We start from the raw sequence: 40,907 nt of genomic DNA, 5'->3' as shown, positions 1-40,907 counted from the left end.
TGGTCGAGCGCCGCCTGGCAGCCGGCGTGCAGCCCTGTGGCCTTCAGGCAAAGCTGGATGGCGTGCTCCGGCATGACCGGATTGACCTTGCCGGGCATGGCCGAGGAGCCGGGCTGCATGGCCGGCAGGCGGATCTCGCCCAGGCCGGCCTCCGGGCCGGAACTCAGCAGCCGCAGGTCGCGACACACCTTCACCAACCCGCGCGCCAGCACGTTGAGTTCGCTGGAGACGCGCACGAGGTCGTCGATGTTCTGGGCCGCATCGAAGAGGTTGTCGCTGCGCACGTAGCACGGGTCGCCGGTGATCTCCCGCAAGGCAGGCACGACGGCCTCCGCGTAGCCGCCTGGCACATCGTCCAGGCGGCCGACGATGGACCCGCCCAGGTTCACCGCGTGGAGGGCGTCCACGGCGGCGGCGGCGTGCGCCCACCCGCGCCGCAGCAGGGCCGCGTAGCCGCCCAGCAGGTCCCCGAAGTCGACCGCCACGGCGTCCTGCAGGCACGTGCGCGCGATGCGCGGTCGGCCGCTCAGTTGTGCGGCCCGCACGCCCATCGATTCGACCAGCGCGCGCAGGTCGGGCTCGATCTCGGGCCAGCGCAGGAGAATGGCCAGATGGCAGGCAGTGGGGTAGACGTCGTTGGTGGACTGGTGGCGGTTGACGTGCTCGATCGGGTGCACGATCCGGTACTCGCCGCGCCGCCCCCCAAGGCGTTCCTCCGCCAGGTTGGCGATCACCTCGTTGGCGTTCATGTTCGCGGACGTGCCGCCGCCGCCGTGCAGGTGGTGGATGGGGAACTGGTTGTAGAGTTCACGGTCGAACACGTCGCCGCCGGCCGCAACGATGGCGTCGGCCAGGCGCGCATCCAGGCAGCCGGCCCGGCCGTTGGCCATCGCTGCAGCCTGCTTGACCAGGACGAGGGCGCGCACGACGTGCGGGAACTCGCCGAGCGAGCGCTGCCCGCGCAGGGGGAAGTTCACGACCGCCCGCCGAGTCTGCGCGCCGTAGAGGGCATCCGCCGGCACAAGCACCGTGCCCAGCATGTCATGCTCCGTACGCATCCCGCCGGCCGCATCCCGCATGAAGGAACTCCATCCAGAGGCCTTCGAGCGATTGACACTGTACCGGCTCGGGCGGGGCACGTCAATAACGGCAGGCCGATAGCATCGCGGGGGCCGGCGCGGTATGATGGCGCATGTTGCGCTGAGGAGCGCTTGGAAGGGGCTGCCATGAGACTCTCGCGCGAGAACATCCGCCGCAACGCCGCCCGCCTGGAACCCGCCCTCCGGAAGGGCGAACAGTTCCGCACCATCGCCCCGGACGCCGAGGTCGCCGACCGGGCCGTGCGCGGGCAGGTCCGCTTCCGCCAGGCCACCATCGAGGCGTGGACGGACGTCGGCCGACGGGACATCGACTGGAGTGCGCCCGAACACGCTCACCAGGAATGGCCCGCCCAGTTGAACCGCTTCATGCAACTCGCGCCGCTCGCAGCGGCCTACCTTGCCACCGGCGACGAGGGGTACGCCGGGGCCGCCCGCGATTACATCCTCGACTGGATCCGTGCGCATCCGTCCCGCCCGGACTGGTCTTTGGCGCCTTACGACAACACGCTGAACCTGTGCATCCGGACGCTCCACTGGTTCACCGCGCTCCCCGCGTTCCTGGACAGCCCGGCGTTCGACGACGACGCCGCCGACGCCATGCTGGAGTCCCTCCAGGCCCAGTACGGCTACCTGACCGCGCACCTCTCGTCGCGCATGAACTGGCGCATCGCCCAGGCGGACTCGCTGCTCACGAACGGCGTGCGGCTGGACGGCCTGGAAGGCGCCGAGCGCTGGCGCACGCTCGGCGTGCACGTGCTCAACGACGCCTATCACCGCCAGATCCTGCCCGACGGCGCCCACATGGAGCGCAATCCCGGCTATCACCTGTGGATGACGGCCGTCTTCGAACACTGCTGGCGCATGGCGCGCACGCTGCCCGAGCTGGGGCTCGTGATGCAGGCGGAGCCCGTCGCCAGGATGCACGACTACGCAGTGGCCGTCACGCGGCCCAACGGGGCGCTCAACGCCATGCACGACTGCGTCGGCCGTCGCACGGGCTCGGAGCCGAACGCGCCGAGGGAGCGGCGGGCGGAGTTCCGCCGCGAGGCCGGGCTGCCCGACGAGCTTCCTCCGACCTCGCAGCTCTTCCCACATGCCGGTCAGGCCTTCCTGCGGGACGCATGGGACGAAGACGCCACCTACGTGACGTTCGACGCCACCGCGTGGGGCCTCGCCCACTGCCATCTCAGCCGCAACGCGATCCAGTTGCACGCCGGCCGCCGGTCGCTCATCGTCGACCCCGGCTACCTGAGCTACGAGGCGAGCGATCCGTTCTGCGCGCACGGCAAGTCCACGCGCGCGCACAGCACGATCAACCTGAACGGGTGGAATCAGTCCGAGACAGATCCCCGGAGCCGCTTCGAGTCGCTCCCCGGGTATGATCTCGCCGTCTCGCGGTACGACGGCGGCTACTGGACGGGGCAGCACACGTGGGGCTTCCGACCGAGCCACGGCGAGGGCGTCTATGCCTGGCATCACCGCACGATGCTGTGGGTGCGCGGGCGCGGGATCTTCGTGCTCGATCAGGTCTGGCATGACTACGGGGAGCGGCCCGTCTTCCTGGAGTCGAACTGGCAGCTCAGCGAAGGCCCCGTGGAAGTCGATCACGAAGGCGGGTGGGCGCGGACGTGCCATCCCGACTCCAACGTGCTCCTGCTCTTCCCGAAGAGGCCGGCCGGCATCGCGCTCCACGTGCATGAAGGAGAGAAGGATCCGATCCGCGGTTGGCTCCCGGCCGAAGGCGGCTGCGTGCCGGCGCCGCAGCTCTGCCAGTGTCTCGATCCGTTTCCCGCCGGCTGGACGGACCTGGCCACGGTGCTGCTGCCGTTCCGGGGAGAGCGCGCGCCGGAAGTTCAGGCGGAGGCGGAGTCCAGGGGCGGCGCCAGCCGGCTCCTCCTCCGGCGCGACGACGGCTCGTCGGACGAGATCCACTGGACGGGCTGCCTCGGCACGGCCCTTGACCTGCGGGATGATTTCGAGACCGACGCTTCGATGGTTCACATCATGCGAGACCCCGCCGGGCGGCCGGTTCGCGCGTTAGTGGTCGACGGCACGTTCATCCGCCCCTATGCGCCGGCGGCACGGCCGGCGCCGCAGTGCTTCACCCTCAGCTTCTGAGAACCGAATGCGCAGCATCCGAGAGGCCCACGACGCGCTGGCGATCCGGCGGACGATCGAGCCGGTCGGGCGGGAGGAATACCTCGACCACATGACCTTCCAGGCGCTGATCCCGCCGATGCTGACGGAGATCTTCGGCCCGCTGCCGGGGCTGAAGCAGGAGTGGGCGGCCCAGGGCGCCACGCCGGAGGAACTTGACTTCTCCGCGTTCCGCTACCGCACGGCCGTCAGCTCCCTCGTGGACGTCAACACGGCCTGGGTCGGCGACATCAAGGAAGTGATCCTGGAGGAGACCGATGAGTACGTGATCGCCCGCGACTACATGGGGTGCCGCGTGAAGCTCTGCAAGGACGCCGCATCCCTGCCGCTGCCGCTCGAATACCCGGTCAAAAGCATGGAGGACTGGCTCCGGGTGAAGCCGCATTACGAGTTCTCCGAAGGGCGGTTCGGCCGCGACTGGGCGCGGCGCGCCCATGACGCGCGGGCGGCCGGCCACGTGGTCACGGTCTCGATCCCCGGCGGCTTCGCAGAACCCCGCCGCCTGATGGGCGACGAAGCGGTGTGCCTTGCGTATTATGAGCAGCCGGAACTCATCCACGACATGCTGCGCACGATGGGGGACACGGCCTACAAGGTCCTGGACCGCGTGTCGGCCACCGTGCCGGTCGACCAGCTGACGACCATGGAGGACATGGCGGGCAAGAGCGGCCCCCTGGCCGGCCCGCGGCAGGTCCAGGAGTTCATCGCGCCGTACTACCGCCGCATCTGGGACATGCTGCGCGACCGCGGCGCCCGCCTGTTCGACCAGGACTCCGACGGCAACATGAACGCCGTCATCCCGACCTTTCTGGACGCGGGCCTGAACATGATGCACCCGCTCGAACCTGCGGCCGGCATGGACGTCGTCCGCCTCCGGGCGCAATACGGCAAACGGCTCGCGTTCATGGGCGGGATCGACAAGCACGTGCTGCGCCGCAGCCGCGAGGAGATCGTCGCCGAGCTGGAATACAAGATCCCGCCGATGGTGCGCAGCGGCGGCTGCGTGCTGGCGCTGGACCATCGCGTGCCGAACGGCACGCCGCTGGCGAGCTACCGCTTCTACATCCGCACGGCCTGGGAGATCATGGAACGGGAGTGGGCCGCCGTGTGCGGCCGCTGAACGGCAGAGAGGGAACCATGGCATTGATCGTCTGCCCGGAATGCGGGCGCGGCGTCAGTGAGAAGGCCGTCACCTGTCCGCAGTGCGGCTATCCGCTCAAAGAGCCCGCCGCCCCGGCTCCCGTCGTCGCTGCATCCGGCCGGCGGCCCAAACGCGGGTGGGGCTTTGAATGGCGCACGAAGGCAGAGCTGCTCGGCCTTCCGCTGGTGCACGTGGCCATCGGACGGGACCCGCAGACGCTCAAGCTGCGGGTCGCCAAAGGCATCGTGGCCGTCGGCCAGTTTGGATTCGGGTTCGTGACGATCGCCCAGATCGGCGTCGGGCTTCTGTTCGGGTTCGGACAGGTGGTCGCCGGCCTGGCCGCCGTCGGGCAGGTTGCGCTGGGGGTGAGCTTCGGTCTGGGGCAGTTCGCGACCGGGACGACTGCGATCGGGCAGCTTGCCATCGGCACGTACGTGCTTGCGCAGGCCGGCGTGGGCAGGCACGTCTGGTCCGGCACCGTGCGCGACCCCGATGCCGTCGAGCACTTCACAGCCCTCTGGAGCGCGGTCAAGTCGCTCTTCGGGCTGGGGTGAGCCGGCCTCAGGCCTCCGGCGTGCGGCCGGTGAGCAGGCGGCAGGCTTCGAGGTACTTCTCGGCGGTTCTGCGCACGACCTCGTCCGGCAGCTCGGGGGAGGGCGGCTCGTGGTCCCATCCCGCCTCATCCAGCCAGTCGCGCACGTACTGCTTGTCGTAGGACGCCTGCGCACGCCCGGGCGCATAGAGATCGGCCGGCCAGAAGCGCGAGGAATCAGGCGTGAGCACTTCATCCGCCAGCGTCAGCTCTCCGTCCACGAAGCCCCATTCGAACTTCGTGTCGCTGATGATGATGCCTTGCCCGGCGGCGTAGTCGGAGGCCTCCAGGTAGACGCGGATGGACAGGTCCTTCAGGCGCCGGGCCAGGTCGGCGCCCACGCGCGACTCGACCTCGGCCATCGTCAGGGGCAGGTCATGGCCTGCGTCGGCCTTCGTGGTGGGGGTGAAGATGGGTTCCGGGAGCCGATCGCTCTCGCGCAGGCCGTCCGGCAGCGCGACGCCGCACACCGAGCCGCTCTCGCGGTAGGAGCGCCAGCCCGATCCGGACAGGTAGCCGCGCACGACGCACTCGACCGGCACGATGTCCGCGCGCCGGACCAGCATGCTGCGGCCGCGCAGCGAGGCGGCATGGGGCGCAACGGCCAGGCCCATCCGCCCGACGTCGGTCGTCACAAGGTGGTTGGGCGCCAGGTGGGCCAGGCGGCCCAGCCAGAACTCCGTCAGGTGGGTCAGCACCTTGCCCTTCCAGGGGATCGCCGTGCGTAGCACGACGTCGAAGCAACTGATGCGGTCCGTGGCGACGATCAGCAGGCGATCATCGACGGCGTAGATGTCGCGCACCTTGCCGCGACTGACCGGCTCGAGGCCCGGCAGGTCCGTGACTGCCAGGGTTTCGGGCATCTGCATGGAAAGCGCTCCTCAGGCAAGGGTTGCTCAGGCATCGAACTCCTGAGCGTCGGCATCCTCGGCGTCGTCGGCATCCGAGCCGCCATCCTCATCCTCGGCGGGCTCCGGCTCGGCCGGCGCGGGCTCCGGGACCTCGCCTGCGGTCTCGACCGTCTCCTCCTCGTCGTCGTCCGGCACGATGGCCGCCACGCTGCTGACCCGGTCGCCGGCGTCGGTCGTGATCATGCGCACGCCCTGCGTGTTGCGCCCGATGCAGCTGACGGACGCGGCCGGGATCCGCACGGTCTTCCCCTGTTCGGTGACCAGGATGAGCTGTTCGGTCTCGAACGTCTCGTGCACGGCCACGACCGCGCCGTTGCGGGCGGACACCTTGATGGCGATGACGCCCTGTCCGCCGCGGCGCTGGGAGGCGTATTCGGAGAAGTCCGTGCGCTTGCCGTATCCGTTCTCACTCACGGTCAGCAGGGCGGCGCCCTCGCACACGATGGCCAGTCCCACGACGCGGTCGCCCTTGCGCAGGCGGATGCCGCGCACGCCGGCGGCGGTGCGGCCCATCGGCCGCACGTCCTGCTCGTTGAACCGTATCGCGCGGCCCTTCTGCGTGCCGAGGATGATGTCCTGCTTGCCGTTGGTCTTGCGCACGCCGATGAGCTGGTCGCCCTCGGCCAGGCTCAGGGCGATGATGCCGCCGGAACCGCGCTTGCCGAAGGCGTCCAGCGGCGTCTTCTTCACAACGCCGGCCGAGGTGGCCATCAGCAGGTAGTAGTCCTCGTCGAACTCGCTGACGGGAATGACCCCCGTGACGCGCTCGCCTTCCTGAAGCGTCAGCACGTTGACGAGCGCCCGCCCGCGGGCGGTGCGCGGCATCTGCGGCAGCATGAACACCTTGAGCCAGTAGACCTGACCCAGGTTCGTGAAGAACAGCATGTAGTCATGCGTGCTGGCGGCAAAGGCGAACTCGATGAAGTCGTCGTCCTGGACGTCGGCCCCGATGACGCCCTTGCCGCCGCGGCCCTGGGCGCGGAACTCGTCGGGCCGCGTCCTCTTCACGTAGCCGCGATGGCTCACGGTGACGATCGTCTCCTCCTCCGCGATCAGGTCCTCGCGGCCGAAGATCTCCACCTCTCCGGAGATGTCCGTGCGGCGTTGGTCGCCGTAGGTGCGGTGGATGTCCGCCAGATCATCGCGGATGATGTCCTTGACCTTCTCGGGGTTGGCCAGGATGCTCCGGTATTCCTCGATCCGCGCCAGTTGCTCGGCGTGTTCCTGCTCGACCTTGAGGCGTTCCAGGCCCACCAGGCTGCGCAGCTGCATTGAGACGATGGCGTCGACCTGCCGGTCGGTCAACTGGAACCTGTCCTTGAGCCGCTGCCGGGCCTCGGCCACCTCGCGGCTGTCGCGGATGATGCGGATCACCTCGTCGATGTTGATGATGGCGATCCGGAGGCCCTCCAGGACGTGTGCGCGGTCCTCGGCCTTGCCCAGCAGGTTGGTCGTGCGGCGGCGGATGACCTCGGTGCGGTGCTCCAGGTAGAGCTGCATCGCCCGCTTGATGCCCAGCGTCTCCGGGTAGCCGTTGACGATGGCAATCAGGATGAGGCTGACGGTGCCCTGCAGGGGGGTGTAGCGGTAGAGCTGGTTGAGCACGACGTCGGCGTCGGCCTCGCGCTTCAGGTCGACGACGATGCGCGTGCCGCCCTTGTCGCTCTCGTTGCGGATGTCGCTGACGTCCTCGACGCGCCCCGCCTGCACGGCCTCGGCGATTCGGGTCACCAGGGAGTCGCGGTCCATGCGCCAGGCGGGATCGGTGAAGACGAGACGCCGCCGGCCGCCGCGGCCCTCCTCGAGGTGCGACCGCGAGCGCAGGACGAGCGTCCCCCGGCCCGTGCTGTAGCCGTCGTAGATGCCCTGCTGCCCGCAGATCGTCCCGCCGGTCGGGAAGTCGGGGCCGGGCATGATCTGCATGATCTCGCGCACGGTGATTCCGGGGTTGTCCATGACGGCCGTGATGGCGTCGCAGAGTTCGCGGATGTTGTGCGGCGGGATGCTCGTGGCCATGCCCACGGCGATGCCGGCCGCCCCGTTCGCCAGCAGGTTCGGGAAGCGCCCGGGGAGCACCGAGGGCTCCATGCGGGTGTTGTCGTAGTTCTCGACGAAGTCCACGGTGTCGAGGTTCAGGTCGGCCAGCATCTCGGCGCCGGCGCGGCTCAGCCGGGCCTCGGTGTAGCGCTGGGCCGCTGCGGGATCGCCGTCGAGCGATCCGAAGTTGCCCTGCCCCGAGATGAGCGGGTAGCGGAGCGTGAACGGCTGCGCGAGGCGCACGAGCGTGTCGTAGATGGCCGTCTCGCCGTGAGGATGGTAGTTGCCGTGGACGTCGCCGACGATCTTGCCGCACTTTCGCGTCTTGGACCGGGGACCGAGGTTCAGCTCGTCCATGCCCCGCAGGATGCGGCGCTGCACGGGCTTGAGCCCGTCGCGGGCGTCCGGCAGCGCCCGGCTGATGATGACGCTCATGGCGAACGTCAGATAGGCGTCCTTCATCTCCTGCTCGATGAGCAGTTCCTCGACCCGGCCCGCGTCCTTGGTCATATGATCACACGCTTCCGTCTGTCCGGACGGCTACGCGCCGTCGGTATGAAACAGGTTGCTCGCGGCGGCACAGCACACCGCCCACTGCACGTAACGCCCGTACTCCAGCGTGCCGACCACCGCCGGCACGCGATCGAACGCACCTCCCGACGCCGCCCGGTAGCCCTGCGGGAAGAACCCGTGCGGGCAGTGCGCCGCGATGTCCCGCAACAGCAGGCCCAGGTTCCGCTGCTGAGTCGGCAGGATGCGCGCGCCCAGATAGGCGTACCGCACGTCATCTTCACCGAACGTCACGATGTGCGCCTGGCCCGGCCGGCCCGAAAGCACCAGAGTCACCTGCGGCCGCGGCCGCACCGGTTGCGTCATGTATCGCGTCTCGGACTCCATCGTCGTCCACCGGATGCCGAGCCCGGCCGCCCGCCTGACGGGACGGTCCACCGTGACGGCCACCTGCTCGCGTTCGGGGAACCGCTTGCGCGTGCAGAGTCCCGCCACGACCTGCGACCACGCCACCGCCCGGATCTCGCCCCGGGCGTTCATCTGTATGTGCAGCGCATCGTCTTCGGCGCCGTCGATCCGCTCGATCGGCACCTCGACCATCTCGCCGGGCACGCGGGCCGCCGACAGCGCGAACGCCTCGACGCCCAACTCGCGCAGGGCGGCCACTAGGTCCCGGGCCCTGTCCAGGCCCAGTCCCTCGGCCAGAAGGCCCATGTTGCGGGCGGCGCGCCGCCGCGCGTCGATGCGCGACAGACCCGCGTACTGCTCGAGCAACGGCCCGGCCGTCAGCGGGTTGACCTTCTGCCCTTCCGGCAGACACACGAACGCCGGCCCGGACGGGTCGTCCTCCTGCGAGTGGCCGAAGGACCAACGCGTCCGCTCCGGCTCGGGCTCGGGCTCGGGCTCTGCCGGCCGGTCCGGGGCCAGAGACCCCGCGCAGACCGGGCAGACGGCCTTCCGGTCCCGGCGCCCCAGATACGAGCCGGCCAGGGGCGCTCCACAGTGCGGACACTCCATCTCCGCCTCCCGGATCCGAAGGGCCTGAAGGCCAGGCGCGCCGGCGGACGCGTGTCTGCTCATCCTATACGTCCAGGTTCCTCACCTCCAGGGCGTGCCGCTCGATGAACTCGCGCCGGGGCTTCACGTCCTTGCCGGCGAGGATGCTGAAGTAACGGTCGGCCGTCACGGCGTCGCCGATCGTCACCTGCACGGTGCGACGCGACTCGGGGTTGAGGGTCGTCTCGGCCAGTTCGGCGGCGTTCATCTCGCCCAGCCCCTTGTAACGCTGGATGTCCAGGCCTTCGCGGCCGAGTTCGCGCATTGCAGAGATGAGCGCCAGGAGCGACGAGACCCGGCGTTCGCTGCCGTTGGAGAGAACGCGGAAATCGGCGTCCTCGCCGTTCCCGTCGAACAGGCAGCGCCCGGATAGGCCGAGTGTGCGCAGCCGCTGAATCAGTTCTTCGACCCGTTCCGCCTCGTCAAAACGGAGGGGCCGGATGCTGTTGCGCTGCGGGCGTTCCGTCAGGTCGGCCGACGCGTCTTCCTCGATGATCTCCAAGTCCTCGCCGCGCTGCTCCAACTCCTCGTGGAGATGCCGGATGAACGCGTCGAACTCCTCTTCGGTGTAGAACAGGTGCTCGTGCTCGCGCCCGTCCGCGTCGACGCGCAGCACGCGATAGAGCGGGAACCGCCCGACCTGCCCGCCCATTCCATCGGCCAGACACCGCCGCACGTCCACGCCGTGGGAGGAGAGGCGCGACATCACCTGCTCCAGGTCGGCCAGTGTGTTGACAAACGTCGCCAGGTCCTCGGGTTCCAGATTCCCTTCGGTTCCGTCCGAGAGCCGGAACTGCAGGCGCGCTTCGCCGACACCGAGGTCCAGCAGGGTCTTCTGAAGGGTCCGGTCATCATACACGTACTGCTTCTTGCCCTTGCGCGTGATGCGGTAGAGCGGCGGCTGAGCGATGTAGAGGTTCCCGCGTTCGATCAGCGGCTGCATCTGCCGGAAGAAGAAGGTCAGCAGGAGCGTGCGGATGTGCGCGCCGTCGATGTCGGCGTCCGCCATGATGATGACCTTGCCGTAGCGGAGCTTCTCGACGCTGAAGTCGTCGTGTCCGATGCCCGTGCCGAGCGCGGTGATCAGCGTGCGGATCTCCAGGTTGCTCAGCATCTTGTCGATGCGCGCCTTCTCGACGTTCAGGATCACGCCGCGGAGGGGGAGGATGGCCTGGAAGCGGCGATCACGGCCCATGCTGGCCGTGCCGCCGGCGCTCTGGCCTTCCACGATGAACAGCTCGGTGCTGGCCACGTCGCGGCTGGAGCAGTCGCGCAGCTTGCCGGGCAGGTTGGCGCCCGAGAGGGCGCCCTTGCGCCGGGTCAGGTCCCGCGCCTTGCGGGCGGCCTCGCGCGCCTGGGCCGCCTCGGTCGCCTTGGAGACGACGGCGCGGGCGCATTCGGGATGCTCTTCGCAGTAGACGCCCAGCTTCTCGTTGACGAACTGCTCCACCAGGCCGCCGACCTCGCGGTTTCCGAGTTTGGTCTTGGTCTGGCCTTCGAACTGCGGCTCGGGCAACTGGATGCTGATGACGGCCGTGAGCCCCTCACGGTAGTCCTGCCCGGTCGGGGTGAGGTCCTTCAGCAGGTTGTGCTCCTTCGCGTAGTTGTTCATGGTGCGCGTCAGGGCGCTGCGCAGGCCGCTCAGGTGGGTTCCGCCCTCGACCGTGTTGATGTTGTTGGCGAAGGAGAACACGGTCTCCAGGTACGTGGCGTTGTACTGGAGCGCGATCTGACAGCCGATCCCGTCGCCCGCACCCTCGATGCAGATGACGTCGGCGTGGATCGGCTCCTTGCCCTCGTTCAGGTGCTCGACGAACTCCCGGATGCCGCCCTTGTACAGGAAGGTCTGCTCCTTCTCCTGCTCCTGATCGGAGAGGGTGATCGACACGCCGGCATTCAGGAAGGCGAGTTCGCGCAGGCGGCGCGCGATGATGTCCCAACGGAACTCGGTCGTCTGGAAGATCGTGCCGTCGGGCCGGAACCGCACGCGCGTGCCCCGCCGGTCGGTGCGGCCGCGGTTCTCCACAGGCGTCCTGGCCACGCCGCGTTCGTACCGCTGGTAGTGCACCTGGCCATGCACCCAGACCTCCGCCTCGAGCCATTCGCTCAGCGCGTTGACGCAGGAGACGCCGACCCCGTGCAGCCCGGCTGAGAACTTGTAGGAATCGTGGTCGAACTTGGCCCCGGCGTTGAGCATCGTCATCACGACTTCCAGGCCGGGCTTCCCGATCTCCGGGTGGATCTCGACGGGGATTCCGCCGCCGTTGTCCGTCACCGAAACGCTCCCGTCCGCGTGGATCCGCACGTGGATGGTGTCGCAGCGTCCCGCCAGGGCCTCGTCGATGCTGTTGGCGACGACTTCTTCCACCAGGTGGTGCAGTCCCCGCTCGGACGTGTCGCCGATGTACATGGCCGGCCGGACCCGCACGTGATCGATCCCGCCGAGCACGCGGATCTTGTTGGCCTGATATCCGTCATCCGCCAGTCTGTCTTCTGCCATGGGCTGATCCTGTGCCGTCTATCTGCCTTCGTCGCCGTCGCAACGCACGACGCCCAAACGGAACTCCAACCGGGCGATGTCGCGGCCGGCGTCCGTCGACTGCATACCTGCCAGCAGGCTGTCTTTGAGGAAGCCGTTGAGTTCATGGAGTAGGGCCGGCGAGCCTACGTCCACCACAAGCCGCCCGTCCTGGAATGCCTTCACACGGGTGTGCTCCGCCACCCCCGGTCCCACCAGATCGTTCCAGACCTTCACGAGCCGTCCGTAGCGACCCTTCTCGGCGAACTTCTTCCTGCGCAGAACCGCACGGACTACATCTCCGAACGACCGGGCCGTCTCCCGCGCATCCCACGGGGCGGGACCACTCATACCTCGGCCTCTTCCCGGACGACCGGGCTCAGAACGTAGGTGTAGTCCAGACCGCTTTTCAGAACGCAAGGCGAGCGATGGTCGTTGAAGCGCATCTTGACGACGTCCCGCTCCACGACGGACAGCATGTTCTGAAGGAACGCGGGGTTGAAGGAGATCGTGGCCTCCTCCCCGTCATAGTCGATCGGCAGCCGCACGTCCGCCCGACCGATGTCCGCCGATTCGGCACTGATGAGCAGCTCACCAGAGACGAACCGGAAGTCCACGACCCGCGCCTGCTCCGTCGTCAGGAAGAAGGCGCGTTTCACGGCGCTCAACATCTCCTTCACCGGGAGCTGCACCTTCACCTTCCCCTCCTCGGGGATGACTTCCCTGTAGTTGGGGAACTGACCGTCGACCAGTTGGCAGAACATCCGGCCCGCATCGTTCTCGGCGATGAACTGGTTCTCCGTCGCCGCAAACCGCACGGGCTCCCGGCCGTAATCCGCCATCCGCATCAGCAGTTCCAGCCCCCGCTTCATCACGATGAACTCGGTCTGGATGCCTTCGGGATTGCTGACCTTCTTCCTGACGTGTGCCAGTTGGGCACCGTCGGCCGCCACGACTTCCAGCCCCTCGTCCTTGCCGAGCACGAACAGGACGCCGTTCAGCGCGAACCGGCCGCGTTCCTCCGCCGCCGCAAACAACGTCCTCCGCACGGCGTACTTGAAAACCTCCGGATCGACCTCCACGACGCCTGTCGCGGGAAGCTCGGGCATGTCGGGGAAGTCCGTCGGATCCTCTCCCAGGATGCGGAATCTCCCGTCGTTCGTCTCGATGCGCACCGCCCCATCGTCTTCGACCATGGATACGTGCTCATCCGGAGTCGCGCCCAGGATGGGAGCCACGCGTGTTGGGGGCAGGAGAACCACGCCCGTCTCTTCGACGTGTGCGCCCGGAATCCTCAGGGCAATCCCGACTTCCAGGTCCGTGGCCGATAGCCACACGTCCTCAGAAGCCTGTAGTCGGACGTTCCGATAGACGGGCTGCTGGATGTTGGTGCTGACGATCGCGCCGACACGCTGGAACCCGTGGAAAAGCGCTTCCCGTTCGGCTACCAATTTCATCGCGCATTCTCCAGTAATGCGTGCGACAGGGCGGCTCCCGCGGAACCGTTTTGTGTTCTGAGTCGTCTACCTATAAAGACATTCACAACAACCACTAAGGGAACGGAGAACGAAGACAACGAAGGGGATTATTCCTAAGTTGCCTTCTGGTCATACCTTACGAAATCCGTGCCCGAGGGAGATGTTGACGAAAAACGGTTGAAATCCGGTCCGGGCGAAGCCGCATAAGCGTTGACTCCGGGCTTGGCCGTATCTGCCCGCGAAAACCGGCAGATGGGCAACAGTCAATCGGCTGCATTCCAACACGATTTCCACAGGTAACCGACCGGCTATCGACAGGATTTCAACACTCACCGTGCCCTGCACAAAGAACGGGTGAACCACCCCGCGTCTGCCTCCATTATACCCGAAACCCGATTGCGGCGTAAAGGCCGGAGAGGCGCATTTCTCGGGCAGAGAGGCGTCCAGGGTCGAGTGACGGGCCGCCCGTCCCGATCCCTGACTGCGGGGACGCACGTACCGAGCGGTCCGGGCCGGAGTCCGCGCGGTCCGTGGCCGGACACGGGGGGCAGATCGGAAGCCGGGAGTGAAGAAACCTGCCCCGGATTCGGCTGTCGGTCCCGCAGCTACAAGGGCGACAGGCTTGGCAGGCAATCAGCGTCATCGTGGGGATAGATCACGAATCCGGACGGGATCTTCGGCCAGAAGTAGGTCGACTTCTGGGGCATCCGGGCTCCGGCTCGGGCCACCTCTTCGACGGTCCGGGTCGAGATCGGAGGGAGCAGGAAGCCCACGTCGCTGCGGCCTCCCTCGACGCGCCAGTAGACCTGTTCCGGCTTCTGGGTGAAGCCCAGCTCGCCCGTGCGGATCGCCTCGGCGGGGGGGCGGCTCAGGAGGGGCTCGATCAGGAGGTTCTGCAGGATGGCCACGGGCAGGGCGCGCCAGACGGCCGGCTGGTCCGGGAACGACGCGGCGAGGGGATCCGCGAGGATCGGACGCAGCTTCAGGAACCGCGCCGGCGACAGATAGACGCCGATCCATCCCGCCTCGTCCGCGGCCTCGCGATAGGCCTCCAGCAGGCCTTCCGGGCCTCGGACGGCCACCTCTGCGACGAAGAAGTCCTCCCGGAGCTGCTCGAGGAACGCGCCCGCGTCGAAGGAGTCGCCGACCTTGACCAGGCGATGCGTGGGCTGGCTCACCAGGCCGCTGTTTCCGATCGAGACGGCGAAGAGGATGGTGAAGTCCTCCGGTGCCGTGCCGGGCGGGCCGTCGGCGCTCCGGTGTTCCCGGCTGTAGCGGAGGGCGGTCTCGTAGCGGTGGTGGCCGTCGGCGATCAGGAGCCGTTCCCCTGCCAGCAGCCCGGCCAGTCGGCCGATCACTGCCGGATCCTGTACTCGCCATATCCGATGGGCGACATCCGCCTCGTCTCGGAATTCGTAGAGGGGCAGCCCGTCGGTCGAGGCGGCGATCAGCGCGTCGGCCTGGCCGTCAGTGTCGGAGAAGATGCCGAAGACGGGGCTCGTGATCGCGCGGCATGCCGAGATCAGGCGATACCGGTCCATCTTGGGTCCGGAGAACGTGTTCTCGTGGGGCAGCACGCCGTCGCTCGAGTAGTCCTGCAGCAGCAGGGCGCAGAGGATGCCGGTGCGCACGTACTGGCGGTCGTCGGCCGTGAACGTCTGCTCGCTGATGTAGATGGACGGCTCTTCGTCGCGGATCAGAACGCCGGCGCGCCGCCAGGCGTTCAGGCACTCGGCCGCGGCTGCGTATTCGCCTTCCGGGCGGCCGCCCTCGGGTTCCCGCCCCAGGATGAGGCGGATCACGTTGTGGGGGTCCTGCTCCCGGAGCGCCCTGGCCTCCTGCGAATCGATCACGTCATAGGGCGGGGCCACGACGCGCGAGATGAAGGAGATCTCGTCGGGGTTGTAGCGGAGCGGCCGGAACGCGGCGAATCGAAACATGGCGTAAGACCTTTGCGCAAGGCTGCCGGGGAAGAAGACCGGGACGGCCCCATGATACGCGAATGAAGCGCTCGCCGCAACCGGCCGTCAGCCTTTCGCCGGCCTCCGGGCGAAGTACTTGAGCATCTCCAGGTTCGCGTGCGCCGTGAACCGGGCCGGGCCGGCGTAGTCGAAGGAATCGACCGACGCGGCCATCTGCTCCAGGGCCGCCGGCACCAGCTCAGCCGAATCGGATCCCGGCGCGGAGTGCTGCTGGGCGACGTGCTCCGCCAGCGGGGCATGGATGCGCATCACGAGGTCCTTGATCCTTGCGGCCAGGGCCAGGAGCGACTCGATCTCGTCCAGGAGGCGCGAGGGCACGTATCGGCGCGGGTCCAGCTCCCGCCGCAGCCGGCCCGCCCTGTGCCGGGCATAGTGGTATGCGCGCAGGAGCGCGGCCTCCTCCGCCCGGCTCAGCGGCGACTGCTTCCAGGCGCCGTCCGGCTCCCGTTTCTGGGCGCGCGCCGGCAGGGACTCCGCCCTGGCCAGGGCCGCACCGAACTCCGGGCCGAGGACGGCCTCGTCGGCACCGGGCGTCTCGAAGGCCGGATCCGACCGGCTCGCGATGGCCTCCTTGAGCAGCCTGATCGCCCGCTGGCGGTTGATCAGCCGGTAGACGGTCGCCCGCGAGCGGCCGAAGGTCTGCGCCAGTTCCTCGACGGGCCGGCCCTCCGCGTACCCGGCCAGCATCCTCGCGGCCACCTCGCCCGGGCGGGCCGGGCGCCTGGAGGTGTGCTCGAACACGCGTTCGTCCGGTCGTTCGCGGTCATGGCGCAGCAGGGCCAGGCGCACCGTCTCCGGGGCGCGTCCGATCTCCTCGGCGATCTCCGTGGCGACTCCGGTCAGGGTGACGTCGGCCCCGGCGGACGTGCGTTTCCGCGCCCGGCGGATGATCTCCGCCTGTTCGGACTCGGTCAGCCGCGAGAATCGGCCGGAGGAACTCACCAGCTCGGCGTTCCGTTCCAGGAATCGCGCCAGCACCGACTCCCGCACGCCCATCCGCGCCTGCCCATCCGGGAACCGGTAGTAGGCCGTCGGCAGCCCGCGCAGGCGCCACCTGCGCACGGTGCGCACGGACACGTTGCAGGACCGGGCCACGTCGGCCAGGGAGCAGACGGTCTCGTCGACCTCGGCGACGTCGGCCGGGACGCCGGCCGAGAGTTCGCGGAGCGTCGTCAGGAGGTCGGGAAGCAGTTCGCGTCCCGGGAAGCTCTCGCGGACGTCCTCGCGAGGGCGGTAGCGCGTGATGCGGTAGAAGAGGAAGTCGTACGGATACAGGCGATCGGGCTCGAGGCCCTCCACCAGCTCCTCGAGGCGCTGGACCTGCTGGCGGCGCACGCGTGCCGGGCCGCGTTCGAGCTGCCGGTGCAGTTGCCCGATGGTCTCGAAAGTGAACATGCTCACCCTGCCGGCTCCCTGCGGCCGGGCCGGCCGTCACCGGCCGCCGTCCGTGCATGCCCGGCGCGGGCCTCGTCGCGCGTGCGCGCGAGCACCTCGCACCCGGGCACGCCCGCAAACCGGCTGTAGCGTATCACAAGCGCCCCTGCCTGCTCCAGATCCGCCGCGCCGGCCGGCCCGAGCACGCAGGCCAGCGGCCCCGGCCGCCCGGCGAGTTCGACGATGAAGGACCCCTCCGGCGCATCGGCCAGAAGGGCCTCGTTGTCGGCATGGCTGCGGCCAATCAGGGCCGGGGCGCCGTCCGGCAACTCCACGAACCGCCCGAAGCGTGCGGCGCGCAGGTTCTCCGCCGTCAGGCGGCCCAGGGCGCGCAGCCGCAGGACGCGGCCGGCGTACTGCGGATCGGTCAGTTTGCAGCCTCCGGCAGGGGTGGGGTAGTCGCGAATGCCCCAGGCGGCGGCCAGCGCGATCTGGCGTTTGCGGCCGCGCCCCTGCAGGTCCAGCAGGTCGGCCCGGTCGATCAAGCCGCGTTCCTCCGGGATGGTGGGCGGCAGAAGCCGGCCCGAAAGGGGCCGCAGGACGAGCCCGCGCAGGCCGGCGCCCTTCTCCATCCGGGCGAATGCCTCGCGGTTCTGCGACATGGGGCGCTGCCCGAGCACTTCGCCGGTGGCGATGAAATCCGCGCCCTGCCGCCCGGCCTCCTCCCAGGCAAGCGCATACATCCGCTGCTTGCAGTCGAGGCACGGGTTGGCGTTCTTCCCCAGGCCGTAGTGCGGCTCGGCGACCAGGCGGATCACCTCCTCGGTCAGGTCGCGCACGACCACCGAGACGCCGGGCGGCGCCTCCGAGCCCTCCCGCAGGGGGAAGAACACGCTTTCGTGCTGGAGAAGGACGACGTCCACGCCGGCCCGGCGCAGCACTTCACAGGCCAGCCGGCTGTCGAGGCCGCCCGAGTAGAGGAGCACGGTTCTGGGGTCAGTTCCGTTGTCCACGAGGAGTCGTAAGTGTTTTCTATAGGATCAGATGCGTGCCGCGCGCGCCGCGCCGCGCCGCTCTCTGCCAGCATAGCAGACGTGGCAGGCATGCGCAAAGTCGGGCATCGGACGGCGGCGCGCCGGCCGGTCGAGGTCCGTCCGCCTCCCTGTGTCATGGACAGCCCGTCAACACGGGACTATAATGGCCCCGGCAGGCCCTCTGCCGGGCCGCCCCTGCCTTCAGGCCGGCATTCCGGCCGTTCTACTGCCAGGGAAGATCGAGATGAAGGAGATCGACATCACCAGGGCGATCCTGGAGACGTTCCACCGCAAGTTCACCCGTGTGCTCGAGAGCGACGCGATCGTCGTCGGTGCCGGGCCCGCCGGGCTGGCGGCCGCCTACCACATGGCCAGGGCGGGGCTGAAGGCCGTCGTGCTGGAGCGCAAGCTGTCCACCGGCGGCGGCATCTGGGGCGGCGGCATCGGGCAGAACGTCATCGTGGTCGACGAGCCCGAGCTGCTCGACGAGTTCGGCGTGCGCCATGAGAAGTGGAACGATCTGCACACCGCCGGCGCCGTCGAACTGGCCGCTGCACTCACACTGCGCGCCGAACAGGCGGGAGCCACCATCCTGAACCTGACGGAGGTCGAGGACATCGTCGTGAAGAACGACGTCGTCTGCGGTGTTGTCATCAACTCCACGCCGATCCGCATGGCCGGCCTCCACGTCGACCCCGTCTGCCTGGCCACGCGCAAGGTGGTGGATTCCTCGGGGCACCCGTCCGAGGTGGTCGAGATGCTGCGGCGCAAGCGGCCCGAGGCGCTGCCGCGGAGCATCGGAGAGGGCTTCATGGACGTCGAACCGGCCGAGAAGGGCGTGGTCGAGCGCGCCGGCGAGATCTTCCCCGGGCTCTACGTGGCGGGGATGTCCGTCTGTGCGACGCACGGGTTGCCGCGCATGGGCCCGATCTTCGGCGGCATGCTCAAGTCCGGCCGCCGTGTGGCCCAACTGGTCGTCGAGGCCCTGTCCGGCTGACGGCCGCCGCCTTCAGGAGCCGTGAAGGAGAGGTCAATGCGCTGGTTCCTGCGATCGAAGATCCACCGCGCCACGGTGACGGACGCGGACGTCGAGTACGTCGGCAGCATCGACCTGGACGCGGACCTTGTGGAACGCGCCGGGCTGATGGAGGGCGAGAAGGTGCTGGTGGCGGACCTGGACAACGGGGAACGCGTGGAGACCTACGTCATCGTCGGCGAGCGCGGCCTGGGCCGGGTCTGCATCAACGGTGCCGCCGCCCACCGCATCCGTAAGGGGCACCGGGTGATCGTGATGGGCTTCGAACTGGCCGAGGGGCCCGTCGAGGTCCGCAAGGTCCTGGTGGACGATCGGAACCGTTTCGTGCGCTTCATGTAGAGCCTCCTCCAGCGGGGTACGGGGTGACCACCATGGACGCCGCTGAGAACTACGGCCGCATCCGACGGTCGCTGCCCGAGGACGTGACGATCGTCGTCGCCGCCAAGGCGCGGACCGCCGCCGAGATGGCCGACGTGCTCGCCGCCGGCGCGCGCGTGATCGGGCACAACTACGTGCAGGAGGCCCAGGCCGCCCGCGCCGAACTGGGGCCGACGCCCGGCGTCGAATGGCACATGATCGGGCACCTGCAGCGCAACAAGGCGGGTCGGGCGCTGGAGACCTTCGACGTCTTCCAGAGCGTCGACTCGCTGCGGCTCGCCCGGGTCCTCAACGACCGGGCAAAGGGTCCCGTGCGGGTCTGCATCGAGGTCAACGTGGGGGGGGAGTCGAGCAAGACCGGTGCGCCCTACGATTCCGTGCCCGACCTGATTCGCAGCGTCGCCGCCCTGCCCAATCTGCGCATCGAGGGGCTCATGGCCATGGAGCCCTACTGCGAGGACCCCGAAGACGCCCGGCCCTACCTCCGTCGCGTGCGCGGGCTGTTCGAGCGGCTCTGCGGCGAATGCCCCCCGGGGGTGCGCATGGACGCGCTGTCCATGGGCATGACGCACTCCTACCGCGTGGCCGTGGAGGAGGGCGCCAACATGGTGCGGATCGGCACGGCCATCTTCGGTCCGAGGCGCGCCTGAGCGTCAGGCGTCGGGCACCAGGATCTGCACCGTTTCCAGGCGCTCCAGGCGGGCGCGCGGCTCGGCGGCCACCTCCAGGAAGAGCGGGCGGAGGCGGTCCGGCGCGAGCGTCTGCACGGTGGCGACCGGCACGCCGTCCGGGAGGACCAGCAGGCTGTCCGGATCGTGTCGTCGCGCGCTTGTGACCAGCACGTCTCCGACTCCCAGGAACCCGTGGCGGTCCACCCAGTCCACGTTGCACAGGGGGGCGCCGGTGCCCTGGAGCACGAAGACGTCCTGCCCCGTGGCCGCCCGGCAGGGGAGGGCGCTGCCGGGGTCGGTGATGAGCCGCACGCGACACTGGCGGGGGCCGGCCTCGGTGACCACGCCGACCAGCGCGCCCTGGGCGACGGCCGCCATGCCCGGGCCGACTCCGTCCCGGGCGCCGGCGCGCACCGAGACCGTCTGGCGCATGGGGGAGGTGTCGTAGGCGCTGATGCGCGCGCTGACGGCATGGAACGGAAGGTCGACGACGGTCAGCGTGCCCACGGCGTCCAGTTCGCGTCGGGCGCGGGCCACTGCGTCGGCCAGGACGAGGACCTCGTTGCCCAGGCGGGCGACCTCGGCCGCGAGCGCCCGCTCCCGGTCGCGCTGCAGGAACATGTCCGTCAACGTGCCGGTGGCGGCCAGGGCGTCCCCGGTTGCCTGAAAGGCGGCGGTCTCGACCGGTCCGACCGCCTCGTTGAACAGCGTCCGGGCGGGCGCCGTCAGCCGGGCGGGCATCAGGAACACGAACGCGGCCGCGCCGAGGCAGATCACCAGTGTCCGGAGGCGCTGCCAACCTCTGCCGGACGGCTGTGCCATGGTCATCCCCCCGCGTGCGGGCCTGCGGGGACAGAGGCCCCGCCCGGGGATATGTCTATCCGACGCCCGCGGGTGGATGCAAGGGGGGTGCCGAGGAGCAGAGGTCGAACGGAGAGATCCGGTCGCCGAACCGGGCCTGCGCTTCCTCCAGGCGGCGGCGCTGTTCCCGGAGCGTGCGGGCCACGGCCGCCGGGGCGCCGGGCACGTGGTCGCGGTAGAATGCCTCGACCCGGTCGAGCCGTGCCAGGTTCTCGGGCACGGGGATCGTGAACTGGCGGACGTAGTCGTCCCGCGAGTAGTCGGCCTGGAGCACATCCCTGAAGAGCCGTGCCAGATCGTCGTAGCGGGGCAGCCAGCCGGTGGGGCCCCGCACAGCGTCCGCCTCGCCGTGCACGCGCAGTTCCATCCACTTGAGCCAGACGGCCTTGTCGCGCAGCCCGTTGAGGAACCGGCCGTCGGTGTCGCGCAGGAAGTAGTTGACCCCGAAGATCGGAGGGGGGCACCGGAGCTTGTCGCCGAAGCTCAGGTTGTTGGCGATGTAGCGGCCGAGGGGGATGGACACGAAGTCCTGAATGCTCATCAGGTTGACCTCGACACGTCCCTCCTGGCCGATGACGGCGAAGGTCGTCTCGGTCTCCAGGGCTCCGCCGCAGGTGACGATGCCGTGTGCCCAGTCGAAGCTCTGGCGGACGGGCACCGGGCATCGGGCGGCTCGTCCTCCGTAGATGATGCCGCCGACGGGCACTCCGTCGGGGTTGTCCAGTTCCGGGTCGACGTTGGCCACCGCTTTCAGGGCGACCGTGTAACGGGCGTTCTTGTGGGCGAGGGGTACTTCCTTGCCATCTGGGCCCTTCTTCCCCACCTGCCATTCGCCGCTGTAGTTGACTCCGTCGCGCGGCATCTCGACGTCCGCGCCCATCTCCAGCCAGTAGGGACGGCCGTCCTTGACGAGCACGTTGGAGAAGATGACCTCGCCCGGCGTTGTGAGCACCTCGTGGATGGCCGGGTCGTTCCTGGGGTTGACGCTCTGGATGATGCCGAAGATGCCGCTCTCGGCGTTGACGGCGCGGGCACGGCCGTCGAAGTCGCGCAGGTAGGCGATGTCGTCGCCGACGATCGTCTCGCCGGGGAGCATGGCGGTGGACGTCTTGCCGCAGGCGCTGGGGAAGGCGCCGGTGAAGTAGGTCTTGCGTCCGCCCGGCCCGTGCACGCCCATCAGGAACATGTGCTCGGCCAGCCAGCCCTCGCGCTCGGCCTTGCGGATGGTCAGGCGCAGGGCCAGCTTCTTCAGGCCGACGGTGTTGCCGGCGTACTGCGTGTTGACGCTGTAGATGGCATCGGCCGTGTAGTCGATGTAGATGCGCTTCTTGTCCGGCTCGCTGCTGGTCATGCGCTCGTCGAGCCTGCCGGCCGAATGCAGGATGCGGAAGAAGTCGGCCCGGTCGCCGGTCCGGCGGAACTCCTCGTACCCCGTCCGGTAGAGCAGGTCCTCGCTGTGGGCGACGTAGAAGCTGTCCGTGCACTGCACGCAGGGGATGCTGAAGGGGGAGTTCGTGGGCCCCAGGCAGAGGAAGCGGACCACCATCTCGCGCCCGTGCATCGAGCCCTTCAGGAAGCCGCGCACCTCGCTCAGACCCTTCCCGCGTTCGACCTGGTTGAGCGCCTCGCTGAGCGTCTCCGTCTCCGGCACGAGGTAGCGCGTGACCTCCCGGTCCCGGCCCTGATCGAAGTAACCGTCGAAGTGGACTGTGTGGCCCTCGATCCTCAGCGGGGTCTCTTCGGCCCGTTCGACGGCCTGACGCCGCACGTAGGCGATGTCTTCGGGGCGGTCGGTGCATACGAATACAGAGTCGGGCTCGCACAGCTCGATGGCGTCCGCCACGAACTCGTGGAGGGTGGGGTTGGGCAGCGCGGTGAGCCGTTGGAGGTGGTCGGCCGGCAGTCGGGCGCGCAACAGCTCTGTGCGGGTGTTCTTCATCCGGGTCTCCCGGGATCGGTTCCTCGGGCCTCGGCGGTGCAGGCCGTCCGGCGTCGCGTACAGCAGCCCCACCTGGCATGGATGGATCTGCGCGAACTGCCGTGGCCGGCACGCCGGTTCGGTCCGGGCCGTCCCTCAGCGTACCATCATAGGTGAAACGCCTCACCTGCGGTTCTGCAGCGAGGCAGCCGTACGGCTTTTTTCGGCCGGAATTGGCCCAGTCGTGTGGGGAGATTGTAAGGGATAATGGCGCCACGTCAAGGTAAAACGCCCCCGCGGTCCGTTTCGCGGGCGGGCCGGGCATTCATTTCCGGGTCGCCGCGCCAGATTCCGGTGCGGGTCTCAAGGGCTCTGAGGGCCGATCTGGGCCTTCAGAGCGGTTTGGGGCGGCGCTTCTTTACTTCGGTCATGGCTGGGCGCATACAATCCGATGGGTTTCTGTCGGGTGCGGCACCGGAGCGGGCGATGGCGATGACGGCGCAGAGCGGCAAGCAGACGTGGACCATACTGCGGCTCCTGGAGTGGACCACCAAGCACTTCCGCGCTGCCGGCATCTGCAATCCCCGCCTCAATGCGGAGGTGCTGCTCGGGCACGTGCTCGGCGTGGACCGGATCATGCTCTACGCCCGTTTTGAGCGCGTTCCGGGCGAGGAGGACCGGGCACGGTTCCGGGAGCTGGTGCGCCGGCGCGCGGCCCGGGAGCCACTGCAGTATCTGACGGGCCGGTGCGAGTTCTACGGACGCCCGTTCGAGGTGACCCCCGCCGTCATGGTCCCGCGGGCGGAGACCGAGCTGCTGGTTGATGCCTGCCTGAAGCGTCTGCCGGCCGGCGCGTGCCGGGCCGCCGACGTGTGCACGGGCAGCGGCGTGGTTGCCGTCACCCTGGCGGCCGAGCGTCCCGACCTGCACGTCGCCGCCACGGATTCGAGCGCCGACGCCCTGGCGGTGGCCGGGCGGAACGCCGCCGCCCTGGGCGTCTCCGAGCGCGTGGCGTTCGGCCGGGGCGATCTGGCCGAGCCACTGTCCGAGCTGCTCCCGTGCGGCCGGAGCACCGTGGACCTGCTGGCCGCCAATCCGCCCTATGTCTGCTCGGCGGACATCGAAACGGTGGCGCCGGAAGTGCGGGATCACGAACCGCGCGCGGCCCTCGACGGCGGGCCGGACGGGCTGGACGTCATCCGAAGACTCGTGCCGGCGGGCGCGGCCGTGCTCCCGTCCGGCGGCTGGCTCATCCTGGAACTGGGCGAGGGGCAGGCGCCCGCGGTGGCCGCCCTGGCCGCCCTCACCGGGGCATTCCGAATGGAGACCGTGGAGACGGTTTCCGACACGGCGGGATGCGAACGCGTCTTCTGCGTGTGCAAACGATAGGGGCTGTCGATGGAAGAGATCGTCATCCGGGGCGGACGTCCCCTGCGGGGCGACCTGCAGGTGAGCGGCGCCAAGAATGCTGCGCTGCCCATCATGGCGGCCTCGCTGCTGGTGCCGGAACCCACCACGCTGCACCACGTGCCGCGGCTGCGCGACGTGCAGACGATGTGCGGCATCCTGGAACACCTGGGCACCGCCGTCGACTGGCTTGGTCCCGAGAGCGTGCGCCTCACGCCGGGCGGCACCCAGCCGCACGTCGGGCCGTGCGATCTGGTCCGCGACATGCGCGGAAGCGTCTGCGTGCTCGGGCCGCTGCTGGCCACGCGCGGAGCCGTCGTGCTGCCCGCCCCCGGCGGGTGCGTCATCGGCAAGCGCCCGATCGATCTGCACGTGAAGGGCCTGGAGGCCCTCGGGGCGCGCTTCCGCCTCTGCCATCCCTACGTGTACGCCCAGGCCGGGGAGTTGACCGGCACGCGCATCGACATGGCGGGGCCCCGCGGCTACACCGTGCTGGGCACGGCCAACGTGATGATGGCCGCCGTCCTGGCCCGGGGGCGCACCGTCATCGAGAGCGCCGCCTCTGAGCCCGAGGTCCAGGACGTGGCCCACTTCCTGAACCGCTGCGGCGCGCGCATCGCCGGCATCGGATCGAACACCCTGACCATCGACGGCGTCGACCGCCTGCAGGCAACGGAATACACGATCATCCCCGACCGCATCGAGGCCGGCACGTTCCTGGCGGCCGCCGCCCTCACCGGCGGCCGCATCCGCCTGGCGGGCGCCTGCCCCGATCACATGCGCGCCGAGCTGGACGTGTTCCGCCGGGCCGGGCTCGACGTACAGGAGGGCAACTCCGTCCTGACCGGCTCGTGCGCCGGGCCCCTGCGCCCAGTGGACGTGCGCACGGGCTCCTACCCGCACTTCTCCACCGACATGCACCCGCAGGTCTGCGCCGTCCTGTGCCTGGCCCGGGGCCGCAGCGTCCTGCACGAGACCGTCTATCCCGAGCGGTTCACCCACGTGGAGGCGCTCAACCGCATGGGCGCCCGCGTGAGCGTGCGGGGCGCCAGTTCGGTCATCGACGGCCCCGCATCGCTCCGGGGGGCCGCCGTCCATGCCGCCGACCTCCGTGCCGGCGCCGCACTGGTGCTGGCCGGGCTGGCCGCCGAGGGCGAGACGGTTGTCCGAGGCGTCGCCCAGATCGACCGCGGATACGACCAGCTTGTGCGCCGCCTGGCGCTGCTCGGAGCCGACATCAGCCGCCGCGAGGCCGAGGCGGCCGCCGAACGCAAACGCGCCTGAAGGCGCCTCCCGTCGTCCGCCGGCAGGATTTGCATTCGGTGCCCGCAGCGCGTACAGTGGCGGCGCCGTGCCGGGTGCATCCTAAGAGGTGGACATGACCGAACGTAGGACCGCCGCCGTGCTCCGCAGGACCGCGTGTCTGCTCATCGGGCTGCTGCTTGCGATGCCGGCCGTCTCGGCCGGGGCGGCGGCGGCGGGGCCGCAGGTCATGCCGCCTGCCGACGTCCGTACCGGCATGAAGGGCTACGGCATGACCACGCTGAAGGGCATGCGGCCCGAGCGGTTTGAGTTCGAAGTTCTCGGCCGGATGGCCGGGTACTTCCCCAAGGGCGACCTGGTGCTGATCCGCATGAGCGGCCCGGTCATCGACGAAGCCGGCATCATCGCCGGCATGAGCGGCAGCCCCGTCTACATCGACGGCAAGCTGCTCGGCGCGGTTGCCTACGGCTGGACCTTCACCTCCATTCCCCTGGCCGGCGTGACGCCCTTCGTCGACATGCTGACCGTGCGCGAGATCGACCGACGTGCCGACGCGGATGCCCGGGAACAGGCGCGCCGGGTGCAGCGGGAACGCGCCCGGGGCCTGGCCGCTCCGGTGTCCTCGCCCCCGGGGGACGGCGGACTGCGCGCCGCCGTGCAGGAGGCCGCCGTCCGCCTCATGGTGCCTCCCCTGACGACGGTTTTCGCCACCCCGAGCGGGGGCGCCGCCCCGGCCGGCCTCTTGCCGGCCGGCGTCGACCCCCTCATCCAGCCCCTCCCGATGCCTCTGGGCATGACGGGCGGCCTGGCGGCCGATTCCTTCGTGCGGTCCATGCTGGACGGCTCGGGCTTCCTTCCCGTCCAGGTGACCGGCACCGGCGCGGCCGAGGCGCCGGACCTGGAGCCGGGCATGACGGTGGGCGCCGGGCTCATCACGGGCGACATGGACGTCTGCGGGATGGGCACGCTCACCTGGTTCGACGACGAGCACGCCCTGGCGTTCGGCCACCCCATGTTCGGCGGCGGCCAGGCCGACTACCCGCTGGTGCTCGGCGAGGTGCAGGCGATCGTGCCGTCGTCGATGAGGTCGTTCAAGCTGGCGTCGGCCGGCAGGGCGATCGGCCGCATCGTGCAGGACTGCGAGCCGGCGATCCTCGCGCGCCTCGGCGAGGAGGCGCCCACGTTTCCGTGCACGGTGCGCATCCGGGGCGCGGTCGACCAGCAGTACAACTACCGGGTGGCCGGCTACTGGGCGACCGCCCCGATGCTGACCTTCATGGCCCTGTACTACAGCGGTCAGCGCTGGGATGGCGACGGCTCGCCCTGCACGCTGGACGCCCGGGCGGAGGTCCGCCTGAAGGGGCGCACCGAGCCGCTCGTGCTCCGCAACGCCTACACCGACTCCTCGGCCGTCCTGCCCGCGCTCGACCTGGTGGCCATGCCGCTGGACGCCCTGCTCCTGAACCCGTATCGTGAGGTGGAGATCGAGAGCGTCGACTACGAGGTGGAGGTCCGACCGGGCTTCGAGAGCGCCCTGATCGAAGGCGCCTGGGTCGACCGCACGCGCGTCGCCCCGGGCGGACGGGCCACCGTGCACGTGCGGCTGAAGCAGTACAGAGGCGAGGAGGAGACCCGCGCGCTCACCCTCGACGTGCCCGAGACGGCCCGGCCGGGCAGCACCCTGCAGATACTCGTCTGCGACGCCGTCACCAACCGGATGATCGAGCGCGGCCTCGACCCCGGGTTCTACGACCCCAGGTCCCTGGAGGACCTGATCGGGAGCCTGACGCAGCCCGGCTCCAACCGCGACCTGGTCCTGAGGGCCTCCGTCATGGATGAGGGGCTCCGCTACGACGGCGCGGCCATGCCGGCCCTGCCGCCGTCGGCGCGCGGCATCCTCACGCAGAGCGATGGGGCGGGCCGCAGCCGGCCCCTGGTGACCGACATCGTGCAGCGCGTGCAGACGCCGTGGGTGATCGAGGGCGCGCTGGTTCTCACCCTCACCGTCAAGGAACGAGAAGCCGTCGCCTGGACGGCCTCCGGGGGACAATGATGCGACGATGCCTGCTGCTCATGACGATCGCCCTGTTGCCGCCGCTGCCGATCGCGCTCGGCGCCGTGGGCATGACGTGGTCGACGGCCGGGGCGCAGCAGTTCGCCGAAGGGAAGCTGCAGGGGGTCTCGGTCCGCTCGACCGGCGAGGTCGAGCTGGCTCCGGAGCGCGAGGACATCGAAGGTCTGACGGCCGAGTTCGTCTGGGACCTGGCGGCGGGGGAGGACGGCACCGTCTACGCGGCCACCGTCGGTCCGCCGGCCGTCTACGCCGTGCGCGACCGCCGTGCCGAGCTGCTGCACACGAGCGACCAGAAGGTCGTGCTGAGCGTTCTGGCGCTTCCGGACGGCAGCGTCCTGGCCGGCACCGGCCCGAACGGCATCATCCACCGCATCAGCCGCGCCGGGCGCGTGACCACCTTCGCTGACCTGGAGGCCGCATACGTGTGGGACATGGCCCTGGGGCCGCACAGCGAGATCTACTGCGCCACCGGCCCGACCGGCAAGCTGTACAGGCTCAACCGCGCCGGCGAGGGCGCCGCCCTTCTGGAACTCAAGCAGAAGAACCTGATGTGCCTGGCCGTGGCGCCGGACGGCACGGTGTACGTGGGGACCGACACGGACGGCTACGTCTATCGCGTCGATGGAGGCGGCCGCGCCACGCTCATCCACGACGCCGACGAAGACGAGGTCCACGCCCTTTACCTGGACGCCGAGGACCGGCTGTATGCCTGCACGGCGCAGGGCGAGGAATCGGCCCGGCCCGGTCCGCCGGCCGGCTCCGCCGACGCACACGACCCGCCGCCGATGACGCCGCCACCGGCCGCAGGCCCGCCCGGTGCCTTCAACAGTCTCTATCGCATCCTGCCGGAACGCGGGGCGGAGCGGCTTCTGCGCATCGACCGCGTCTTCATGCTCAGCCTGGCCCCCATGGGCGAGCAGGTGCTGCTGGGCACGGGCGCGGGCGGCCGCGTGTTCGGCGTCGGGCCGAGCCCCGTCTCGCGCGTGGTCACCGAACTCGACGCCGCGCACGTGACCGCCATGGTCGCGGCCGGGGCCCAGGGCGTGATCGTCGGCACCGGCAGCCCCGGCGGGCTGTTCCGGCTCCGGCCGGGCATGCGCCGGACGGGCACCTACCTGAGCAAGCCGTTCGACGCCACCTACCTGTCCCGCTGGGGGCGCCTCTGGTGGCGGCACGTCGCCGGCGGCATCGGGTCGGACATCCGCGTGCGCGTGCGCACGGGCAACAGCAGCGAGCCGGACGACCACTGGAGCGACTGGTCCCCCTGGGCCGCCGACCCCGACGGCGAGGCACTGGACCGGCCCGCCGGCCGGTTCGCGCAGTTCGCCGCCGAGCTGCGCGGCGCGCCCGGGGTCGACGGGCCGCGCCTCGTCGAGGTCGGCATCAGCTACCTGCAGGACAACCGGCGCCCGCGCATCGAGGACCTGCTCGTCGACGGCCAGTCCGTGCTCGGCAAGTCAGCGCAGGGCGAGGGCGGCCGGCCCCGCCGGCCCTCGAACTCCTCCTCTCGTGATGAACAGAAGACGCCGCCGTCACTGCGCCAGGTCGGCTGGCAGGCCGCCGACCCGAACGAGGACGAACTCATCTACACGCTCTACTGCCGCGCACTCGACGAGACCGAATGGCGACTCGTCGCCGAGGACGTGCGGGCCGACGGGCCGCACGTGTGGGATACGTCCCGCGTGCCCGACGGCCTCTACGTCCTGAAACTCGTCGCCGGCGACCGCCTCGCGCGACCCGGCCCCGAGGCCCTGACCGACGAGCGCGTGTCCATCCCCGTGCTGATCGACAACCGCGGCCCGGCCGTGCGGGACCTCCGGGCCATCCGACGGCCCGACGGGTCCTTCCGGATCACCGGCACGGTGCGCGACGAGCTGAGCAGCATCACCAAGATCGAGGTCAGCCAGAACGCCGACGACTGGCAGCCCGTGTTCCCCGACGACGCCATGCTCGACGCGCGCGAGGAGGCCTTCGGCCACGAGACGGACGTTCTGGAGCCCGGCGAGCACGTGTTCGTCTTCGCCGCGGCCGATGCCCGCGGGAACCAGGGCAGCGGCAAGGTCGTCGTTCAGGTCCCGTAACGTGGACGCTGAGCTTCCCCCGGCATCGAAGATGCCCCTTGGCGGACGCACCATGGGGTGGCCGACCGACCGACGATCCGCCGTGCGGCGCGAACTCGGCCCGCTGTTCGTGCTGCTTCTGGCCTGCGGGCTGTTCTTCCGGAAGGCCGTCGCACTGCGCGGCGTCTTCTTCCACTACGACCACGCCCTGCAGAACTACCCCTTCCGCGCCTTCTTCGCCCAGGGCCTGCGCCAGGGCCGCCTGCGGCTGTGGACGCCCGACCTGTTCTGCGGGTTCCCCCTGCTGGCCGAGAGCCAGGGCAACCCGCTCTATCCGCCATTCCTCGTCCTGTTCCGGTTCCTCCCCGCGTGGGTAGCGTACAACTACTACACCGTGCTGCACTTCTTCCTGGCCGGCGCGTTCGCCTACGCGCTCGCACGCGTCCACCGCGTCGGCCGCGCGGGCGCCGTCGCGGCCGGCCTGTGCTACATGCTCTGCGGGCCCGTGATCGCGCACGCCCACCACACGAACATCGTCGTCGGCGTCAGCTACCTGCCCCTGCTGCTGGTCCTCATTGAACTGGCCTGTCGTCGCCGCCACGCCCTGTCCCTGTCGGCATTCGCAGCGGCCACCGCACTGCTGGTGCTGGGCGCCCAGCCGCAGTACACGCTCTACTGCGTGCTTCCGTGCGGCGCCTACCTGGTCTGGCGCCTGGGGCTGATCGAAGCCACCGGCGGTTCCCGGCGGACGGTGGCCGGGCTCCTCGTCGGATTTGCCCTGGCCGGCCTGCTGGCCGCAGCACTGGCCGGCGCCCAGCTCCTGCCGCTCCTGGAACTCGTCGGCCGCAGCATGCGCGCCGGCGACGCTCAGCCCCTGGCCGGTGCCGACCCCGGCGTCCCAGGGAATCTGATGACGCTCCTGCTGCCGCACTACTGGGGCAGCCCCGGCCTGGCCGGCTACTGGGGCGCCGTCGAGCCGGGGCTCTACGCGGAGATCACCCTGTTCATGGGCGTTGTGCCCCTTCTGCTCGCTTTCGTGGCCGTCGGTGCAGACCGGAGCCGCCGGGCCGTCTTCTTCGCCGGCCTGGGGGTCTTCTCGTTCCTGTTTGCGATGGGCTCCAGCGGCGTGATCCGCGCGGTCTTCTCGCTCCTGCCCATCTTCCGCTCCGCGCGGTTGCCCTCGCGGTTCGCCTTCGTTACGGCGCTCTGCGTGGCCGTGCTGGCCGGCATGGGGCTGGACGCCCTCCTGCACGGCACCGACCGTCGGCGGGTCCGGCGCAGCGCCCTCCGGGCCGCCGGCCTCACGCTCGCCCTCTGCGCGACCGCCCTGGTCATCGCGTGGGCTGCGACCGGCCGGTTTGCCTCTCTGAGTCGTGAGGGTCTGGCCCGGGCCTTCCCCCTCAGCCCGGCGCGTCTGGAGCACCTCTGGAACTACTTCCACGGCACCCTGCCCGCCGACATGACCCGCCGGGCCCTGGCCGCGATCGCCGGCACGGGCCTGGTCCTCCTGGCGGCCCGGCGCACTGCGCCGTCGTTCGTGATTGCCGGCCTGCTGTGCGCCCTCATCTTCGGCGAGCTGGCCTGGACCGCCCGCGATTCGAATGCCGTCACCGCGCCGACGCTCTACTCCGTTCCTCCCCCGCTTGCGCAGGCGGTGCGCGCGCTGCCGCCCGGGCGCATACTGCGGCACCGCATCTACGACGCCGTGGACCCCGCGCAGCCGCCTGCTCTCTTCCCCGACTCCCAGGGCTGGGCCGTGCGGCCCCGCCTCTACGCCCGTTCGTTCGAGCGCCTGCCGCACAACGTCAACATGCTCTGGGGCATCCCGTCGGTCAACGGCTTCTCGCCGCTCCAGACCCGCGCGCTCAAGGCCCTGCTCGGGATGCGCCTGGTGCCGGCGACGCTGGGAGAGGTGCCGATCTCGCCGGCGCTCGATCTGCTGAACGTCCGCTGGATCCTGACCCCGACGCCCGATCTGCCGGGCGGATTTACGCACGTCGACCGGATCGGCGACGTGCACATCTTCGAGAACCCCCGGGCGCTTCCGCGTGCCTGCATCGTCCACCGGGCATCCCGCGCGGTCGACGACCGGAGCGCGGGCGCTATCTTGCGCGACGCGGAGCGCTTCGACCCCCGAGAGCGGATCCTCCTGCACGACGACGCGGAACCGCCCCTGTGGCTCGACGACGGCACACAGGGCGCCGACGAATCCGTGCGGATCATCCGAGACGACGGCGACCGCATCCGCCTGGCCGCCGAGCTGTCGCGCCCCGGCTACGTCGTGCTGGCCGACCAGCACTATCCCGGCTGGACGGCCACGGTCGACGGTCGCCCGGCCGCGCTCCTGCGGGCCAACGTCGCCGTCAAGGCCGTGCGGCTGCCCCCCGGGCGGCACGAGGTGGTCCTGGAGTTCCGGCCCCGCAGCTTCCGGGTGGGGCTCCTGGCGACGCTTGGCGGCCTGGTCGTCCTCACGGCCTGCGCGTTGCTCGGCCTTCGTCGCCGGGCCGGCCGCGCTTCGGCCGAACCCGCCGGGACGGACGACCTTCTGGGCGCCCCCTGCGGCGTCCGGCCCCAGCGCCTGCTGGCGTTCGCCGCCGTGCTGCTTCTGGGGCTCGGGCCTGTGCTGCACGGGACGGTCTGGCGGATCCTGCCTCTGCAGCTCAGCCCCCGCTGGTACGTTCAGAAGGTCTCCATCAGCCAGGCACGGGATGCCGCATCCCGTGACCGCGCGGACGAAGCCTATGCCATCGTGCGGGATGCCGCGCGCTGGTGGCCGCAGAACCCGCTGCTGCGCCACGTCGTGGTCAGGTACGCCTCGGACGCCGTGGCGGAGCACATACGGGCCGGGCGCGTGGAGGAGGCCGGCCGCCTCGCGCGCGAGGTGCTGGACCTGGCGCCGCACGCGCGGCACAGCGCCGGCGGAGCGATCCTCCGCACGGCGGACCGGGCGGCCCGGCGAGCCGAGGGCACGCCGTTGCCTTGAACCGGGTGCCGGCTCGGTGTATACTCGGGGGAGCGCTGAGGATTGGTGTAACGGCAACACACCTGACTCTGGATCAGGCGTTCCAGGTTCGAATCCTGGATCCTCAGCCACACTCTCTCGCAGCGTGGCCCCATCGTCTAGCCCGGTCCAGGACACCGGACCCTCAATCCGGTAACAGGGGTTCGAATCCCCTTGGGGCTACCATCCTCCGCCGCCCACCGTTCCGGTCGTTCGTGCCGGCACGGACACACGCGGACGGACAGGGACCGGCACGCGTGCGCACGTCCCGCGTCTGGAGGGTGCGTTTCGGTTGCGGGCGCGTCGCCCGCCGGGTACAACAGTGGCGGTCGGGCCCTCCGAAGCGGTTCGGCTCTCTACCGGCGGCAAGGATCGAGGACGGAGCAATGGCGGGGACGGTCAAGCTGGGCGTGATCGGCGTGGGCGGCATGGGGACGTCTCACTGTAAGAAGATCTCCGAGGTCGAAGAGGTCCAACTGACGGCCGTTGCCGACATCCGCGCCGCCCGCGCGCGGTCGGTCGGGGAAGAGTATGGCGTGCGGCACTTCGAGAGCGGCAGCGACCTGATCGCCTCGGGTCTTGTGGAGGCCGTGCTGATTGCCACGCCGCACTACTTCCACCCGACGCTGGCCATCGAGGCCTTCGAGGCCGGTCTGCACGTGCTGAGCGAGAAGCCCGTCGGGGTGGAGATCGGCGCGGCCGAGCGCATGGCCGAGGCCGCCCGCAAGAGCGGCAAGGTCTTCGCCGTCAACTTCCAGATGCGGGCCCTGCCGATGATCCGGAAGGCCCGCCAACTGGTCGAAGCCGGCGAGATCGGCGAGATCCACCGGACGCTGTTCATGGCGCCTGAGTTCCGGTCGCAGGCCTACTACGACTCCGGCAGTTGGCGGGCGACCTGGGCCGGGGAGGGCGGCGGCGTGCTGCTCAACCAGGCCCCCCACCTGATGGACGTCTTCTGCATGCTCAGCGGACTGCCGGCGAAGGTCACGGGCCACTGCAGCCAGAGGATGCACCGGATCGAGGTCGAGGACCACGTCGAGGCCGCCCTGGAGTATGCCAACGGGGCGACGGGCTACTTCTACGCCTCCACCTGCGAGATGGGCCAGCGGTTCATCGAGATCGCCGGCGACCGGGGCAAGCTGCGCCTGACGGGGCGGGACCTGGAGTTCTGGCGCTACGAGCCGCCCATCACCGAGTTCAACCGGACCAACACCGAGATGTGGGGCTCGCCGAAGCTGAACAAGGTGGAACTCGAGGTGCCCGAGAGCGCAACGGGACAGGGCGCCATCATGGGCAACTTCGCGCGGGCCATCCTCGAGGGCGAGCCGCTGCTGTCGCCCGGCCAGGAAGCCCTGCTCTCGCTGGAACTCGCCAACGCCATCATCCTGTCCTCCCAGAAGGGAGGGCCGGTCGACCTGCCGCTGGACCGGGCGGAGTACGACAGCCTGATGGAGCGACTTCGCGCCACGTCGAGCTTCCACGGGGAGTGGGACGAGAGCAAGGCCGAAAGCGATGCGGCCATCGACAAGAGGTGACGCGGACGCCTCGGCGCGCCTCATGAAGTGACAGACGCGGAGGACGATGCTTGGAGCCTCATCGGATTGCCTTCCTTGTCATCGGCGGTCTCGGCCTGTTTCTCCTCGGCATACGCACGATGAGCGACGCGCTGCGGCGCGCCGCCGGCGATCGCATGCGGCGCGTGCTGCGCATCCTCACCTACAACATCTTCGTCTCCGTCCTGGCAGGGACGGGTATCACCTGCCTCATCCAGAGTTCCAGCGCCACCACCGTCATGGTGGTCGGCTTCGTGAACGCCGGCCTGATGACGCTGAAGCAGGCCATCGGCGTCATCATGGGCGCCAACATCGGGACGACGATTACCGCGTGGCTTGTCTCGACGATCGGCTTGCTGGAGCACATGAAGGTGACGGACTACGCCCTGCCGGCGATCGGCATCGGTTTCGCCGTCAGCGTCATCGCCAAGCGAAACGGCCGCCACTGGGGTTCCGCGCTGCTCGGGTTCGGCCTGCTGTTCTTCGGGCTGGCGCTCATGAAGGACGCCTTCGACCCCGTGGGGCAGAGCCAGGAAGCCAAGGACCTGCTGATCAGAGTCGCGGGCAACCCGCTGATGGGCCTGCTGATCGGCACGGTCGTCACGATGGTCGTCCAGTCGTCGAGCGCCACGATCGCCATCGTGCAACTGCTCGCGATGAGCAACGCGATCACCTTCGTCCAGGCCCTTCCCATCGTCTTCGGCGACGACATCGGCACCACGATCACCGCCCAGCTTGCCAGCATCGGCACCAACACGCAGGCGCGAAGGGCTGCCCGGGCACACCTGGTCTTCAACGTCCTGGGCGTCTGCATCTTCATGCCCTTCTACAAGTCATACGCATCGTTGATCGAGGCGATCTATCCCGGGCCCCTGAATGAGATAACCGTCATGGCTCACATCGCCCTGAGCCACACGATGTTCAAGGTGGTGAATACGCTGATCTTCATCGGCATGCCGGGCGTGCTGCTGTCCATCGCGAAACGCATGGTGCCGGGCGAGGCCGACGTCATCCACGTCGAACCCCAGTACCTGGAGGAGCGCCTGGTCAGTACCCCCGTCATCGCCCTGGAGCAGGCCCGGCGCGAGGTCGTGCGCATGATGGACCTGGCCGTCGGCGCCGTGCGGAACGCCGGCGACGCCTTCTTCCACAGCGACCCGAAGGAGCTCAAGCTGGTCGCGCAGAAGGAGGACGCCATCGACAACCTTCAGAACCGCATCACGCAGTACCTCATCCGCGTCAGCCGCGAGAGCCTCGGGTCGACCGAATCCAACGAGCTGCCCGTCCTCCTGCACAGCGTCAACGACATCGAGCGCATCGGCGACCATGCCGTGAACCTCATGGAGGCTGCCCAGCGCCGCATCGAGTCGCAGCTCCCGTTCTCTGAGGCCGGCCTCCAGGAATTGGCGATGATGCGGGACGAGGTCGAGCGCATGTGCGCGACAGTCGTCCGGGCGCTGGAGGAGTCCAACGAGGACGCCGCGCGGGCCGCCTTCGCCAGCGAAGAGAAGCTGAACGCCATGCAGCGGGAGTTCCGACAGAACCACCTGACGCGTCTGAGCCTGGGCGACTGCAACTTTTACAGCGGCCTGACCTTCGTCGACTGCCTGTACTACTACGAGAAGATCGGTGACCACCTGACGAACATCGCGCAGGCCGTGCTCGGCGACTTCCAGTGGGGCGAGAAGATGCCCGACAACGAGGAGATCCGTCCGCAGGCACCGGCACAGCGGCCGCCGGCCTCGTCCTGACTCCAGGCCGCCGCGGGCCCGTCGCGGCTCGCATCCGTCTGCATGTCCGTCCGTTTGCCGCAGTCGACCGGGGCGGTCATGGCGCCGGCGATGAGGGCCGTCGCTGCAGCGCGGGCACGTCCTGCAGGCCCAGCGGCGCCAGCACCGCCTTCGGCAGCGCAAGCCGCATCGTCTTGTGCGCGCCGACGGCCCGGCAGACCCCCAGCCGGCCGGCCAGCCCCAGCAGCACCGTCGCGTCGTCCTCCTCCTGGCCCAACTGCTCGGTGAGGAAGGCGGTCGCCTTCTCGATCACAAGAACGCAGGCGTCGTCCAGCGTGGACGCCGAACCGAGGAACACGAGCGCGTCCGGCGTCTCGACACTCGGGGTCGGGAGCGGGTGCCGGACCAGGCGTGCGCGCAAGGTGACCTCCGCCGACACCTCCGCGCCGCACCCCGCCGTCTTGCCGTCCGCCATGGCCGCCTGCACAGCGCCCGCCGCCAGCAGCGCGCCCTCGCACGCGACGGGAAGGAAGACCGAACACCCCGCCCCCACCTCCGGGCAGGACAGGTTCCCGCCGTGTTCCCCGGCCGACGTCGTCGGCTCGGGCTGGTGAGCGGGCGCCACCCCGATCACGCCGATCATGGGGCGGAGCGGCAGCTGCACGTGCTCCGATAGATGCAGCCCCTCGCGCCCGATGCGAAACAGCCGGGTGGCGGGCACGGCCATGACCGCGTAGTCGCGCACCTGGATGCGCTCGATGTCGATGCGCAGCACGCCCCCCCGGTCCGCGTCCTCGATGAAGACGGGGCCGGTGGCCGGGTTCGTCCGGATCACCCTCGAGGGTGCGTCCTCCGCACTCGCGATCGTGCCGCTGTAAGCGTCCTCGGTCTCCAGGCAGAAAGCCTCCCCCGGGCGCACCCGCAGCGCCGGCTCGGTATCGCGCGAGAACACGTGGCAGACGCTCGCCTTCGTCAGCTTCTCCATGGAATCGTCCTCCCGCCTCGGGAACCCGTCGGCCGTCGCCGGCATCACCAGCGTAACAATTCGCGTTCGACGGGGCAATCGTCTTTCGCAGCCGGGCGTCGGCTTGCAGGTCCGTCGTGTTTGTGCTACCAAGGTACCCGCCCTCGGGGATGATCGACATGGCCGACACGGTCGAAGGACTACTTGCGTTTGCCCGCGAAGAGATGCGCCAGCTCTCCGACGAGGGCTGCGACACCTGGGAACTGGAGCGCCGCGCCGACCTGATCGAACGCGACAGCGCCCCTGACAGGCTCCAACGCGCACGCAGCCTCTGCGAGGCGCTCAGCCGCCTGGCGCCTCCGGACGGCTTCCCCTACGAGGAGCCGGACGACCTGGCCGCAATCCGCGCCCGCCGCCCGGACGGCCCCAGGCGCATCGCCGTGCCCCTGCCGGACGACATCCTGGAGGACCGGACCCTCGGCGCCTGGCTCGGCCGCGCCGCCGGCTGCATGCTCGGCAAGCCCGTTGAGGGCTGGCAGCGCGAGCGAATCCTGGACCTGATGGCCGGCATCGGTTTGGCCGACCTGACCGACTACCTGCCCGACGCCGCCGCCGGTGCGGGCGGCCGGCTCGTGCCCGAGGATCAGCGCCCGGCCCTGCGCGGCAACTTCGACCGCGCCCTCCGCGACGACGACATGGACTACACCGTCGTCAACCTCTGCATACTGGAGCGGAATGGCCGCGACTTCACGCCCCGCCACGTCGCCGAATCCTGGCTCCGCCACCTGCCCTATGCCTGCACCTACACGGCCGAACGGGCCGCCTACGCGAACTTCGTCGCCGGACGCTGGCCGCCCCAGAGCGCCACGCACCGCAACCCCTGCAGGGAGTGGATCGGCGCCCAGATCCGCGCCGACGCCTTCGGCTATGCCTGCCCCGCCCGGCCCGAAGAGGCCGCCGGCCTGGCGTACAAGGACGCGTGCATCAGCCACGTGAAGAACGGCCTCTACGGCGCCATGTGGGTGGCCGCCATGGTCGCCTCGGCGTTCGCCACCGACGACCCGGCCCGCGTCGTGCGCTTCGGCCTGTCCGAAATCCCCGCCCGCTCGCGCCTCAGCGAGGCCATCGGCCGCGTCCTTCGGTGGCGCGACGACGGCCTGAGCGCCGAACAGGCCACCGACCGCATCCTGGAGGAGTTCGGCCGCTATCACCGCGTGCACACGATCAACAACGCGGCCATCGTGGCGATGGCCCTGCTCTGGGGCGAGGGCGATTTCTCCCGCGCCGTGTCCCTGGCCGTCATGGCCGGGCTCGACACCGACTGCAACGGCGCGACCGTCGGCTCCGTCATGGGCGCCATGCTCGGCGCCTCGGCCATACCCGGGCACTGGACCGCGCCGCTGAACGACCGTCTGGACACCATCGTGGCCGGCCAGACCGACCTGACCTTCACAGGCCTGGCGGCCCGAACGCGCAGGGTGCAGCAGGCGCTCAGAGCGGAAGCCCGTGCCTCGTCACAGCCTTCGTCCTCGGGCGGCTCATGACCATATGCGAACGGCAGAGCGGCGGCCGGATCCTCTGCATCCGCCTCAGCGGACTCGGCGACGTCGTGCACGCGCTCAACGCCCTCAGCCTGCTGCGCCGCGCCCGGCCCGACGCCCACATCGCCTGGGCGGTCGAAGAACGCTTCGCCGGGCTGCTGCGCGGGCACCCGTTCATCGATGAACTTATCCTGATCCCCCGCACGGCCTGGGGCCGCATGCTGGCCAACCCCTTCCGCTGGTACGCCGTGAGCCGGGAAATGCGCCGCCTCGCCCGCCGACTGCGGGAGGGCCGCCTGGACGCCTCCGTGGACTTCCAGAGCAGCCTCAAGAGCGCGTGGCTCGTGCGGGCCGCCGGCGCACCGCTTCGAATCGGCTTCGACCGCGGCATCAGCCGCGAGTTCAACTGGCTCGTGCAGAACCGGCGCGTGCACGCCCCGCGCGGCGGCGTGCACCGCATCGAGCGCGACATCGCCCTGCTGGCGCCCCTCGGCATCCGCTCGGAGTACGCCGACCCCGTGCTGCCCGTCGATCCGGCCGCGCGCCGCACCGTCGACGCCGGGCTGAACGGCCGCCTCGGCAGCGGGCCGCTGGTGGTCATCCACCCCGGCACCAGCCGCTTCGCCGCCTTCAAGCGCTGGGACCCCGCCCGCTATGCCCGCGTCGCCGACGCCCTCATCGAACGGCGCGGCGCCGACGTGGTCGTCAGCTACGGCCCCGAAGACCGCCAGGTGGCCGAGGAACTGGTGCACCACATGCGCTGCCCGGCCGTCAACGCCCCGCCCACCGCCAACCTGGCCGAACTGACCGCCCTGCTGGCCCGCGCCGACCTGTTCATCGGCGGCGATACCGGCCCCATGCACATGGCCGGCGCGCTCGGCGTGCCCGTCGTCGCCCTCTTCGGCCCGAAGGACGCCGTCCAGACCGGTCCCTTCACCAGCCGCAGCATCGTCGTCACCGCCGACGTCGAATGCCGCCCGTGCACGCGCCGCCGCTGCCCGCACCCCCGCTGCATGCAGGCCATCGCCGTCCCCGACGTCATCCGCGCCTGCCTGGAGGTCCTCGACGGCGGCGGCGCGTGCCGCGGCCGCCCCGGCCTCCTGAAGACGCCCTGCACGTGGCCCTTCCGGCTCGGCGCCTGGCACGGCCGCATCGCCACCGTCTGGAGCGATCCGGACCTGTTCACCCGGCTGTGCGACCCCCGCCGGATGGCCTCCGGACCGGAGGCCGTCCGACTTCAGAGGCGTCGGTCACGCGTCGTCAACTCCGTGCCGGACGGCGCGGGCGGGCGCCTGACCGTCACGCGCTTCCGGACGCGGGGGCGGCTCGGCGCGCGGCTCCGGTCGCTGCTAGGCCTCTCGCGCGCTCGGCGCGTCTGGCACAACCTGCTGGGCCTGCGGCAGCGCGGCGTGCCGGCGCCGTTCCCGGTCTGCCGTATCGCCGGCGGCTCGCGGCGCCGCGAGTTCCTGCTCTGCGAGGAGGTCGAGGGCGCCGTCCCACTGAGCGACGGGCTGGCCGGCCGCGGCCGGCCCGGCTGCGCGGCGGCCACGCGCCGGCAGAAGGACGCCCTGACCCGCGCCCTCGCACACCTGGTTCGCCGCTTCCACGCGGCCGGCTACATCCGCCCCGGCCTGCACGCGCGCGACGTCCTGGTGCGCCGCCCCCCGGACGACCGTCCCCCGGAACTGCTCATGGACGGCGTGCACCGCGCCGTGCGCCTGGGCCGCTGGACGCCGCTGTTCGTGCGCGACGCCCTGTGCGCGCTGGACCTTCGGCGTCTGATCCGCTCGATTCGGGCGCCCGTCTCGACGCTCGAAGCCATGCGCTTCTTCCGCATCTACTGCCGGGATTTCGTCCCGCCGGGCCACAGGCGGCGGATGATGGTCCGGCTGGCCCGCGGCGGCCGGCGCCGCGCCCGGCGGGCCCGGCCCGCACCCGAAAGGAGCACCCCGTGAGCGAACCCATCGTCGTCATGGTCACGTGCAGCAACAGCGCCGAGGCCGAGACGATCGCCAACGCGCTGATCCAGGAGCGCCTGGTGGCCTGCGTCAACATGGCCGGGCGCATCCGGTCCCTGTTCCACTGGCAGGGCGCCGTCTCGCGCGAGTCGGAGACGCTCCTCCTGATGAAGACGCGGCGCGGCCGCTTCGACGCCGTCTGCCGGCGCGTCCGGGAGCTGCACTCCTACCAGGTCCCCGAGATCATCGCCCTCCCCATCATCGCCGGCTCCCAGGAATACCTGGACTGGATCCGCGAATCGACGCGCGTGCCCTGAAGGCGCCGGGCCTCAGCATTCACGGCTCGATGGCACCTCTGGATTTCGGTTCGATCGGCCCTGCATAGCTTAAGGGAAGCAGGGCGCTGTGAGTCGTCGCTCGGATACACTATCGCTCGGTGAATCCCACTGTTCATTTCCGTCTGCAGTGACAACGGGCGAGATACTGTCAAATGTTGTTGATGGATAATTGATGACGTATCCTTCGGGGAGCCCATTCATGCTGCTTCTCGCACTTCCACACCATCCGCGAAACGCACGCCGCGGATGACCTTCTCGATCAGT

At 69.9% G+C, this 40,907-nt stretch carries 28 protein-coding genes, 2 tRNA genes and 1 pseudogene; 18 read left to right on the top strand and 13 right to left on the bottom strand.

From position 1 onward, the window contains the following. The coding region (locus tag GXY85_05840) for an aspartate ammonia-lyase (protein NLW50350.1) at positions 1–1,058 on the bottom strand (1,058 nt) is incomplete at its 3' end. Positions 1,059–1,226: 168 nt separating this feature from the next. Between GXY85_05840 and GXY85_05835 the strand changes: the two genes are divergently transcribed. From GXY85_05835 to GXY85_05825, 3 genes are read left to right on the top strand one after another with little or no spacing between them, the layout of a single operon-like run. Continuing rightward, positions 1,227–3,218, top strand: coding sequence for a hypothetical protein (locus tag GXY85_05835; protein NLW50349.1), 1,992 nt, complete (start codon positions 1,227–1,229; stop codon positions 3,216–3,218). Between the two features lie 7 nt (positions 3,219–3,225). Further along, the gene (locus GXY85_05830) at positions 3,226–4,377 is read left to right on the top strand and encodes a hypothetical protein (GenBank protein ID NLW50348.1); all 1,152 of its coding nucleotides are present in this window, start codon (positions 3,226–3,228) and stop codon (positions 4,375–4,377) included. Positions 4,378–4,394: 17 nt separating this feature from the next. Beyond that, positions 4,395–4,952, top strand: a complete 558-nt coding sequence (locus GXY85_05825) for a zinc ribbon domain-containing protein (protein ID NLW50347.1) — start codon at positions 4,395–4,397, stop codon at positions 4,950–4,952. A gap of 7 nt (positions 4,953–4,959) precedes the next feature. Here GXY85_05825 and GXY85_05820 read toward each other — a convergent pair whose 3' ends face one another. The 9 genes and pseudogenes from GXY85_05820 to GXY85_05780 all read right to left on the bottom strand — a co-directional run bounded on the left by GXY85_05820 (position 4,960) and on the right by GXY85_05780 (position 17,869). After that, a complete protein-coding gene (locus GXY85_05820) occupies positions 4,960–5,853 on the bottom strand; it encodes a phosphoribosylaminoimidazolesuccinocarboxamide synthase (protein NLW50346.1) in 894 nt (297 codons plus the stop codon). A 171-nt stretch (positions 5,854–6,024) separates the two neighbouring features. Further along, positions 6,025–8,448, bottom strand: a pseudogene (gene gyrA, locus GXY85_05815) (DNA gyrase subunit A). Positions 8,449–8,478: 30 nt separating this feature from the next. Further along, on the bottom strand, positions 8,479–9,465 hold the full coding sequence (locus tag GXY85_05810) for a hypothetical protein (protein ID NLW50345.1): 987 nt from the start codon (positions 9,463–9,465) through the stop codon (positions 8,479–8,481). A 64-nt stretch (positions 9,466–9,529) separates the two neighbouring features. Further along, positions 9,530–12,004 (bottom strand): DNA topoisomerase (ATP-hydrolyzing) subunit B, encoded by a 2,475-nt coding sequence (gene gyrB / locus GXY85_05805; GenBank protein NLW50344.1) that lies wholly within the window; start codon positions 12,002–12,004, stop codon positions 9,530–9,532. Between the two features lie 18 nt (positions 12,005–12,022). Then, positions 12,023–12,373 (bottom strand): DUF721 domain-containing protein, encoded by a 351-nt coding sequence (locus GXY85_05800; protein ID NLW50343.1) that lies wholly within the window; start codon positions 12,371–12,373, stop codon positions 12,023–12,025. After that, on the bottom strand, positions 12,370–13,479 hold the full coding sequence (dnaN, locus tag GXY85_05795; protein NLW50342.1) for a DNA polymerase III subunit beta: 1,110 nt from the start codon (positions 13,477–13,479) through the stop codon (positions 12,370–12,372). The genes GXY85_05800 and dnaN overlap by 4 nt, the downstream gene beginning before the upstream one ends. Before the next feature lie 626 nt (positions 13,480–14,105). After that, on the bottom strand, positions 14,106–15,440 hold the full coding sequence (locus GXY85_05790) for a DUF1015 domain-containing protein (GenBank protein NLW50341.1): 1,335 nt from the start codon (positions 15,438–15,440) through the stop codon (positions 14,106–14,108). An 87-nt stretch (positions 15,441–15,527) separates the two neighbouring features. Next, complete coding sequence (locus GXY85_05785) at positions 15,528–16,883, bottom strand: hypothetical protein (GenBank protein ID NLW50340.1); 1,356 nt, start codon at positions 16,881–16,883, stop codon at positions 15,528–15,530. Then, positions 16,880–17,869: a tRNA 4-thiouridine(8) synthase ThiI gene (locus GXY85_05780; protein ID NLW50339.1), complete on the bottom strand. Its 990-nt coding sequence runs from the start codon at positions 17,867–17,869 to the stop codon at positions 16,880–16,882. The genes GXY85_05785 and GXY85_05780 overlap by 4 nt, the downstream gene beginning before the upstream one ends. Positions 17,870–18,134: 265 nt before the next feature. Between GXY85_05780 and GXY85_05775 the strand changes: the two genes are divergently transcribed. The 3 genes from GXY85_05775 to GXY85_05765 are packed head-to-tail and all read left to right on the top strand — an operon-like array spanning position 18,135 to position 19,954. After that, positions 18,135–18,887, top strand: a complete 753-nt coding sequence (locus GXY85_05775) for a thiazole biosynthesis protein (protein NLW50338.1) — start codon at positions 18,135–18,137, stop codon at positions 18,885–18,887. 36 nt (positions 18,888–18,923) lie between these two features. Then, positions 18,924–19,265, top strand: a complete 342-nt coding sequence (locus tag GXY85_05770) for an aspartate 1-decarboxylase (GenBank protein ID NLW50337.1) — start codon at positions 18,924–18,926, stop codon at positions 19,263–19,265. A gap of 32 nt (positions 19,266–19,297) precedes the next feature. Beyond that, positions 19,298–19,954, top strand: coding sequence for a YggS family pyridoxal phosphate-dependent enzyme (locus tag GXY85_05765; GenBank protein NLW50336.1), 657 nt, complete (start codon positions 19,298–19,300; stop codon positions 19,952–19,954). 3 nt (positions 19,955–19,957) lie between these two features. Here GXY85_05765 and GXY85_05760 read toward each other — a convergent pair whose 3' ends face one another. Both GXY85_05760 and GXY85_05755 read right to left on the bottom strand, forming a co-directional pair. Beyond that, complete coding sequence (locus GXY85_05760; GenBank protein NLW50335.1) at positions 19,958–20,797, bottom strand: rod shape-determining protein MreC; 840 nt, start codon at positions 20,795–20,797, stop codon at positions 19,958–19,960. A 55-nt stretch (positions 20,798–20,852) separates the two neighbouring features. Then, positions 20,853–22,775, bottom strand: coding sequence for a phosphoenolpyruvate carboxykinase (GTP) (locus GXY85_05755; GenBank protein ID NLW50334.1), 1,923 nt, complete (start codon positions 22,773–22,775; stop codon positions 20,853–20,855). A 465-nt stretch (positions 22,776–23,240) separates the two neighbouring features. Between GXY85_05755 and prmC the strand changes: the two genes are divergently transcribed. The 9 genes from prmC to GXY85_05710 all read left to right on the top strand — a co-directional run bounded on the left by prmC (position 23,241) and on the right by GXY85_05710 (position 35,863). After that, on the top strand, positions 23,241–24,143 hold the full coding sequence (gene prmC, locus GXY85_05750) for a peptide chain release factor N(5)-glutamine methyltransferase (protein ID NLW50333.1): 903 nt from the start codon (positions 23,241–23,243) through the stop codon (positions 24,141–24,143). A 9-nt stretch (positions 24,144–24,152) separates the two neighbouring features. After that, positions 24,153–25,445, top strand: a complete 1,293-nt coding sequence (gene murA / locus GXY85_05745; GenBank protein NLW50332.1) for a UDP-N-acetylglucosamine 1-carboxyvinyltransferase — start codon at positions 24,153–24,155, stop codon at positions 25,443–25,445. Positions 25,446–25,539: 94 nt separating this feature from the next. Next, positions 25,540–27,477 (top strand): hypothetical protein, encoded by a 1,938-nt coding sequence (locus GXY85_05740; GenBank protein NLW50331.1) that lies wholly within the window; start codon positions 25,540–25,542, stop codon positions 27,475–27,477. Continuing rightward, positions 27,477–29,579, top strand: coding sequence for a hypothetical protein (locus GXY85_05735; protein ID NLW50330.1), 2,103 nt, complete (start codon positions 27,477–27,479; stop codon positions 29,577–29,579). The genes GXY85_05740 and GXY85_05735 overlap by 1 nt, the downstream gene beginning before the upstream one ends. A 52-nt stretch (positions 29,580–29,631) precedes the next feature. Continuing rightward, positions 29,632–32,541 carry a YfhO family protein gene (locus GXY85_05730; protein ID NLW50329.1) on the top strand — a complete coding sequence of 970 codons (2,910 nt, stop codon included), beginning with the start codon at positions 29,632–29,634 and terminating at the stop codon, positions 32,539–32,541. A 36-nt stretch (positions 32,542–32,577) separates the two neighbouring features. Continuing rightward, positions 32,578–32,651 (top strand) — tRNA-Gln (locus GXY85_05725). 16 nt (positions 32,652–32,667) lie between these two features. After that, positions 32,668–32,745: transfer RNA gene (locus GXY85_05720), tRNA-Glu, on the top strand. A gap of 200 nt (positions 32,746–32,945) precedes the next feature. Next, positions 32,946–34,094: a Gfo/Idh/MocA family oxidoreductase gene (locus tag GXY85_05715; GenBank protein NLW50328.1), complete on the top strand. Its 1,149-nt coding sequence runs from the start codon at positions 32,946–32,948 to the stop codon at positions 34,092–34,094. A 50-nt stretch (positions 34,095–34,144) separates the two neighbouring features. Next, positions 34,145–35,863 carry a Na/Pi cotransporter family protein gene (locus GXY85_05710; protein NLW50327.1) on the top strand — a complete coding sequence of 573 codons (1,719 nt, stop codon included), beginning with the start codon at positions 34,145–34,147 and terminating at the stop codon, positions 35,861–35,863. A gap of 76 nt (positions 35,864–35,939) precedes the next feature. Here GXY85_05710 and GXY85_05705 read toward each other — a convergent pair whose 3' ends face one another. Then, entirely contained in the window at positions 35,940–36,827 is an 888-nt protein-coding gene (locus tag GXY85_05705; GenBank protein NLW50326.1) for a hypothetical protein, read from the bottom strand. 158 nt (positions 36,828–36,985) lie between these two features. Here GXY85_05705 and GXY85_05700 point away from each other — a divergent pair, with 158 nt between their 5' ends. From GXY85_05700 to GXY85_05690, 3 genes are read left to right on the top strand one after another with little or no spacing between them, the layout of a single operon-like run. Continuing rightward, positions 36,986–38,350: an ADP-ribosylglycohydrolase family protein gene (locus GXY85_05700; protein NLW50325.1), complete on the top strand. Its 1,365-nt coding sequence runs from the start codon at positions 36,986–36,988 to the stop codon at positions 38,348–38,350. Beyond that, the gene (locus tag GXY85_05695) at positions 38,347–40,302 is read left to right on the top strand and encodes a hypothetical protein (GenBank protein NLW50324.1); all 1,956 of its coding nucleotides are present in this window, start codon (positions 38,347–38,349) and stop codon (positions 40,300–40,302) included. Before GXY85_05700 ends, GXY85_05695 begins: the two co-directional genes overlap by 4 nt. Before the next feature lie 17 nt (positions 40,303–40,319). Continuing rightward, the gene (locus GXY85_05690) at positions 40,320–40,622 is read left to right on the top strand and encodes a divalent-cation tolerance protein CutA (GenBank protein ID NLW50323.1); all 303 of its coding nucleotides are present in this window, start codon (positions 40,320–40,322) and stop codon (positions 40,620–40,622) included. The last annotated feature ends 285 nt before the right edge of the window (positions 40,623–40,907 follow it).

It is taken from the genome of Candidatus Brocadiaceae bacterium, from assembly GCA_012728835.1.
Lineage (GTDB): Bacteria > Planctomycetota > Brocadiia > SM23-32 > SM23-32 > JAAYEJ01.
This window is presented reverse-complemented; position numbering and strand designations above follow the sequence as displayed.

Coding starts and splice junctions, on each gene's coding strand:
- GXY85_05740 (NLW50331.1), top strand. CDS start 25,540: ATGACCGAACGTAGGACCGCCGCCGTGCTCCGCAGGACCGCGTGTCTG.
- GXY85_05830 (NLW50348.1), top strand. CDS start 3,226: ATGCGCAGCATCCGAGAGGCCCACGACGCGCTGGCGATCCGGCGGACG.
- GXY85_05705 (NLW50326.1), bottom strand. CDS start 36,827: ATGGAGAAGCTGACGAAGGCGAGCGTCTGCCACGTGTTCTCGCGCGAT.
- GXY85_05770 (NLW50337.1), top strand. CDS start 18,924: ATGCGCTGGTTCCTGCGATCGAAGATCCACCGCGCCACGGTGACGGAC.
- murA (NLW50332.1), top strand. CDS start 24,153: ATGGAAGAGATCGTCATCCGGGGCGGACGTCCCCTGCGGGGCGACCTG.
- GXY85_05755 (NLW50334.1), bottom strand. CDS start 22,775: ATGAAGAACACCCGCACAGAGCTGTTGCGCGCCCGACTGCCGGCCGAC.
- GXY85_05760 (NLW50335.1), bottom strand. CDS start 20,797: ATGGCACAGCCGTCCGGCAGAGGTTGGCAGCGCCTCCGGACACTGGTG.
- GXY85_05700 (NLW50325.1), top strand. CDS start 36,986: ATGGCCGACACGGTCGAAGGACTACTTGCGTTTGCCCGCGAAGAGATG.
- gyrB (NLW50344.1), bottom strand. CDS start 12,004: ATGGCAGAAGACAGACTGGCGGATGACGGATATCAGGCCAACAAGATC.
- dnaN (NLW50342.1), bottom strand. CDS start 13,479: ATGAAATTGGTAGCCGAACGGGAAGCGCTTTTCCACGGGTTCCAGCGT.
- GXY85_05765 (NLW50336.1), top strand. CDS start 19,298: ATGGACGCCGCTGAGAACTACGGCCGCATCCGACGGTCGCTGCCCGAG.
- GXY85_05810 (NLW50345.1), bottom strand. CDS start 9,465: ATGGAGTGTCCGCACTGTGGAGCGCCCCTGGCCGGCTCGTATCTGGGG.
- GXY85_05775 (NLW50338.1), top strand. CDS start 18,135: ATGAAGGAGATCGACATCACCAGGGCGATCCTGGAGACGTTCCACCGC.
- GXY85_05715 (NLW50328.1), top strand. CDS start 32,946: ATGGCGGGGACGGTCAAGCTGGGCGTGATCGGCGTGGGCGGCATGGGG.
- GXY85_05730 (NLW50329.1), top strand. CDS start 29,632: ATGGGGTGGCCGACCGACCGACGATCCGCCGTGCGGCGCGAACTCGGC.
- GXY85_05835 (NLW50349.1), top strand. CDS start 1,227: ATGAGACTCTCGCGCGAGAACATCCGCCGCAACGCCGCCCGCCTGGAA.
- GXY85_05695 (NLW50324.1), top strand. CDS start 38,347: ATGACCATATGCGAACGGCAGAGCGGCGGCCGGATCCTCTGCATCCGC.
- GXY85_05820 (NLW50346.1), bottom strand. CDS start 5,853: ATGCCCGAAACCCTGGCAGTCACGGACCTGCCGGGCCTCGAGCCGGTC.
- GXY85_05825 (NLW50347.1), top strand. CDS start 4,395: ATGGCATTGATCGTCTGCCCGGAATGCGGGCGCGGCGTCAGTGAGAAG.
- prmC (NLW50333.1), top strand. CDS start 23,241: ATGGCGATGACGGCGCAGAGCGGCAAGCAGACGTGGACCATACTGCGG.
- GXY85_05800 (NLW50343.1), bottom strand. CDS start 12,373: ATGAGTGGTCCCGCCCCGTGGGATGCGCGGGAGACGGCCCGGTCGTTC.
- GXY85_05690 (NLW50323.1), top strand. CDS start 40,320: ATGGTCACGTGCAGCAACAGCGCCGAGGCCGAGACGATCGCCAACGCG.
- GXY85_05790 (NLW50341.1), bottom strand. CDS start 15,440: ATGTTTCGATTCGCCGCGTTCCGGCCGCTCCGCTACAACCCCGACGAG.
- GXY85_05735 (NLW50330.1), top strand. CDS start 27,477: ATGCGACGATGCCTGCTGCTCATGACGATCGCCCTGTTGCCGCCGCTG.